Raw genomic sequence first — 57,671 nt, forward strand, 5'->3', positions numbered from 1 at the left:
CGTCGGATTTTCAACCTGACCTCGCAACTGGTGGGCTCGCCGCGACATCTATCGCAGCACGTCGGCGGTTTCGTCATCTCCGAACAGGCCCTGCACGAACTGGTGCCGGTCGAGAACGCGGCGATGGACGATCGCACGATCATCCAGTGGGACAAGGACGATCTCGAGGAACTGGGCCTGCTCAAGGTCGATTGCCTCGCGCTGGGCATGCTCACGGCGGTGAGCAAGTGTTTCGCGCTGCTGCGGCAGCATCGCGGCATCGACATGAATCTCGCGCAGGTGCCGCCCGAGGACGGGGAAACCTTCGCGATGATCCAGCGCGCCGGCACTGTCGGCGTATTCCAGATCGAATCGCGCGCACAGATGGCGATGCTGCCGCGGCTCAAACCGGCGTGTTTCTACGATCTGGTCATCGAAGTCGCGATCGTGCGGCCCGGGCCGATCCAGGGCGGCATGGTGCATCCCTACCTGCGGCGGCGACAGGGAAAAGAAGCCGTGGACTATCCCTCGGAAGCCTTGCGCGGCGTGCTCCAGCGCACGCTGGGTGTGCCGCTGTTCCAGGAGCAGGTCATGCAGATCGCGATGGTCGCCGGCGGCTACACTGCAGGCGAAGCCGACGGCCTGCGCAAATCGATGGCGGCGTGGAAACGGCACGGCGGCCTGGAGCATCACCGCGAACGCCTGCAGGCGGGCATGAGCGCGCGCGGGTATACGCCGGAGTTCATCGAGCGCATCTTCGAACAGATCAAGGGTTTCGGCAGTTACGGTTTTCCGGAATCGCATGCGGCGAGTTTCGCGCTGATCACCTATGTCAGTTGCTGGCTCAAATGCCACGAGCCGGCGGCGTTCATCTGCGCGTTGCTCAATTCCCTGCCGATGGGCTTTTATTCGGTCGACGATCTCGTGCAGGACGTGCGCCGGCATCCGGACCGCACCAAGGTCGTCGAGGTGCGGCCGGTCGATGCGCGTTACAGCGACTGGGATTCGACGCTGGAAGCCTGGCCCGGCGACACCGGACGGCAACCGGCGATCCGCCTGGGCCTGCGCACGATCGGCGGCTTCCGTGCCGATACCGCGCAACGCCTGATGGCCGCGCGACAGGTGCGTGCCTGGGACGATGTCGAGGATCTGTGCGAGCGCGCGCAGGTCGATGCGGCGCATCGCTCCCTGCTCGCCGACGCCGGCGCGCTCAAGGGCCTGGCTGGGCACCGTCATCGGGCGCGCTGGGCGATCGAGGGCGTCGAAAAACAATTGCCGCTGTTCGCGGGACTGGCAATACGCGACGAGGCCGTGAGCCTGACCGTGCCGACCATCGCCGAGGACATGCTCGCCGATTACCGCACGACCGGACTGACCCTGGGCGCGCATCCGCTGTCGCTGTTGCGCAAACAGCTGGCGGCACGACGCTGCCGGCGCATGCGCGAGTACACGCAACTGCCGCACGGCAGCCCGGTGCGCGTCGCCGGCCTGGTGACGATGCGCCAGCGCCCGCAGACGGCGAGCGGCGTCACCTTCGTCACGCTGCAGGACGAGGACGGCATGGTCAATGTCGTGGTCTGGCAGCAGGTCGCGGAGGATTTCCGGCGCGTGCTGCTGGAGTCGCAATTGCTGATGGTGGAAGGCCGCGTCGAGTGCGCCGACGGCGTGCGCCATCTCATCGCAGCGAAGATGGAGAACTACAGCGCGATGCTGGGCGCATTGACGGTGGACAGTCGCAACTTCCGCTGATCGCCGCCCCAAAAAGAAAGCTCCCGTTTCCGGGAGCTTTCGGGTGACAGCAGACGCGGATCAGAACCGGTAGTTGAAGCCGATGCGGAACACGTCCAGATCGAGACCGGCCGAGTGGTGGAACACATTGCTCGGGAACGGGGTGGCGATCGCGTTCAGGTTCGTGCTCGTGCCGGTGACCGTGCCGAAATCCGCACGCAGGTACTCGGCCTTGATCGACCACTGGTTCTTCAGGTCGTGCTCGTAGCCGAGGCCGTAGATGAAGGCGCCCTTGGTACGCGAACCCGAGAAGCTCTCGGTGGCGCTGGCGAAGGTGTCGGTGAAGGTGTCGCGCATTTCGATCTTGGTGCGCGCGTGACCGGCGGTGACGTAGAACAGCGACTGGTTGTGCGCATAGCCGAGGCGGAAACGGGCCGACATCAGGCGGCTGATCTCGGTGGTCTCGTTGACCGTGTACGCGGTCGGCGCGCAGCACGGATACGTGCCGGTGGCCGAGCGGGAATCGTCGCCGTTGAGCGAATTCACGTCGATCTCGAAGCCGAACACCATCGCGCCGTTCTGATGGTTATAGCCACCGGCCACGCCAAACGTGATGCCGTTGGGGTCGACGCTGCCGACGCTGGATGCCGCGATCGCGGGCGTGCTCGAGGCGGAGAAATAGCCGGTGGCGGAATAATCCGGCGAGACGATGCGGTCGGACGAACCGCGCGCATGGCCCAGATTGCCGCCGACGTAGAACCCGGACCAGTCTGTCGCCTGCGCGAAGGCGGCGCCGGACGCCACGGCGTAAAGCGCGATGGCCAGTGTGATCTGCCTGACATTCATTCCCGTTCTCTCCCTGAATTATTTATGGATGGCATGGCGCGAAGCGCGATGCCTGTCACGACTAGCGGGAAAAGAGCGGGAATGCGGACAGCGCACCCTCACGCCGGCCCTCCCCCGCAAGCGGGGGAGGGAGTCAACTGTTGCGGCGAGAGTTGAACATGCGCCCTTCTCCCCACCGGGGAGAAGGTGCCCGCAGGGCGGATGAGGGCCGCTTCTAAGACTTACGCAAACGGATCGCGCAGGATCATCGTCGACTCGCGGCCCGGGCCGGTCGACACGATCGCCAGCGGGCAGCCGACCAGTTCCTCGAGCGCGCGCAGGTAGGCACGTGCGGCCGGCGGCAGTTTTTCCCACTCGGTGATACCCGCGGTGGATTCGTTCCAGCCCGGGAATTCGAGATAGACCGGCTCGCACTCGTTCCAGCCGGCGGCGTCGAGCGGCGCGTATTCGGTGCGCTTGCCGCGGTACTGATACGCGATGCACAACTTCAGCGACGGCATGCCGTCGAGAATGTCGAGTTTGGTGATGCACAGGCCGCTGATGCCGTTGATCGCGACGGCGCGTTTGAGCGCGACGATGTCGATCCAGCCGCAGCGACGCGGACGGCCGGTGGTCGCGCCGAACTCGGCGCCCTTCTGGCGGATCATCTCGCCGGTTTCGTCGGTGAGTTCGGTCGGGAACGGGCCGCCGCCGACGCGCGTCGCGTAGGCCTTGGCGATGCCGAGCACGTAGTCGATCGAATCTGCGCCGACGCCGGTGCCGGCGAGCGCGCCGCCGACCGTGGTGTTGGACGAGGTCACGTACGGATAGGTGCCGTGGTCGATGTCGAGCAGCGAACCCTGGGCGCCTTCGAACAGCACGCGCTTGCCCTGCTTGCGCAAGTCATGAAGGATGCCGGCGACGTCGGACACCATCGGCTTGACGTAGGCGCCGAATTCCAGTGCTTCGTCGAGCGTCTTCTGGAAGTCGATCGCTTCCACGCCCAGATATTTGGTCAAGACGAAGTTGTGGTAATCGAGCACCGTGCGCAGTTTTTCCGCGAGCTCGACCGGGTACTGCAGGTCGGCGACGCGCACGCCGCGACGCGCGACCTTGTCCTCGTACGCCGGACCGATGCCGCGGCCTGTGGTGCCGATGGCCTGGCCGCCGGCGGCTTTCTCGCGGGCCTGATCGAGGGCGATGTGGTACGGCATGATCAGCGGTGTCGCCGGGCTGATCTTCAGGCGCGAACGCACGTCGACGCCGGTGGCCTCGAGTTCGCCAATTTCCTTCTTCAGCGCGGCCGGGCTGAGCACGACGCCGTTGCCGATCAGGCACAACGCGTCTTCGCGCAGGATGCCGGACGGAATCAGGTGCAGGACGGTCTTCTTGCCGTTGATGACCAGGGTATGGCCGGCGTTGTGGCCGCCCTGGAAACGCACGACCGCGCCGATTTCCTCGGTGAGCAGGTCGACGATCTTGCCCTTGCCCTCATCGCCCCACTGCGCGCCCAACACTACGACTGACTGACCCATGGCTGACACTCCACAAAGCAAAAGAAATCGTTGGGGCGACGACGGCGCGACGGCACGGAAATTCCGGACCGCAGACGCAGAAAAAGCCGGAGGTCGCCCCGGCTTTGGGAAATTATACGCGCCCTTGAGGGGGCCTGTGGCGGGTCCGGGGGCCGGGGTCGCTCAGCCGCCCCGGACCAGGTAGAGGGCGACCAGGCCCACCACGACCATGCCCCCGCCGATGCCGCGCAGGCGGGCGGCGGGCTGGGCGGACAGCTCGGCGATCGCCCGTTTCCAGGCCTCGGGGGCCACGAACAGCAGCAGGCCCTCGATCAGCAGTACCAGGCACAGGGCGGCAAGCAGGTCCGCCGACACCGCTTATTTCCCGTCGTTGCGGAAATAGCGCAGGAACTCCGAGTCGGGGTCGAGCACCATCGTCGTCTTGCCGTCGGCCAGCGAATTCCGGTAGGCCTCGAGACTGCGATAGAACGCATAGAACTCGGCGTCCTGACCGTAGGCCGCGGCACCGAGCTCGGCGGCACGGGCATCGCCCTCACCACGCAGGATCTGCGCTTCGCGCTCGGCGTCCGCCAGGATGACCTGGCTGGCGCGATCGGCTTCGGCGCTGATCGCTTCGCCGCCCTGCTTGCCTTCGGCACGCAGCTGGTTGGCGACGCGCGTGCGTTCGGCGCGCATGCGGTTGAACACCGACTTCAGGATCTCGCTGTCCTGCGGCAGGTTGATGCGCTTGATGCGCACGTCGATGACCTCGACGCCCAGCGTGGCCGCGGCCACGTTGATGTTCGCCAGCAGGCGATGGGTCAGGTCCGAGCGGCTGCTGGACACGACTTCCTGCAAGGCGAGCTGGTTGATCTCGTTGTTGAGCGCGTTCTTGACGATCGGCGCCAGACGGTCCTTCGCCGCCTTCTCGTCGCCGCCGCTGGCGGCGCGATAGAACGTGGTGACGTTCTTGATGCGCCACTTCACGAAGAAGTCGACTTCGACGTCCTTCTTCTCGCGGGTCAGGTAGCGTTCCGGCGCGTCATCGAGCGTAAGGATGCGGCGATCGAACTTGCGCACTTCCTCGACCATCGGCCATTTGAAATGCAGGCCCGGCTTGAGATCGCTGCGCACGACCTTGCCCAGGTTGAGCACGAGCGCGGTCTGGCTTTCGTTGACGATGAACACCGAGCTCATCGCCAGGATCAGCGCGATCAGACCGAGAATCAGATACGTGGTGAGATTGCGCATGTCAGCGGACTCCCTCGCGGCCGGCCGGGCGCGCGGGGCGCAGGCTGGCGGCGTCATTGCTGTCGGCCGGATCGGGGGTCGCTTTCACGCCCGGGAGTTGGGTCACCGGCGGCATCGGCGCCGTGCCATTCGCGCCGTTGAGCGGCAGGTACAGGATGTTGTTGTCGCGGCCGGCCAGCACCTTGGGATTGTTGGCGAGCACCGCCTGCATGGTTTCCAGGTACAGGCGCTTGCGCGTGACTTCCGGCGCCTTGCGGTATTCGTCGGCGAGCAGGCGGAAGCGCTTGGTGTCGCCCTCGGCCTTGGCGATGATCGCAGCCCGGTAGCCTTCGGACTCGGCCTTGATGCGCGCGGCGGCGCCGCGCGCTTCCGGCACGATGCGGCTGGCGTAGGCCTTGGCTTCGCTCTCGATGCGGTTCTTGTCTTCGCGCGCGCTGATCGCGTCGTCGAAGACCTGCTGAACTTCTTCCGGCGGACGCGCACCCTTCATGTTGAACTGGGTGACGACCAGGCCGGTGCTGTACATGTCGAGCGCGGCCTGCAGATGGCTCGCGGCGACCTTGTTCATCGGGCCGCGTTCGAACAGCACCGCGTCCATGGTGTTGTTGCCGACGACTTCGCGCACGGCGCTCTCGGCGGCATTGCGCAGCGTGTCCAGTCCCTGCGGTACGCCGTTGGCGACCGCGTCGTCGCGGAAACCGTACAGGGCCAGGCGCGGATTGCCGATGCGGTACTGCACGTTGAACTTGATGTTGACGATGTTCTCGTCCTTGGTCAGCACGCGCACTTCGTCCTCGAGCGTCTCGACCTTGGTCGCGTCGACGATCGTCGCGGTCTCGATCGGCCAGGGCCATTTGAAGTTCGCGCCGGGCGTCATGATGCGATTGAACGCACCGAAACGCAGGACGACGCCGCGCTGGCGTTCGTCGATGAGCTTGAAGCTGTTGAAGACCAGGAACAGCAGGATCAGGGGCAGGATCCAGGTCAGCGGGTTGGCGCCGCCGCTGCCGCCACCGCCGAACGCATCGCGCAGACGCTGCAGAAAGCCGTCGAGCGCATTACCCGAGCCCTTGCCGCGCCACGGGTCTTGATTGCCCTTACCGGGCTGATTCCAGGCCATGCTTGCTCCATCGCGAGGCGCTCAGCGCCGTCGCATCAGTCGTTGTCAGGATTGTAGGTAGGGGCGGCGGGGGTCACAAGCAAGGGGGCGAGCACATGTCCGCCCGCTTCCGAGGCCAGGCGCTCGGCCGTGGCCAGGGGCAGATCGATGCTCAGACGCCAGCCCAGCTCGTCGACGGACTCGCCGCGGACGGCATCGAGCGCATGCAGGCGCGAACGCAATCGGCCCTGGTCCGGCGCCAGGTGCAGTTCGGCGATCAGACGCCGGTCGGCAAAGCGCAGGGTCAACGCCGCCTTGAGCAGATCGAAACCCGCGCCGGTTTTCGCCGACAGCCACAGGCGCTCGCGGCCGCTGATGGTCGGATCGTGGCGCGGGGCGACGTCCTCGAGACGGTCGATCTTGTTGTAGACCAGGATCTGCGGAATGTCGCCGGCACCGATTTCCTCGAGCACCGCGTCGACCTGGCCGATGCGTTCTTCGCGGGCTTCGTCGGCGGCGTCGACGATATGCAGCAGCAGATCGGCCTCGCGCGCTTCGGCCAGCGTCGAGCGGAAGGCGGCGACGAGCTCGTGCGGCAGGTCGCGCACGAAGCCGACGGTATCGGATAGCACGAGCGAGCTGCCCTGCCCGTCCATGCGGCGCACGGTCGGATCGAGCGTGGCGAACAGTTTGTCGGCGGCGTACACCTCCGACCCGGTCAGCGCATTGAACAGCGTCGACTTGCCGGCATTGGTGTAGCCGACCAGGGCGACGCGTGGAATGGCATTGCGGATGCGCGCGCGGCGCATCTGCACGCGCTGAACCTCGACTTTGTCGAGCCGCGCTTCGAGTTGATCGCGACGCTTCTGCAACAGCCGCCGATCGGTTTCCAGATGCGTTTCACCCGGACCACGCAGGCCGATGGAACCGCCGCGCTGGCTGTCCAGACGCGCCGCCGAACCCTGGATCAGGCGCGCGGACAAATGCTTGAGCTGCGCGAGTTCGACCTGCAGCTTGCCTTCATGCGAGACGGCACGCTGCGCGAAGATGTCGAGGATCAGGCCGGTGCGATCGACCACGCGCCGATTGAGCGCCTTGGACAGATTGCGTTCCTGGCTTGGGCTCAGCGCATGGTTGAACAGGACGACATCGGCGTCGGTCGCCTCGCAGGCGGCGAGGATTTCCTCCACCTTGCCGCTGCCGACATAGGTCGACGGACTCGGACGCTCGATGCGCGCCGCGATGGTCGCGACCACGACGGCGCCGGCCGAGCGGGCCAGTTCGGAAAACTCCTCGATCAGCCCGGGGTCCTGCGGGCCCAGCGGATAGGGCTGGACCAGCAACGCTTTCTCACCCGGACGGGTGCGGTCGGTAGCGGTCAACGACTACTCGTCGCTCTCGTCGCTGGACTCGTCGTCGCCACCGGCCGACTGCACCGTGCCGCCACCCGGACCCACGCGCACATTGCGCGCCGGCACCACGGTGGAGATCGCGTGCTTGTAGACCATCTGGCTGACGGTGTTGCGCAGCAGGACGACGAACTGGTCGAAGCTTTCGATCGTGCCTTGCAGCTTGATGCCGTTGACCAGATAGATGGCGACCGGCACGCGCTCGCGGCGCAGGGCGTTCAGGAAGGGATCTTGCAGGGATTGACCTTTGGACATGAGGACTCCTTTTTCTTTTTATGGCGCACCAGACGGTGCGATGCGCGGCCAATGGGTCCAGGCCGCTAAAACTGCCCTCTCACTTTACATGCCCGGACGGTCACGGGCGAGTGACGAATTGCACTAGCGCGGCATCGAGTTCGTGCCGCTGTGTCTGCGGGTCCAGCCAGCGGGCGTCGTGTTCGGAACGCAGCCAGGTCAGCTGGCGCTTGGCCAGTTGCCGGGTCGCGGCGATGCCTTGCGCCCGGAACGTCGCGGCATCGGTGTCGCCGTCCAGATGGACCCAGGCCTGCCGGTAGCCGACCGCCCGGATCGCGGGCAGATCGGTGTGCAGGCGTGGATCCCGCCGCAGCGCCCGGACCTCGTCGAGAAAGCCGTCTGCCAACATCGCGTCGAAGCGCCGCTCGATGCGTTCGTGCAGCAGGCGGCGATCGGTCGGCGCCAGCACCAGACGCAGCACGCGGAACTCGAATGCGCGTCGTTGCGTCGCCTGCTGCCAGGCGCTGATCGGCCGGCCGCTGACGCGGAAGACCTCGAGCGCGCGGGTGATGCGCTGCGGATCGCTGGCGTGGATGCGCGCGGCGGCAACCGGATCGACGGCGGCCAGTTCGGCATGCAGGGCGTCCCAGCCGCGCGACTGCGCCTCGGCAGCGAGCGTGGCGCGGATCGCCGGATCGGCTTCGGGCATGTCCGAGAGGCCGTCGAGCAAGGCGCGGAAATACAGACCGGTGCCGCCGACCAGCAAGGGCACCCGGCCCTGTCCAGCCAATGTCCGCATGACCGGCAAGGCCTCGGCGGCGAAATCGGCGGCGCTGTAACTGTCGTGCGGATCGCGGACGTCGATCAGGTGATGGCGGACGCGCGCCTGTTCGGCGCGCGTGGGCTTCGCCGCGCCGATATCCAGGCCGCGATATACGAGCGCCGAATCGACGCTGATGACCTCGGTGCCCAGACGCTCGGCCCAGTCGAGGGCGAGCGCCGTCTTGCCCGATGCGGTGGGGCCCATCAGCGCGATCGCCAGCGGGCGGGAATCGTGCATGGTTCAGCGGCCGGGACGCAGCTCGTCCTGGACCACGTCGAAGATCGCCTGTGCCTGCGGCGACGGCGGCTTGTCGAGCAGGCTGGTCACCAGGATCGCCAGGCTCGCAAGCACGAAGCCCGGCACCATTTCATACAGGCCGGTATCGAGCTGCTTCCAGACGATGACGGTGACGGCGCCGACCACGATGCCGGCCAGGGCGCCGTTGCGCGTGGTGCGTTTCCACATCAGCGAGAACAGCACCACCGGACCGAAGGCCGCGCCGAAACCGGCCCAGGCATAGCTGACCAGGCCGAGCACGCGGCTGTCGGGATCGGAGGCCATCCAGATCGCGAGCACCGAAATGAGCAGCACCGCCAGACGCCCCACCCACACCAGCTCGGTCTGGCCGGCATTGCGGCGCAGGAAGCCCTTGTAGAAATCCTCGGTCAGCGCGCTCGAGCACACCAGCAACTGGCAGCTGAGCGTGCTCATGATCGCGGCGAGAATCGCCGAGAGCAGGATGCCGGCGATCCACGGGTTGAACAGCAAGGTCGCCAGCGCGATGAACACGCGCTCGGGATTGCCGGCCATCATCGCTTTCTGTTCGGGATGCCCGGAGAAATACGCGATGCCGAAGAAACCCACCGCCATCGCACCGACCAGGCACAGCACCATCCAGGTCATGCCGATGCGACGCGCCGCGGTGATCGTCTGGTGCGTTTCCGCCGCCATGAAGCGCGCAAGGATATGTGGCTGTCCGAAATAGCCCAAACCCCAGGCCATCGCCGAGACCACGGCCAGCCAGCCGCCCGCACCGACCCACTGCAGATGTTTGGGATCGGCTTTCTCGATCAGCACCAGGCTCGGATCGAAACCGCCGCTGACATTGATCACCACGATCGGCGTGAGCACGAGCGCGAAAATCATCAGCGTCGCCTGCACGGTGTCGGTCCAGCTGACCGCGAGAAAGCCGCCGACCAGGGTGTACAGGATCGTCGCCGCCGCGCCCCACCACAGCGCCTGCGCGTAGGGCACGTCGAACACGCTTTCGAACAGGCGCGCGCCGGCGACGATGCCCGAGGCGCAATACACGGCGAAGAACACCAGGATCACCAGCGCCGAGATCACCCGCAGCACCTTGCTGCGGTCTTCGAAGCGGTGCGTGAAATAGTCCGGCAAGGTCAGCGCGTTGTTGCTGCGTTCGGTGTACAGGCGCAGCGGCGCGGCGACGTATTTCCAGTTGCACCAGGCGCCGATGATCAGACCGATCGCGATCCACGATTCCGACAGGCCGGTCGCGTACAAGGCGCCCGGCAAGCCCAGCAGCAACCAGCCGCTCATGTCCGAGGCGCCGGCCGACATCGCGGTGACGAAACTGCCCAGCGATCGCCCGCCGAGAATGTAGTCGTCGAAACTGCGCGTGCTGTACCAGGCCGCAAAACCGATACCGACCATGCCGAGGATGTAGATCGCGAACGTGATGTGCAGCGGGGACAGATGGCTCATGGGATCGCATGCCGAAGTCGGGACCGGGCGAGCTTAACCCGTCGCGCTGTTGTCGGCACCGCCAGCAGGGGTATCCTGCGGCCATGACCCGATCCAAGGCGCTCGCGTTCCTGCTGGTATTCCTGGTGCCGCTGCAGATGCCGCTGGCGGCATGGCTCGCGGCGCGCACGGGCTGGACGAATGCGCTGGCCTGGTATCCCTTGTTTTTCCTGTTCGTGATGCTCCCGCTGGTCGACGTGCTGCTGGGCCACGATCCGGTCAACGTCGCGACCGAGGACGAAGCGCGCGTCGCCCGCCAGCGCTGGTTCCGGGCGCTCACCCTGTTCGCGGTGCCGGTACAACTGGCCTTGCTGGCCTGGTCGGGTCATTGGTTCGCGCACACGCCGCTCAATGCGCTCGGCATCGCCGGCTGGCTGCTGTCGCAGGGCGTGGTCGGCGGCATCCTGGCGATCAACACCGCGCACGAACTGATCCACAAGGACGCGCGCAGCGAACAATGGGCCGGCGGCATCCTGCTGGCGAGCGTCGGCTACCAGGGGTTCAAGATCGAACATCTGCGCGGCCATCACGTGCATGTATCGACACCCGAGGACGCGTCGAGTGCGCGCCTGGGTCAGTCGCTATGGCATTTCCTGCCGCGCGCGCTGTGGCGCAACACCCGCAACGCCTGGACCTTGGAGGCGCAGCGTCTGCGCAAGCTCGGCCGGTCGCCGATGTCCTGGCGCAATGAACTGATCGTCTGGACTGGCCTGTGGCTGGTCTTCGCCCTCGCCTTCGCACTGGCGCTTGGCGGCAAAGGGCTCGCATTTTTCCTGCTGCAGGGCCTGTTCGCCGCCGGCTCGCTGGAAATCATCAACTACATCGAGCACTACGGACTGGAACGGCGACGGCTGGAAGACGGGCGCTACGAACGCACGACGCATCTGCATTCGTGGAATTCGGATTTCGCGCTGTCCAATCTCATGCTGTTCCAACTGCAGCGGCACTCGGACCACCATGCGTTTCCGAAACGGCGCTACGCGATCCTGCGCCACCATGCCGATTCGCCGCAGCTGCCGGCCGGCTATTCGGCGATGTTCGTGCTTGCCCTGTGTCCGCCGCTCTGGCACCGGATCATCGATCCGCGCGTGGCCGCTTTCCGTCGCGCCGCCACCGCCTAGCCATTCGACGCGAGACGCTCAGTCCTCGTCGGGCCAACGGATCGCAGGTTTGCCGGTGGCGGTTTTCGCCGGCGTGATCGCCGCGACGGCTTGCCAGACCTTGAGCGCATCGGCCGTTGCCGCGACATCGTGCACGCGGAGGATCTTCGCGCCGTTCTGCGCGGCGATCAGCGCGGCGGCCACCGAGCCGTGAATCCGATCGGCCGGCGCCTCGCGACCGGTCAACTCGCCGATGCTGCGCTTGCGCGAGAGGCCGGCGAGCACGGGCACACCCAGTTCGACGAAACGCGCGAGCTGGGCGAGCAATTGCAGGTTGTGCTTGAGATTCTTGCCGAAGCCGAAGCCCGGATCGATCAGCAGGTTCTTCTTCGCGATGCCGGCCATCTCGCAGGCGAATAGCCGCTGGGTCAGGAAGCCGTGCACGTCGGCCACCACGTCGTCGTACTGCGGAGCGGCCTGCATGCTGCGCGGTTCGCCCTGCATGTGCATCAGGCAGACCGGGACGCCCAGCTCGGCGATCGCCTCCAGCGCACCGTCGCGACGCAGCGCGTAGACGTCGTTGACCAGACCCGCCCCCGCCGCCACCGCTGCACGCATGACTTCGGGCTTGGAGGTGTCAACGGAAATCGGCAGCGCGGTTTTTTTCGCGAGCTGCTCGATGACCGGAATCACCCGTCGCAGCTCTTCGTCCCAGGGCACGGCGTCCGCGCCCGGCCGCGTAGATTCCCCGCCGATGTCCAGGATGTCCGCCCCTTCGTCCGCCAACCGCAACGCGTGCGCGACGGCTGCCTCGACGGAGTCGAACGCGCCGCCGTCGGAGAACGAATCGGGCGTGACATTGACGATACCCATGAGGCGGGGTCGATCGAGGAGCAGTTTGCGTCCGGCGCAGTCGAGCGAAGGAGTCGTGTCGAACATGTCAGGCCTTGGGTCGGGAGAGTCCATGCAACAACGAACCGACGCCGGCACCGATGCCAACGCCAAGCGCGAGATTGTCGAATGCTATACCGAGCGCGACGCCGACACCCATCGCCAACGCGAGCCAGGGACGATTGTCCTTGCAGAGGTTCTTGAACACGGTCTCTCTCCTCAGATGCCGCGCGGTGTGGCGGCCACATGAAAAAGGACGGCCGAAGCCGTCCTTTGTGACCTTGCCATCGAGAGAACCCGGCATCAGACCTGCGGCGCGGGACCCCCGAGGGTGCCGGCGGCCGGGCCGATATCGTCCTTGGACGTGCGGCCGGCCTTGACCCAGTCGGCCGGCGGACCCGGACGACGGCCTTCCATGATCGCGTCGATCTGCGTGGCATCGATGGTTTCGTAGGTCAGCAGGGCCTCGGCCATGATGTGCAGCTTGTCCAGGTTGTCGCGCAGGATTTCCGTCGTGCGGCGATACGCGCGATCGAGGATGCCGCGCACGACTTCGTCGATCTTGCGCGCGGTGTCGTCGGACACGCTCTTGCTCTGCGAGACCGAACGACCGAGGAAGACTTCCTCTTCTTCCTCACCGTAAGAGATCGGGCCCATTTCGTCCGACAGTCCCCACTTGGTGACCATGTTGCGCGCCATCTTGGTCGCGCGCTCGATGTCGTTGGACGCGCCGGTGGTGACCTTGTCGGCGCCGAAGATCAGTTCCTCGGCCACGCGACCACCGTAGAGCGAGCACAGCCGGCTCTCGATGTTTTCCTTGTTGTAGCTGTAGCGGTCGCCCTCGGGCAGATACATCGTCACGCCCAGCGCGCGGCCACGCGGAATGATCGTGACCTTGTAGACCGGATCGTGGTCGGGAACGATGCGGCCGACGATCGCATGGCCGGCCTCGTGATAGGCGGTGTTGCGCTTCTCGTCTTCGCTCATCGCCATCGAACGGCGTTCGGCGCCCATCATGATCTTGTCGCGCGCCTTGTCGAAATGCTCCATGCGCACGTCCTTGGCGTTCTCGCGCGCAGCGAACAGCGCCGCCTCGTTGACGAGATTGGCCAGGTCCGCACCGCTGAAGCCCGGCGTGCCGCGCGCGATCGTCATCGGCTCGACGTCTTTCTCCAGCGGCACCTTGCGCATGTGCACGCGCAGGATCTGCTCGCGGCCCTTCACGTCCGGCAGGTTGACCACGACCTGGCGGTCGAAGCGACCCGGGCGCAGCAAGGCCGGATCGAGCACGTCGGGACGATTGGTCGCGGCGATCACGATGACGCCTTCGCCGCCTTCGAAACCGTCCATCTCGACCAACAGCTGGTTCAGCGTCTGCTCGCGCTCGTCGTGACCACCGCCCAGACCGGCACCGCGATGACGACCGACCGCATCGATTTCATCGATGAAGATGATGCAGGGCGCGTGCTTCTTGGCCGTGTCGAACATGTCGCGCACGCGGCTGGCGCCGACACCGACGAACATCTCGACGAAATCGGAACCGGAAATGGAGAAGAACGGCACCTTGGCTTCGCCGGCGATCGCGCGCGCGAGCAGGGTCTTGCCGGTGCCGGGCGAGCCGACCATGAGCACCCCGCGCGGAATGCGGCCGCCGAGTTTCTGGAACTTGCCCGGATCGCGCAGGAATTCGACCAGTTCGCCGACTTCTTCTTTCGCCTCGTCGCAACCGGCGACATCGGCGAACGTGACCTTGACCTCGTTCTCGCCCTGCATCTTCGCGCGCGACTTGCCGAAGGTCATCGCACCGCGGCTGCCGCCCTGCTGCATCTGGCGGTACATGAAGAAGATGAAGCCGCCCAGCAGCAGGTAAGGCAGCAGACCGAACAGGATCTGCATGAAGGACGGGCCGGTCGCCGGCTTGTCCTGGATGATTTCCACCTTGTGGTGGACGAGCACATTGACCAGATCGCGATCGTACGGACCGAAGGCCACACCCTTGCTGCCGTCGGTGCGCTCGAACTTGAGCGCGGTCACGCTGCCGACGCTGCCTTCGGTGAATTCGACCTTCTTGATTCGGTCGGCGTCGATTTCGCCCAGGAACGTCGAATACGTCGTCTCCTGCGTGGGCGCAGAGAACTCGGGCGAGAACGCCTGATACGCGGTCATCAGGACCAGCAGCGCGACCAGCGTCACCAGCAAATTCTTCACCAAGTCGTTCATTGCCTTCCTTTTTCCTCAGCGCTTGCCAGTAGCCAACGCATAAACTTCGTTCGAGCGGCGACGCGAGGCCGCCGGCTTGCGGATGACCAACTTGGTGTAGCGGCGTCTCAGATCGAGCACATAGGCGTCGAAACCCTCGCCCTGGAACAGCTTGATCAGGAAGTTGCCGCCCGCCTTGAGGTGGGCATCGGCGAAATCGCGGGCCAGTTCGGACAGGTACATCGCCCGGGCCTGATCCACGGTATCCACCCCGGTCATATTGGGGGCCATGTCGGAAAGGACAAGGTCGACCGGCGCGCCTTGCAGCAGGGCCTCCAGCCTCGACAGTGCCTCTGCCTCTCTGAAATCGCCGTGAATGAAATCGACGCCCGCGATCGGCGGCATGTCGAGGATATCCATGGCCAGAACGCGGCCGCGATCGCCCAGGTCGCGGCGCACGACCTGCGACCAGCCACCGGGAGCGGCGCCCAGATCGACCACGGTCATGCCCGGCTTGAGCAACCGATCGCGCTCGATGAGCTCCTCGAGCTTGTAAGCCGCCCGCGAGCGCATGCCTTCGACCTGTGCCTTCTTCACGAAGGGGTCGGCGAAGTGCTCCTTGAGCCAGCGTTGGCTGCTCTTGCTGCGGGTGGCCATGGACGGATCGGGATCGGCGGATCGGGTGGTCATGATACCCTTTCGGCCCATCGATTCCCGGTCCAAACGTCATGTCCACCGCTCTTTCCAATGCCCAGAAACGCTACCTGCGCGGTCTCGCGCATGACCTCAAGCCGGTCATCCTGGTGGGCGCGAAGGGCGTGACGCCCGGCCTGATCGCCGAACTGGACCTGGCGCTGGAGCAGCACGAGCTGATCAAGGCCAAGGTCGCCGCCGAGGATCGCGAGACCCGCGACACCTGGATCGCCGAGCTCACCGAGCAGTCCGGCGCCGCGCTGGTCAACCGCATCGGCCACACCGCCGTGCTGTACCGCCGCAGCAAGGACAAGCCGCAGGTCATCCTTCCCAAGGGCTGAGCGGCATGCAGCTGACCCTGGAAAACCCCGATTTCCGCTATTTCCTGCGCGGCGTCGACGCCACGGGTGTCCTGGTCAACGACCGCCGCCTGGACCGCAGCTTCATCCTGGCGCCCAACGCCCTGATCGAGGACTGGCGACCGCGCGCGGTCGCCGACCTGCAGCCCGAGGACCTGGCGCCCCTGCTGGCGCTGAACCCGACCGTCGTCCTGCTGGGCAGCGGTGCGACCCTCGTATTCCCCAGCCCCGCCGTGCTCGCCGCCTGTCTCACGCAGGGCATCGGCATCGAGGTCATGGACAACGCCGCCGCCGCGCGCACCTTCAACGTGCTCGCCACCGAAGCGCGGCGCGTGGTCGCGGGTTTCCTGCTCTGACGTAACCTGTGGGAGCGCATCACAGCATTTCGTCCCGGCAACGCGCACCTATGTCGCGGATGGCTACCATGCACAGTCCCGCCGGAGCCTGACATGCCGCTGATCGCCATCGCCCATCACACCCCTGCCGACGAGCCGCTCGCGCTGGCGCCCGGCCGACTCATCGACGGCGACCCGCGTCAGGCACTCGCGAACCTGTATTCGGACGACAGCGGCCAGTTTCATTGCGGCGTCTGGCAGGCCGAGCCGGGCAGCTGGCGCGTGCGCTACAGCGAGCACGAGTTCTGCCACATCCTGGAAGGCAGGATCCGCATCATCGAAGACGGCGGCGAAGAGCGCCTCGTTGGCGCCAACGACAGCTTCGTCGTGCCGGCGGGGTTTTCCGGGGTCTGGCAGGTGCTGGAGAAGGCGCGAAAGATCTACGTGATCTTCGAGCGCCCTTCCGCGACGCAAGACTCCGTCGCATCCGCGCCGCCCGCCTGAGGCCCCGGTCTTGATCGAATTCCAGCAAGTCCACAAACGCTATCGTGTCGGACCCAATGAGGTCCCGGCCCTGCATCCGCTCGATCTGCGCATCGAGACCGGCGAAGTGTTCGGCATCATCGGCCACTCCGGCGCCGGCAAGTCGACGCTGCTGCGCCTGATCAATCTGCTCGAGCGCCCGAGCGGCGGTCGCGTGCTCATCGATGGCGAAGATGTCACCGCGCTCGACGACGAGCGCCTGCGCGCACTGCGTCGTCAAATCGGCATGATCTTCCAGCATTTCAATCTGCTGTCTTCGCGCACCGTCGCGGGCAACATCGCTTTTCCGCTCGAACTGGCCGGCACGCCGCGCGCCACCATCGCCGCGCGCGTCGCCGAACTCATCGAGCGCGTCGGCCTGGGCGACCAGGCGAACAAGTATCCGGCGCAATTGTCCGGGGGGCAGAAACAGCGCGTCGGTGTCGCCCGGGCGCTCGCCAGCGGTCCCAAGGTGCTGCTCTGCGACGAAGCCACGAGCGCGCTCGATCCGGAAACCACGCGCTCGGTGCTCGATCTGATCGCCGGCATCAATCGCGATCTCGGCCTGAGCATCGTGCTGATCACGCACGAAATGGACGTAATCCGCCGCATCTGCGACCGCGTCGCCGTGCTAGACGCCGGCCATCTGGTTGAAAGCGGCACCGTCGCCGACGTCTTCCTGCATCCGCAGCATCCGACGACGCGACGTTTCGTGTTCGAGGCCGAACATGTCGACGAAACCGAACAAAGCCACGATTTCGCCAGCGCACCCGGCCGCATCCTGCGCCTGACGTTTCGCGGCAATGCCACGTTTGCGCCGCTGCTGGGCCGCATCGCGCGCGAGACCGGCGTCGACTACAGCATCCTGTCCGGCCGCATCGACCGCATCAAGGACGTGCCCTACGGCCAGCTCACGCTTGCCCTCGTCGACGGCGACCTGGACGCGGCGCGTGCGCGCCTGCTCGCCGCCGGCGTCGATGTCGAGGAGTTGCGCTGATGCTCGCGTCCTGGTTCCCGAATGTCGACTGGGCCGAAATCGGCCAGGGCCTGCTCGACACGCTGACGATGCTGGGCGGCTCGCTGGTGCTGACGGCGCTGCTTGGTCTGCCGCTGGGCGTGCTGCTGTTCCTGACCAGCAAACGCCAGGCGCTCGAACAGCGTGGCTTCCATCTCGTACTGTCCTTGCTGGTGAACGTGCTGCGCTCGGTGCCCTTCATCATCCTCATGATCCTGCTCATCCCGCTGACGAAAGCGATCATGGGTACCTCGCTCGGCGTGGCCGGCGCGATCGTGCCCCTGGTCATCGGCACGGCGCCGTTCTACGCCCGCCTGGTCGAGACCGCCCTGCGCGAGATCGACCGCGGCATCATCGAGGCCAGCCAGGCCATGGGCGCGACGACCGGCCAGATCGTTAGCAAGGTGCTGCTGCCTGAGGCACTGCCTGGCCTCGTGGCCGGCCTGACCGTGACCGCGATCGCCCTGGTCTCGTACACCGCGATGGGCGGCACGATCGGTTCCGGCGGTCTCGGCGATCTGGCCTATCGTTACGGCTACCAGCGGAACCAGAATGACGTCACCTTCGTGACCGTGGTGCTGCTGCTCGTGCTCGTGCAGGTCCTGCAACTCGTCGGCGACCGCCTGGTCGTCGCCTTCAGCCGTCGCTGACCCCTCTACCGCCGTCTTCCGGAGCTCCCGATGAAATCCCCGTTTGCCTTCGCCGCCCTCGCCCTGTCCCTGCTGCTCGCCGCGTGCTCGGGCAAGGGCGATGCCGGGCCGCAGGCGCAGCGCCTGAGCGTGGCCGCGACCGCCGTGCCGCATGCCGAGATCCTCAAGTTCGTGCAGCCGATGCTGGCCAAACAGGGCGTCACCCTCGAAATCCGCGTGTTCAACGACTACATCCAGCCCAACGAGCAGGTCGCGCAGAAGCAGATCGACGTCAATTATTTCCAGACCGCGCCCTACTTGGGCGCGTTCAATCGCGACCACAAGACCGACCTCATCGAGGTCATTGGCGTGCACATCGAGCCGTTCGGCGGCTATTCGCAGCGTTTCAAGTCGCTGACCGATCTGCCGGTCGGTGCCGACGTGGTGATCCCCAGCGATCCGAGCAACAACAGCCGGGCCCTGATCCTGCTGCACAAGGCCGGCCTGATCACCCTGCGCGATCCGACCGACGCGCTGGCCACGCTCAAGGACATCACCGCCAATCCCAAGCAGCTGAAATTCCGCGAGCTGGAGGCGGCGATGCTGCCGCGCGTGCTCGACCAGGTCGACCTGGCGCTGATCAACACCAATTACGCGCTCGACGCGGGCCTGGATCCGACCCGGGACGCGCTGGTGATCGAGGACAGCAAGTCGCCGTACGTGAATTTCCTGGTCGCCCGCCCCGACAACAAGGACGATCCGCGCGTGCGCAAGCTCGCCTCCGCACTGACCAGCCCGGAGGTGCGCGAATTCATCCGCAGCAAGTACAAGGGTGCGGTGCTGCCGGCCTTCTGATCGGGCTTGCCGGCCCGGTCAATTCGCCCCGACCGGGCCCAGTCGGCTAAACTCCCGCTGTTTGCCCACGCTGGAGCCCCGCATGACCGACACGTCCATGAAGTACCGCCGCGTCCTGCTCAAGCTCTCCGGCGAGGCCCTGATGGGCAATGAGGACTACGGCATCGACCCGATCGTGATCAAGGCCCTGGCCGCCGAGATCATCGAGGTACAGAAGGCGGGCGTGCAGATCGGTCTGGTCATCGGCGGCGGCAACATCTTCCGCGGCGCCGGCCTGGCCGAAAGCGGCATGGACCGGGTCACCGGCGACCACATGGGCATGCTCGCGACCGTGATCAACGCCCTGGCCATGGCCGACGCGCTGGAAAAACTCGGCGCGTTCTCGCGCGTGATGAGCGCGATCAAGATCAACGAGGTCTGCGAGGACTACATCCGCCGCCGCGCCGTGCGCCATCTCGAGAAGGGCCGCATCGCGATCTTCGCCGCCGGCACCGGCAACCCGTTCTTCACCACCGACTCCGCCGCCGCGCTGCGCGCGACCGAAATCGGCGCCGAGTTGCTGCTCAAGGCGACCAAGGTCGACGGCATCTACGATTCGGACCCGAAGAAGAATCCGGGCGCCAAGCGCTACGAACAGCTCAGTTACGACGACGTGATCGCGCGCAACCTGCAGGTCATGGACACCGCCGCGTTCGCGCTGTGCCGCGACAACTCCATCCCGCTGCGCATCTACGACATGATGCAGCCCGGCGCCCTGATGCGGATCCTGCGCGGCGAGCCGCTGGGCACCCTGGTACACGCCAAGGCCTGATCCGAGCGTCGTCGCCCCCTATAATCCCTGCCATTCCAGACATTCCGCGGAGCCCGCGATGATCAACGACATCAAGAAAGACGCCACCATCCGCATGACCAAGAGCGTCGACGCGCTCAAGCACGAGCTGTCGCTGCTGCGTACCGGTCGTGCCAGCACGGCGATCGTCGACCACATCCGGGTCAACTACTACGGTTCCGACATGCCGCTGTCGCAGGTCGCCACGGTCGCAGTCACCGACGCGCGCACGCTGACGATCACGCCCTGGGAAAAGCCCATGGTCGCGGCCGTCGAGAAAGCCATCATGGCCTCGAACCTGGGCCTGACGCCGAATACCGCCGGCCAGGTCATCCGCATCAACCTGCCGCCGCTCACCGAAGAGCGCCGCAAGGAACTGACCAAGCACGTGCACCACGAAGGCGAAAACGCCAAGGTCGCGATCCGCAACGTGCGCCGCGATGCGATCCAGCACGTCAAGGAACTGCTCAAGGACAAGAAGACGACCGAGGACGAGACTCATCGCGCCGAGGACGAAATCCAGAAGCTCACCGACAAGTTCGTCAAGGATGTCGACGACACGGTGCGCGCCAAGGAGCAGGAACTGCTGGCGGTCTGAGGCGTCCGCCGCATGAATTCCCTTCCTTCCCGAAAGCCGCGCCACCTGGCCATCATCATGGACGGCAACGGGCGCTGGGCCGAACGCCGCAACCGTCCGCGCACCCTGGGCCATCGGGCCGGCGTGCGCGCGGTGCAGGTGTGCCTGGAGTTCTGCCTGAGCGAAGGCATCGAGGCGCTGACCTTGTTCGCGTTCTCGAGCGAGAACTGGAAACGCCCCGCCGAGGAAGTCGGCGCGCTGATGAAACTGTTCCTGCGCATGCTCGACCACGAAGTCGAGGAATTGCATCGCCGCGGCGCGCGCATCGTCTTCATCGGCGACCGCCGCGGCTTCGCGCCGATGATCCAGGAAAAGATGGCGCTGACCGAAGCACTGACCGCCGGCAACCGCGCGATCACGCTCAATATCGCCGCCGGCTACGGCGGCCGCTGGGACATCGCGCAGGCCGCACGCCGGCTCGCGGCCGAAGTCGCCGCCGGCACGCTGCTGCCCGAGCAGATCGACGAATCGCTGGTCGCCGCGCGCCTGTCGCTGGCCGACCAGCCCGAACCGGATCTGTTCATCCGCACCGGCGGTGATCTGCGCATTTCCAATTTCCTGCTGTGGCAACTGGCTTACACCGAGCTGTGGTTCACCGAAACCCTGTGGCCCGACCTCGATGTGACCACGCTGCGCCAGGCCGTCGATGATTTCTGCAACCGCGAGCGCCGTTTCGGCCTGACCAGCGCGCAGGTCCGCCCCGGAGACGCTGCATGAGCCGACGTACACGCATCCTCGCCGCCGTCGTGATGGCCCCCGTGGCCATCTGCGGTGTGCTCTTCCTGCCCACGCCCTGGCTCGCGCTGGCGATCGCCAGCCTGATGATGATCGGCCTGTGGGAATGGACCCTGCTCGCCGGCCTGACCGATCGCCTCGCGCGCATGGGCTACCTCGCCGCGAACGCCCTGCTCATGGCCGCCCTGATCTGGGGCTCGGGCCGCGGCCTGTTCACGCTCAAACTCGCCAGCGTGTTCGGCGCCGCCTGGTGGCTGCTCGTGCTGGCCTGGCTCGCGCGATTCGATTTCGCCGCCGCCGACAATGCCGGCAACCGCGCGCTGAAACTGCTCGCTGGCAGCCTGTGCATGATTCCGGCCTGGGCCGCGCTGTCCTGGCTGCATGCTTCCGCGCAGGGACCGGGCTGGGCGCTGTTCGCGATCGCGATCGCCTGGGCGGCCGACACCGGCGCGTATTTCGCCGGCGTGCGCTTCGGCAAGCGCAAGCTGGCGCCGCGCATCAGCCCCGGAAAGAGCTGGGAAGGCGTGGTCGGCGGATTCCTCACCGCGATCGCGCTGGCCGTCGCCGTGACCCCGGCGTTCGGGCTGCCGTGGTCGAAACTGCCCGCGATGCTGCTGCTGACCCTCGTCACCACGATTTTCTCGGTCGTCGGCGACCTGTTCGAAAGCCTGCTCAAGCGCCATGCCGGCGCCAAGGATTCGAGCGACCTCATTCCGGGCCACGGCGGCCTGCTCGATCGCGTCGACAGCCTGCTCGCCGTCCTGCCCGTGTTCGTGGTGGGCAAGGTATGGCTGGGACTTTGACCGCCCACCGACGCCGGATCGCGCTGCTCGGGGCCACGGGATCGATCGGCAGCTCGGCGCTGGACGTGATCGCGCGGCATCCGGACCGTTTCGAACTCGCCGCGCTGTCCGCGCATTCGCGCGTCGACGACCTGGTGGCGCTGTGCGAACGCTTCCGTCCTGCCGTGGCGGTGATTGCCAATGAGGCCGGCCATGCCGCCCTGCGCGACGGTCTCGCCGCGCGCGGCCTGGCGACCGAAGCACGCGCCGGCGAGGCGGCCCTCGACGCGATCGCCGCCGATCCCGACAGCGATACCGTCATCGCCGCGATCGTCGGTGCCGCCGGCGTGTCCTCGACCCTGGCTGCCGCGCGCGCGGGCAAGCGCCTGTTGCTGGCCAACAAGGAATCGGTGGTGCTCGCGGGCAGTGTGCTCATGCGCACCGCCGCAGCGCACGGCGCCTGTATCCTGCCGATCGACAGCGAACACAACGCGATTTTCCAGTGCCTGCCCGCCGATGGCGGCCGCGGCGGCGTGCGTCGTCTGCTGTTGACTGCGTCGGGTGGCCCGTTCCGCGGACGCTCCCGCGAGTCCCTGCGTCTCATCACGCCCGACGAAGCCTGCGCGCATCCGAACTGGGTCATGGGCCGCAAGATTTCGGTCGATTCGGCGACGCTGATGAACAAGGGCCTGGAAGTCATCGAGGCGCATCATCTGTTCGGCCTGCCGCCAGAGCGCATCGAGGTCGTGGTGCATCCGCAAAGCGTCATCCATTCCCTGGTCGACTATGTCGATGGCTCGGTGCTCGCGCAGTTGGGCAATCCCGATATGCGCACCGCCCTGGCCTACGGCCTGGCTTGGCCCGAGCGCATCGATTCGGGCGTGGCAGCGCTCGATTTGGCCGCGCTGGCGCGTTTCGATTTTTCCGCGCCCGATCCCGATGCCTTTCCCTGCCTCGGTCTGGCCTATGCCGCCCTGCGGGAAGGCGGAACCGCGCCAGCGATCCTCAATGCCGCCAACGAAGTCGCGGTTGCCGCTTTCCTCGCCGGTCGCCTGCCCTTCCTCGGCATCTCGGCGCTCATCGAAGCGACTCTCGCGACCGTGGCGGCGGAACCTGCGGACGATCTGGCTGTCCTACTCGCCACAGACGGCGAAGCACGCCGCAAGGCCGGGGAATTGTTGAGCAGGATGGCTACCGCATGACCGCGTTCCTCAGCGCGCTGTTCTGGTTCGTGGTGACGCTTGGCGTCCTCGTGACCTTCCATGAATTCGGCCATTTCTGGGTCGCGCGCCGCTGCGGCGTCAAGGTCGTGCGCTTCTCGGTCGGCTTCGGTCGCGCCCTGTGGTCGCGCAAGGCCAAGGACGGCACGGAATACCAGCTCGCGATGCTGCCGCTGGGCGGCTACGTAAAAATGCTCGACGAGCGCGAGGACGAGGTCGCGCCGGCCGACCGGGATGCCGCGTTCAACCGCCAGCACGTGCTCAAACGCATCGCGATCGTTTTGGCCGGCCCGATGGCCAATCTGATCCTGTGCGTGGCCCTGCTCTGGAGCGCCTACCTGATCGGCGTGCCCGAACTCGCCCCCGTGGTCGGCCAGACCCGGGGCATCGCCGCCGATTCGGGCCTGCGCGAGGGTGACCGCATCCTTCGCGTCGGCGACCAGGCGACGGGCAGCTGGGACGAGGTGATCACGCCCTTGTTCCTTGCGGCCGTCGACCGCCGGGCCCTGCCGCTGGAAGTCCGGGATGCCTCAGGTGTCGTGCACCAGCGCCGCCTCGCCCTGGACCGCCTGCCCGCCGATTTCGACCAGGCACGCCTGCTCGAGGTCATGGGCCTGATCCCCTCGGCCGCCCAGGACGGGCCGACCGTCGGCCTGGTACTGGACGGCAGCGCCGCGCGCGGCGTGCTCCTGCCCGGCGACGTGATCCTGAGCCTCAACGACCAGCCCATCGCCCGTTTCAGCGCGATCAAGCCCCTGATGCAGAAGTTTTCTGCGCAAGGCCAGCCGGTCCGGGTGGTCTACCGGCGCGGCGAGGCCGTCGCCCAGGCGACGATCAGCCCGAAACTGAGCGAAATCGAAGGCAAGTCGGTATGGTTGCTGGGTATCGGCCCGGTAACCCACGTCCAGGTGACGCGCTATGCCCTGCTCCCGGCCCTCCAGGCCGCGCTGCAGATGACCGGCATCAAGACGCGGGAAACGCTGGGCGTGCTGGCCCGACTGGTCAGCGGCAAGGCCTCGCCCAAGAACCTCTCCGGCGCCATCGGAATCGCCCAGGCGGCCAAGGCCGAGGCCAGCGGCGGGGCCGGAAGGCTGCTTTTGTTCATGGCCAGCCTGTCGCTGATGCTGTGCATTCTCAACCTGCTGCCCATCCCGGTCTTGGATGGGGGGCACCTGCTGTATTACCTTATCGAACTTGTTTCGGGTCGCCCGGTCAGTGAAAGCGTCATGGTTGCAGGTCAGTACGCCGGTCTGGCGGTATTGGCCGGATTGATCATCCTGGCCAACTTCAACGATCTGCTCCGGTCTTTCTAAAACCCTTCTCGGCGCCCTTGCGCCACCAATCTGGATTGATGATGACGCGCCCCACCGCACGCCGCCGCCTCTTGAGCCTCGCCCTCGCCGTTGCCCTGTCGGGTCCGGTCGCCGCACAGAATTTCGAGGCCTTCACGGTTTCGGACATCCGCGTCGACGGCCTGCAGCGCATCTCCGCCGGCACCGTCTTCACCTACCTGCCGGTGGAAAAAGGCGATGTCGTCGACCGCAACCGCTCCACCGAAGCGATTCGCGCGCTGTTCCGCACCGGCTTCTTCAGCGACGTCAAACTCGAGCGCCAGGGCGAAATCCTTGTCGTCACGGTTGTCGAGCGTCCCGCGATCAACACCATCAAGCTCGAGGGCAACAAGGAACTGAAGACCGACGAGGTGCTCAAGGGCCTCAAGGGCATCGGCCTGAGCGAAGGCGAAACCTACAACCCGCTCAACCTCGACCGCGTCACCCAGGAACTGACCCGCCAGTACAACAACCGCGGCAAGTACAGCGTCACGATCGAGCCCGTGGTCACCCAGCTCGACCGCAACCGCGTCGACCTGCTGATCCGCATCGTCGAAGGCAAGCCGGCCAAGATCCGCGACATCAACATCGTCGGCAACAACCTGTATCCGGACTCCGAGATCCAGGACGGTTGGGAATCGAGCACCAGCAACTGGCTGTCGTGGTATCGCAAGAACGACCAGTACTCGCGCGAGAAGCTGTCGGGCGACCTGGAAAAACTGTCCGACTTCTACCTCAATCGCGGCTTCGTCGACTTCAATGTCGAATCGACCCAGATCGCGATCAGTCCGACCAAAGAGGACATGTACATCACCGCCAACGTCAGCGAAGGCGAGAAGTACAAGATTTCCGAGGTCAAGGTGTCCGGCGACACGATCATTCCGGTCGAGCGCGTCGAACAGCTCGTGGTGGTCAAGCCGGGTCAGTTCTTCTCGCGCGCCCTGCTCGAGCTCACGACCGACTCCATCTCCACGATGCTGTCCAACATCGGCTACGCGTTTGCCGAAGTGAACCCGGTGCCGGAAATCAATCGCGAAGATCACACCGTCGCGCTGAATTTCGTGGTCAACCCCGGTCCGCGCGTGCAGGTCCGCCGCGTAATCTTCAAGGGCAACGTGTCCACGGCCGACGAAGTGCTGCGTCGCGAAATGCGCCAGTTCGAGAACACCTGGTACTCGCAGGCCGCGCTCGACCGCTCGAAGATCCGCCTGCAGCGTCTGGGCTTCTTCGAGACGGTGGAAGTGGAAACCCCGCAGGTCGCCGGCAAGAAAGACCAGGTCGACGTCGTCATCACGGTCAAGGAGCGCAACGCCGGCACCTTCGTGTTCGGCATCGGCTACTCGCAGCTGGGCGGCATCATCACCAGCGTGCAGCTGCAGCAGAACAATTTCCTCGGCACCGGCAACCGCTTCGGCATCGGCCTGTCCAAGAACGACTACTCGACCAGCCTCAACTTCTCCTACGTCGATCCGTACTTCACCGACGACGGCGTCAGCGTGGGCTACAACGTCAGCTACAGCGACTACGACCAGTCGACGACCTCGACCGCGCGCTACTCGGCCGGCAACGCCGCCGGCGAAGCCACGTTCGGCATCCCGCTGTCGGAAAACACCTCGGTCAGCTTCTCGCTGGGCATCTATCGCAACAAGATCACCACGACCGACAACGTCACGCCGCGGCAGATCACCGACTACCTGATCGAGACCCTCGGCGACCGTCAGCGTTACCCCGATTCGACCATCGTCTATGACGATGACGCGAACCCGGTGACGCCCGATGTCACCCTGGTCATCCCGGGCCCGAACCGCCAGTGGGTGGTCAATGCCTGGACGCTGAAGGCCGGCTGGGCGCTCGATACGCGCAACAGCTACATCTTCCCGAGCCGCGGCACGCTGCATCGCCTGAGCGGTGAAATCGCCCTGCCCGGCAGCGACCTGACCTACTACAGCATCAACTACTCGTTCGAGAACTATCGTCCGCTGGGTCGCTACCTGATCCTCAAGACCGGTCTGGAACTGGGCTATGGCGACAGCTACGGCGACACCGGCAATGCCGGCCTGCCGTTCTTCAAGAACTACTACGCCGGCGGCCCCGGCTCGGTGCGCGGTTTCGTGGCCAATACGCTCGGCCCGCTGGATACGACCTCGTACTACTACCGCGAACCGCAGCCGCTGGGCGGTCCGATCAAGACGATCGGCACGTTCGAGTTCTACTTCCCGCGCCTGCTCGACAGTCCGTCGGCGCGTCTGTCGACCTTCGTCGACTACGGCAACGTGTTCGACAACAACGATCGCTTCTCGCTGAGCAAGTTCCGCGTGACCGCGGGCGTTGCACTGCAGTGGCAGTCGCCGATGGGCCCGATCACGATCAGCTACGCGATGCCGATCCGCAAGGAAGACGGCGACCAGATCGAACGACTGCAGTTCACCTTCGGCCAGCAGTACTAAGCGCACGAACGCGGGAGAGGTCATGATCCATCGCCTCTCGCAGATCGCCGAGCGCTACTCGCTGGAGTTCAGGGGCGACGGCGATGCCGCCATTGGCGGCGTCGCCACCCTGGAAAACGCGCAGGCCGGCCAGCTGGCCTTCCTCGCCAATCCCCTCTACCGGCAACAGCTCGCCGCGACCGCGGCGGGCGCGGTCGTGCTGCGCGCGGCCGATGCCGAGCACTGCCCGGTGCCCTGCCTGATCGCCAAGGATCCCTACGTGGCGTTCGCCAAGATCGCCGCCCTGTTCGAACCCGAACCGGTACGCACGGCCGGCATCCATGCCTCGGCAGTGATCGCGGCGGACGCCGTTGTCGCCGACAGCGCCAGCATCGGCGCGTTCGTCAGCATCGGCGCGCGTTCGCGCATCGACGCCGGCGCGATCGTCGGCCCTGGTTGCGTGGTTGGCGATGACTGCGTGGTCGGCGCCGGCAGCGAACTCGTGGCGCGCGTCACCCTGGTCACGCGCGTGCGCCTGGGCCAGCGCGTGCGTGTGCATCCGGGCGCGGTGCTCGGCGCGGACGGCTTCGGACTGGCGATGGATGCCGGCCACTGGATCAAGGTGCCGCAGTTAGGCGGCGTCGTGGTCGGCGACGACAGCGAGATCGGCGCCAATACCTGCATCGACCGCGGCGCCCTCGAAGACACCGTACTCGAGGAAGACGTGCGCCTCGACAACCAGATCCAGATCGGCCACAACGTGCGCGTCGGCGCCCATACCGCCATGGCCGGCTGCGTCGCCGTGGCCGGCTCGACGAAAATCGGCCGCTACTGCCTGATCGGCGGCGGCGCCGGCATCGTCGGCCACCTGAAGATCTGCGACAAGGTCCTGGTCACGGCGATGTCCCTGGTCACCCATTCGATTTCCGAGCCCGGCGAATATTCGTCCGGCACGCCGATCCAGCCCAGCCGCGACTGGCGCCGGAATGCGGCCCGCTTCAAGCATCTCGACGAGCTCGCGCGTAAAATCGGCCCCCACAAGACCGGTGCCCCGCTCCCGGCCAAGGAAGAAGAATGACTGCTGCCTCCGTCGCGTTGCCCGTGGATGTCACCCGCATCCAGGCCCTGCTGCCGCACCGCTATCCGTTCCTGCTGGTGGACCGCGTGGTCGAGCTCGAAGCGCACAAGCGCATCCGCGCGATCAAGAACGTGAGCGTCAACGAGCCGTTCTTCCAGGGCCATTTCCCCGGCCACCCGGTCATGCCAGGCGTGCTCGTCATCGAGGCGCTGGCGCAGGCCGGCGGCCTGTTGACGCAGTTGTCCCTCATCGCCGACGGCGCCACCGAGAAACAGGAAAAGCTGTTCTACCTGGTCAAGGTCGACAACGCGCGCTTCTCCAAGATGGTCGTGCCCGGCGACGTGCTCGAACTCGAGGTCTCGCTCAAGCGCGTGATCCGCAACATGGCCATGTACGACTGCGTCGCCAGCGTGGACGGCAAGGAAGTCGCGCGCGCCGACATCCTCTGCGCCGAAGGCAAGGCCTGAGCATGATCCACCCCAGCGCCAGCATCGACCCGAGCGCAAGCCTGGGCGCGAACGTCAGCGTCGGCGCCTTCACCGTCATCGGTGCCGATGTCGTGATCGGCGACGGCACCCGCATCGGCTCGCACTGCACGATCACCGGTCCCACGCGCATCGGTCGCGACAACGTAATCCATGCCCATGCCGCGCTCGGCGGCGATCCGCAGGACAAGAAATTCGCCGGCGAACGCACCGAACTGCTGATCGGCGATCGCAACACCATCTTCGAATTCACCACCTTCAGTCGCGGCACCGGCGACGGCGGCGGCATCACCCGCGTCGGCGACGACAACTGGATCATGGCCTACGTGCACATCGCGCACGATTGCCAGGTCGGCAACCACGTCATCCTCGCCAACAACGCCACGCTCGCCGGCCATGCCGTCGTCGAAGACTGGGTGATCCTCGGCGGGTTCGTCGGTATCCACCAGTTCTGCAAGATCGGCGCGCATGCCTTCGTCGGCATGGGCAGCCTGATCAATGCCGACGTGCCGCCGTTCGTGCTGGTCGCCGACAAATACGCCGAGCCGCGCGGCATCAATGCCGAAGGCCTCAAGCGCCGCGGTTTCGATGCCGAGCGCATCGCCTCGATCAAGCGCGCGTATCGCACCTTCTTCATGTCCGGCAAGCCGATGGCCGAAGCCAAGGCCGAGCTCGCCGAAAGCGCACAAGGTTCCGAAGACGTGCGCCGCATGCTCGAGTTCATCGAAGCCAGCCAGCGCGGCGTGTTGCGCTGATCCGATGCGCATCGCCCTGGTTGCCGGCGAAGCCTCGGGCGACTTGCTCGGCGCCGGGCTGATCGAAGAACTGCGACGCCGTCATCCGCAAGCGCAATTCGCTGGCATCGGCGGACCGAAGATGCGCGCCGCCGGCATGGACTGCTGGTACGACTGCAGCGAACTCGCGGTCATGGGCCTGGCCGAAGTCCTCAAGCACCTGCCGCGTCTGCTGCGCCTGCGCGGCAAGCTGCGCGAACGCCTGCTGGAATGGCAGCCGGACGTGTTCATCGGCATCGACGCGCCCGACTTCAACCTGGGCCTGGAAAAACGCCTCAAGCAGGCCGGCATCCGGACCGTGCACTACGTCAGTCCCTCGGTCTGGGCCTGGCGCGAAGGACGCGCGCGCAAGATCGGACTCAGCGCCGATCGCGTGCTGTGTCTGTTCCCGATGGAACCGCCGATCTACGCACGACACGGCGTCGATGCGCGGTTTGTCGGACATCCGCTCGCCGACACGTTCGAGCTGTTGCCAGACCGTCAGGCCGCGCGAGCGACGCTGGCCCTGGAAAACGACGACCGCCCCACGCTCGCCCTGCTGCCCGGATCGCGTCTCGGCGAAATCCGGCGCCTGCTGCCCGATTTTCTCGGTGCGGCCACGATCCTCGCGCAAACCCTGCCCGAGCTGCGCGTGCTCATTCCCGCTGCGAATGCCGATTGCCGCCGCGCGATCGAACAACTGCTTGACGCACCGGAGCGTCCGGCCGGTCTGCCGGTCGCGCACATCCGCGTGCTCGACGGCCAGGCGCACGAGGCGATGGTCGCCAGCGATGCCGTGCTGCTCGCCTCTGGCACCGCCGCGCTCGAGGCGTTGCTCGCCAAGCGGCCGATGGTCGTGGGCTACCGCATCTCCACGCTGACCTATCGCATCGTCATGGGCCTGGGCCTGATGCGCGTGGACCGCTACAGCCTGCCCAATGTGCTCGCCAACGAACCGATCGTGCCCGAACTCATGCAGCACGATTGCACGCCGGAAAAACTTGCCGGCGCCTTGCGTCCGTGGTTCGAAGACGCCGAGGCGGTGTCCGGTCTGCAATCGCGCTATCTCGCCATCCACGAACGCCTGCGCCAGGGCGCCAGCGCGCGCGCGGCGGAAGCGGTGCTGGAACTCGCGACCTCGCCGCGTTGAACGCACTCGCGCGCATCGCCGGCGTCGACGAAGCCGGACGCGGGCCGCTGGCCGGTCCCGTGGTGGTGGCCGCGGTCATTCTCGATCCGCAGCGGCCGATTGCGGGCCTCAACGATTCCAAGAAACTCAGCGAACGCCGGCGCGAAGACCTGTCGCCGCTGATCCTGCGCGATGCGCTTGCCTGGCACATCGAATTCGTCGGCCCGGATGAGATCGACCAGCTCAACATCTTCCATGCAACGATGGCCGGCATGCGCCGCGCCGTGTGCGCGCTGCCGATCGCCGCGACCCATGCACTTGTGGACGGCAACAAGATTCCGCCCGGACTGCCCTGCCCGGCCGAGGCCCTGGTCAAAGGCGACGCCCGCGAACCGGCGATCATGGCCGCGTCGATCCTCGCCAAAGTCGCGCGCGACCGCTACATGCTGCAGCTGCATTCGCGTTTTCCGGGCTACGGTTTCGACCAGCACAAGGGCTATCCGACGCCCGTGCACCTGGCCGCGCTGCAACGTCTGGGACCGTGCGCCGAACATCGCCGAAGTTTCGCGCCGGTGCGGCAGGCGAGCTTTCCGGACCTCGGCTGAGCCGCGCGCGGGCATTCTGAATCGCATGACCTCCGGCCCGTGCACGCGCCGGCCGATCGGAGTAATTTTGTTGCTGCACCCTGCGACGGGCGCGGTTGCGGACGGCCACACGCCGACCAGCCGACGCAGCCCCCTCTGACGGCCGGCAGCGAGGCTGCCATGCGCCATCCTGCCCCCACTCCCGCGAAATCCGCGCTTCCCTTGCCGCCCGCGCGCCACGCCCATCGGCGCCATCAGGCGGGTTCCCTGCACTTGTCAGCCGAGGCCATGGATCGCTTCAACGACCTGCTGCACGACCTGCATCCGGACGCACCGCATGTCGATGCGGACGCCATCGCCAGCGTTGCCCGCTGGCTGCAGGCGCAGCCTGCCGACGAACGCGATGCCTTGCTCGACGCCCGCCTGGACCGGCTCGCCGAGATCCGCGCGATGCGCCACGATCCCGACTGGTCGATCGAACCAGCGCAGGCACAACGCATCGACCGGCTGCTGGCCTACGTCGCCCAGGCCGACGATCTGATTCCGGATGCGACGCCGGTGCTCGGACGTCTCGATGATGCGCTGCTGGTCGAGCTGGTGTGGCCCACACTCGCCGACGAACTCGACGACTACCACGACTTCTGCGTCTACCGCGACGACGCCGAGGCAAAACCGCGCCGCCGGCCCACGCAGCAGACCTGGTTGAACGCACGCCGCGAAGAAGGCGCGCTCTGGGAACAACTGCATCGCGTGCACGAACGCGCGTACGTCGACTACGGCGCGCCGGAATCGGGCCTGCACGTGCGTTGAGATCGTCGCGAAGATCGCGATACGCGAACGCCGTCGCGCGCAGGACAACGGAGGCGGATACGGGCCTCCGTTGCGCCGCGGACGGCTGAAAACACATGACTTCCAGCAGGGTTTCGCCCTGCGCGCGCGGCTGCGCTAGTCCGAAGGTCATGGCGACCAAAGGCCCGCGCAAGAAAACCTGCAACCTTTCACACTTCGCCGGCATCGATATCAATGCAAGGCCAACAAGGGCCACGACGAGGCAACCATGAACACTTCCGCGCGTTTCCAAGCCAACCATTCCGAACCGTTCCCGTTGCGCCTGCCGGCACCGCATGCGCAGCCGCGTCGGAACAGCATCGCCGGCGTCGCGATCAACGACGACGCGATCGGCGACTTCAACGTCGAACTGCGCGCCTTGTCCGCGCAGGCGCCGATGGTCGACGCCGACCAGGTCGTCAGCCTGATCCGCTGGTTGCAGACGCTGCCGACGGAAACCGCCGTCGCCACGATCAACCTGCGCATGGCACGCGTGGAATCGCTGCGCCGCATGCTGCACGACCCGAACTGGGAAGTGTCGACCGAGTTCGCCGCGCGCATCCGCCAGCTGCTCGGCTACATCAATCGCTTCGACGATCTGATCCCGGACGAGTTGCCGCTGATCGGCCATCTCGACGACGCCTTGCTGGTCGAACTGACCTGGATCGAATTCGCCGGTGAAGTGCAGGACTACCGCGACTTCTGCCGCTTCCGCAGCGAAAACCACATCCGCGGCGATGCCGGCGAACAGCGCGCGGCGTGGGAAAGCGATTGCCTGGCACAGGCCAACGACCTGCTGCTGCGCCAGGAGATCCGTGTGCGCGGTTACGCCCGTCCGGCGGCCATGCAGCGGGTGTTCCGCGTCTGCTAAGCGGAGGCGGCGGAAGGGCCGCTGCCGAGGATTTTCGCAACGATCGTCTGGACTCCGGGGCGGACAGGATTCAGGGCCTGTCCGCCCCGGCGTTTTTGAGCGGGACGCTGGCGCAAACCGGGCTGTCAAGCCTTGTTGCCACCCACCCCCGGGCCTAAGCTGGGCACCTGCTTCCCGGCACTCCGCATGGCCCCCACGTTCGTCCATCTGCACCTGCACAGCGAGTATTCGCTGACCGACTCGACGCTCCGCATTCCGGAGCTGGTCAAGCGCTGTGCCGAGCTGGGCCTGCCGGCCGTGGCAATCACCGACACGAGCAACCTGTTCGGCTTGGTGAAGTTCTTCAAGGCCGCCGAGAGCGGCGGACTCAAGCCGATCGCCGGCAGCGACGTCTGGATTGCCGAGGACGGCCAGCCGCCTGCGCGCCTGACCCTGCTGTGCCAGGACCAGGCGGGTTACCTGAGCCTGTCGCGCCTGATCTCCAGCGCCTACCTGGAAGGACACCGCGGCGATTTCGTCGCGATCGCCCACGACTGGCTGCTGCGCGAACAGGCCGGACTCATCGTCATCGCCGGCCGCGACAGTCCGGTCGGGCAACTGCTCGCCGCCGGACGCCGGGAGCCAGCGCGCGACTTGCTGCGCGAATGGCAAGGCGTCTTTGCCGATCGCGTGTATCTCGAACTCACGCGCACCGGCCGCGACGGCGAAGAAGCCTTCAATGCCGCAGCGCTGTCCCTGGCGACCGAGCTGGATCTTCCGGTCATCGCTTCCAACGACGTGCGCTTCCTCGAGCGCGAAGATTTCGAAGCGCACGAGGCGCGCGTGTGCATCGCCAGCGGGCGAGTGCTCGACGATCCCAAACGCCCACGCGACTACACGGCCGAGCAATACCTCAAATCGCCGGAGGAAATGGCCGAGCTGTTCGCCGACCTGCCCGAGGCGCTCGAGAACACCGTCGAGCTCGCCAAGCGCTGTAATCTCGAACTCGCGCTCGGCACGTATTACCTGCCCGATTTTCCGGTGCCGGGCGGATTCACGCTTGAGACCTGGATTCGCGACGAATCGGTGCGCGGCCTCGCCCATCGCCTGGAAAAGCATCCGATGGCCGACGGTTTCGAGCGCCGCGACTACGACGCGCGCCTGGACACCGAACTCGAAGTCATCAACAAGATGGGCTTCCCGGGCTACTTCCTGATCGTTGCCGACTTCATCAACTGGGGCAAACGCAACGACATCCCGGTCGGTCCGGGACGCGGTTCCGGTGCCGGCTCGCTGGTCGCGTGGGCGCTGGGCATCACCGATCTCGACCCGATGCGCTACGACCTGCTATTCGAGCGCTTCCTCAATCCCGAACGCGTGTCGATGCCCGACTTCGACATCGACTTCTGCATGGACCGGCGCGACGAGGTCATCGACTACGTCGCGCGCAAGTACGGCCGCGACAAGGTCAGCCAGATCATCACCTACGGCACGATGGCCGCGAAGGCCGCCGTGCGCGACTGCGGCCGCGTGCTCGGCTATCCCTACGGCTTCGTCGACAGCGTCGCCAAACTCATCCCGATGACCCTGGGCGTGAGCCTGGACGACGCGATGGGCGAGTCGGACGCGGCGAAGAAGGACAGCAATCTTTCCTCGGGCGAACTGATCGCGCGCTACAACAGCGAAGACGACGTCCGCGACCTCATCGATCTCGCGCGCAAGCTCGAGGACCTCACGCGCAATGCCGGCAAGCATGCCGGCGGCGTGGTCATCGCGCCGCGACCATTGACCGAATTCTCGCCGCTGTTCGCCGAACACGTCGGCAAGGGCGAAACCGCGAAATCGGTGGTCACGCAGTTCGACAAGGACGACGTCGAGGCGATCGGCCTGGTGAAGTTCGACTTCCTCGGCCTGCGCACGCTGACGATCATCGACTGGGCGGTGAAGGCAATCAATCTGCGCCGCCAGGTCGCGAACGAAGACGCGCTCGACATCCTGGCGCTGCCGCTCGACGATCCGAAGACCTACGCCCTGCTCTCGCGCGGCGACACCACGGCGGTGTTCCAGTTCGAATCGCGCGGCATGAAGGATTACATCCGCAAGCTGCAGCCACAGGTGTTCGAAGACCTGATCGCGCTCGCCGCGCTGTTCCGTCCCGGCCCGCTCGGCGCCGGCATGGTCGACGACTTCATCAACCGCCGTCACGGCCGCGCCGAGGTCAGTTACCCGCATTCGACACTGGAAGCGATCCTCAAGCCCACCTACGGCGTCATCGTCTACCAGGAACAGGTGATGCAGATCGCCCAGGTCCTGGCCGGCTATTCGCTCGGCGGCGCCGACCTGCTGCGCCGTGCGATGGGCAAGAAAAAGCCCGAGGAGATGGCCAAGGAGCGCGTCAAGTTCGAGGCTGGCGCCGAAGCCAATGGCATCAATGCGAAGGTCGCCTCGTCGATCTTCGACTTGATGGAAAAATTCGCCGACTACGGCTTCAACAAATCGCACTCGGCCGCGTATGCCCTCGTCGCCTATCAGACCGCGTGGCTGAAGGCGCACTACCCGGCCGAGTTCATGGCCGCGACCCTGTCCTCGGACATGGACAACACCGACAAGGTGGTGAACTTCCTCGAGGATGCCCGCGCGATCGGATTGAAAGTACTGCCGCCCGACGTCAACTCCTCCGAGTTCATGTTCAAGGCGCTGGACGCGAAAACCATCCGCTACGGCCTGGGCGCGGTCAAAGGCGTCGGCCGCGGCGCCTGCGAGGCGATCGCCGAGTCGCGCCTGCGCGAAGGAAATTATCGCGACCTGCTCGATTTCTGCCGACGCGTCGACAGCAGCAAGCTCAACCGCCGCGTGCTCGAAGCCCTCGTGCAAGCCGGCGCGCTCGACAGCCTGGGCGCGAATCGTCCGTCGCTGATGCTGCAGCTGCCCGAAGTCATCAAGGCGACCGAGCAGCTCGCGCGCGAACGCGAGGCCGGCCAGGTGTCGCTGTTCGGCGGCGGCAGCGAGGTGCCGGAAATCCATCTCGACTTGCCGACCGCCGCAGATTGGCCGCTCGAACAAAAGCTCATCGGCGAACGCGAAACGCTCGGCCATTTCCTCAGCGGACATCCGCTCGATCCGTGGAAGGACGAACTCACCGCGCTGGTCGGCTACACGCTGGGCGACGTCGACAAGCTGTGGGCCGACAAGAAAGACCGGCGCGGCGAAGCGCAGGTCGTGCTCGCCGGCTTGGTCACGCAGGTGCGCCGGCGCGGCGACAGTCAGGCCTTCGTGCAGATCGAGGACACGCGCGGGCGTCTGGAATGCGCGTTCTTCAGCGACAGCTTCGCCGAGTACGCCTCGCTGCTGTCGCGTGATCGCATCATCATCATCGAGGGTGGCCTGCGCGAGGACAGTTTCAACGGCGGGTTTTCCCTGCGTGCGCGCCAGTGCTGGGACTTCCGCACGTTATGCGCGCAACAGGGCCGGCGTCTGTCGCTGACTGTGGACCTGCGCAAGGTGGGCGCCTGGGAAAAACTCCAGCAGACCCTGCTGCCGTACCGTCCCGGCGGCACGCCGCTGCGCCTGGACCTGCTGACGCCGGCCTCGCGCGGCACGGTCGATCTCAACGGCCCCAATTCGGTCCGGACGGACGCCGAGCTCATCAACGCCCTGCGCGCGCTGCCGGGCATCAGCGCCGTCAGCCTGGCCCTGCACCGGCCCTGGGCAGGCGCGGAGCGCTGATCCCGCCCTCCCGGCCGGCCTGCTAGTATTCCCTCTCTGCTTTCCAGCCAAAATCCGCATGAATCCGAACTATCTCGACTTCGAACAGCCCATCGCCGACCTGGAAGCCAAGATCCAGGAACTGCGGCATGCCAGCACCGGCCCCGCGGTCAATATCGATGCCGAAGTCGGCGGTCTGCAGGACAAGTTGCGCACGCGCACCGCCGAGATCTTCAAGGCGCTCACGCCCTGGCAGATCTCGCAGCTCGCGCGCCATCCGCAGCGGCCTTACACGCTCGACTACATCGGCCTGATCTGCGACGAATTCCACGAACTCGCCGGTGACCGCGCCTTCGCCGACGACGCCGCCATCGTCGGCGGCCTGGGCCGCATCGACGGCCGCGCCGTGGTGATCATCGGCCACGAAAAAGGCCGCGACACCAAGAGCAAGGTCCGGCGCAATTTCGGCATGCCGCGCCCCGAGGGTTATCGCAAGGCCCTGCGCCTGATGAAACTCGCCGAACGCTTCAACCTGCCGCTGATCACGCTTATCGACACCGCCGGCGCCTGGCCGGGTATCAATGCCGAAGAACGCGGGCAGTCGGAAGCGATCGCACGCAATCTGCTGGAGATGGCCGAGCTCAAGATTCCCGTGATCTGCACCGTCATCGGCGAAGGCGGCTCCGGCGGCGCGCTCGCGATCGGCGTCGGCGACCGCACGCTGATGCTCGAATACAGCACGTACTCGGTGATCACCCCCGAAGGCTGCGCCTCGATCCTGTGGAAAACCGCCGACCGCGCGAAAGACGCCGCGGAAGCCCTCGGCCTGACAGCAACGCGCCTGATCGAACACGGCCTGATCGACCGCATCGTTCCCGAACCGCTCGGCGGCGCGCACCGCGACCCGGTCGCGATGGCCGCCACGCTCAAGCGCACCCTGCTTGAAGAACTCGACGCGCTCGAAAAATTCGATCTGCCCACCCTGTTGCAGAACCGCTACCTGCGTCTGCGCAGCTACGGGGCGTACGAAGCGGCGTGAATTGTCGGACATGCCGGTGATCGATGGACTCTGACTCGCAGCTTGCGGGAATCGATCTGAGTCCTTTCGACGGGCAAGATCGTGTGCTTGTTGGATTCAGCGGCGGCATGGATTCGACCGCCCTGCTGCATCTCCTCGCACACTCGCGCGAAAACCTGCGGCCCGTACGCGCGATCCACGTCAATCACGGCCTGCATGCCGACGCCGATCGGTGGACGCGGCATTGCCAGGACGTGTGCGCGGCATTGGGTGTCGAACTCATCGTCGCGAATGTCAGCGTGTCGCGCGACGGTGCCTTCGGTCTCGAAGCCGCGGCACGCGAGGCGCGTTACGCGGCGTTCGCCGAGCATCTGCATCCCGGCGAAACACTCGCCCTCGCGCACCATCGCGACGATCAGGCCGAGACGGTCTTGTTGCGCCTGCTGCGCGCGTCCGGCAGCGACGGTTTGTCGGCGATGCAGGTCACGCGGCCGTTTGCCGGCGGCCTGCTGTGGCGGCCCTTGCTCGCGGTGCCGCGTGCGGATCTGCTGGCCTATGCGCGCACGCACGGACTGGCGTGGATCGAGGATCCCTCGAACGACGATCACGCACTGGACCGCAATTTCCTGCGGCAGTCCGTGCTGCCGCTGATCGCGCAACGCTGGCCGCAAGCGGCCGCGTCGCTGTCGCGCAGTGCGGCCCTGCTCGCCGAAGACGCGGGCCTGCTGCGCGCGGAAGCGGAAAAATACCTTGCCCAGGCGCAGGGCGTGGATCCCGCAACCTTGTCGACCGGGACGCTGAAGGGACTGAGCGCGCCCTGGCGTGCGCGCGTCCTGCGCGCCTGGCTCGATGCGCTCGGATTGCCGCCTTTGCCTGGACCGGCGTTCGCGATCATTGATACCCAGTTGCTCGGCGCCCGCCCCGATGCGGAACCGGTCTATCGCTGGGCCGGCCAGGTGCTGCGTCGGTGGCGCGGTCTGCTGCATGTCGAAACGGCGCGTCCGGTACTGCCGCCGGACTGGCAGACCGAGTGGGATGGCATGGAGCCGCTGCGGCTGCCGACCGGCGACACGGTGAGTTTGGTAAGAGCGGGCCTTGTGGGAGCGGGTCTGACCGCGATGCGCGTCGCGGCGCGCCAAGGCGGCGAACGCATCACCCTGCCCGGTCGCCAGCATTCGCATGCGCTCAAGCAGGCATTCCAGGATTTCGGCATTCCGCCCTGGGAACGCGAGCGCCTGCCGCTGCTGTTCGCAGCCGACGGCGAATTGCTGGCGGCCGGCGATGGCGTGATTTCCGCGCGCCTGGCCGCGAGCGAGGTCCGGCTGGTGTGGGATCGGATGCATTGACCCGTGCGCGCCCGCGCGGTCACACTTGCGCCATGGCCGCCAAGACCCCCGCAACGCCGCCGTCCCCCGTCGCCGCTTTCGAACGCTCGCTCGATGAGCTCGAACAGCTGGTGCAAAAGATGGAAAAAGGCGAACAAAGCCTCGACGACTCGCTGATCGCGTACGAGCGCGGCGTCGCCCTGTATCGCCAGTGCCAGACCGCGCTCGAGCAGGCCGAATTGCGCGTGCGCTTGCTGACCGATCCGACCCGTCCGGAATCGGCGGAAGATTTCTCCGGCGATGTCGGCTGACCTGCAGGCCGCGCGCTGGGCCGAACGCGTCGAATCCGCTCTCGAACGCAGCCTCCCGGCCGCATCGCAGATCCCCCGCCGTCTGCACGAAGCCATGCGCCACGCCGCGCTCGGCGGCGGCAAGCGCATCCGGCCGCGTCTGGTCTACGCCACCGGTCATCTGCTGCAGGCCGACGAGGCCGCCTTGGACTGCGCGGCGGTGGCGATCGAACTGATCCACGCGTTCTCGCTCGTGCACGACGACCTGCCGGCGATGGACGACGACGACCTGCGTCGCGGTCGCCCGACCGTGCACGTAGCCTTCGACGAAGCGACCGCGATCCTGGTCGGCGACGCCCTGCAGGCCCTGGCCTTCGGCGAGCTCACGCGCGCGCCCTTGCCTGCCGAGACCCGGATCGCCCTGGTGGCATGCCTAGCCGACGCCTCCGGCTCCCTGGGCATGTGCGGCGGCCAGCAGCTGGACATGGACGCGACCGGGCAAACCCTTGCCCTGCCGGCCCTGGCGCGCCTGCACGCGATGAAGACCGGCGCCCTGATCCGCGCGGGTGTGCGCATGGGCGCGCTCGTCGGAGGCGCCGACGACGCCCTGCTGGCGCGCCTGGACAGCTTCGCAGCCGATCTGGGCCTGGCCTTCCAGATTCGCGACGACATCCTCGATGTCGAGGCCGATGCCGCCCAGCTGGGCAAGACTGCCGGCAAGGACGCGGCGCAGGACAAATCGACCTATCCGTCCCTGGTCGGGCTGGACGGATCGAAGGCGCTGCTGCGCGAACTCGCGGACAAAATGAAAGCGGCCCTGGGGCCGCTTGGAGACCGCGCCGACGCCTTGCGCGTCGTAGCGGAATTCGCGATCGCGCGGGCCAGTTGACCCGCGCGATCCGAACGAATTACTTGATCAGGCGCAGCGCGAACGGATAGCGGTAATCGACGCCTTCGTTGGCCTTCATGCCGGCCATGATGCACAGGATCAGGTTGGCCAACAGGATCACCGGAATCAGCAACATGCCGATCAGCACGAAGGTGAGCACGCCGGCGACCATGTAGGCAATGAAGATGGTGATCTGGAAGTTCAACGACTCGACCGCCTGACCATTGAGCCAAGCCTTGTCGGCCTTGTCCTTGTTGATCAGCCAGATGACCAGCGGGCCGATGAAACCGGCAACGATGCCGGAGAGATGGCCGATCATCGCCATGGTCTTGTCGTCTTGAGACACGTCACTCATTGCCTTTCCCCTCGTAAATGGATGGACCGTGCACCCTCCGTGCACTGGGCGTGAATTTCCGCCCCGGCGGGCGTCATGTCAACCCACGGACTTTCAGCGGGAACCGGCCACGGTCATTCGTCCCAGCAAAAGCGAGCCCATGGCCACGTGCGAGCGCCGGTCCACGTCGGCGCCGATGGCCTCGATCGAGCGGAACATCTCGCGCAGGTTGCCGGCGATGGTGAGCTCGTCGACGGGGTGCGCGATCTCGCCCTTTTCGACCCAGAAGCCCGCCGCGCCGCGGGAATAGTCGCCGGTCATGGCATTCACGCCCTGGCCCATGAGCTCGGTGACCAGCAGCCCGCTGCCCATGCGTCCAAGCAGTTCTTCCTGCCCGGCGGCATTGGCCGTGACGCTGAGATTGTGGATGCCGCCGGCATTGCCCGTGGTCGCCAGACCCAGCTTGCGCGCGGAATAGGTGCCGAGCACATACCGGCTGAGCACGCCGTCGCGGACCAGATCCTGCTGGCGCGTGCCGACGCCGTCGGCATCGAACCAGGCCGAGCGCAGGCCGCGACGCAACTGCGGCGTCTCCACCATCGACAGCCAGTCCGGGAACAGGGGCGTGCCGACCGCATCGAGCAGAAAGCTGGCGCGCCGATACAGCGCACCACCGGACACCGCACCCAGCAGGTGTCCGACCAGGCTGCGGGCCATTTCCGCGGAAAAAAGCACCGGATAGTCGCCCGTCGCGATCGAGCGCGGTGCCAGGCGCGCGACGGTGCGCAGCGCCGCGCGGCGACCGACGGCAGCCGGCGATTCGAGCTCAGCGGCATCGAGCGCGGTCGAATACCAGTAGTCGCGCTGCATCGCATCATCCTTGCCGGCGATCAGCGAGCAGCTGAGCGAGTGATGCGTGCTGCGCTCGCGACCGACGAAGCCGTGGCTGTTCGCGTAGACGGCGATGCTCTGCCCCGAGCTCAGCGATGCGCCGTCGGAATTGCTGATGCGCGCGTCCGCCTCGCGTCCTGCGGCTTCGGCCTGCAGGGCCTGTTCGATGGCGTGGTCGGCATCGATGTCCCAGGGATGCCACAGATCGAGATCCACGGCCTGCCTGGCCATGAGCTCGGCCTCGGCAAGGCCCGAGGCGCTGTCCTCTTCGGTGAAACGCGCGATCGCACAGGCCTGGTCGACGGTCGCCTCCAGGCTGCTCGCCTGCAGGTCGGCGGTGCTCGCCGTGCCCTTGCGCTGACCGAAATACACGGTCAGCGCGATGCCGCGATCGCGATTGCGCTCGACCGTTTCCACCTCGCCCAGGCGCACGTTCACCGACAGGCCCTGGTCCTCGCTGAGCGAGACTTCGGCCTGGCTCGCGCCGCGGGCCCGGCAGCGGGCGATGACCTGTTCGGCGAGCTCGGCGAGGTGGTCGGTGTACTGCGCCGGATCGGCGGATTTGGTGATGTCGGTCGTCATGCCCATACTATGCGCCAACCCGAAGATTTGATGAATGCCATGCGCGGTATCGAAGAGGAAAGCGGCGAGTTTCTCGGCCCCAGTCGCGGCGAATTGCGTCGCGAGGCATTGGCCGTGCTCGAGCTCGCCGAGCGCCTGGTGAAACTGCCGCATGCGCGCCTGCTGCAATTGCCGCTGAGCGAAGACCTGGTCGGCCACGTCATGGACGCGCAACGCATCACCGCGCAGATCGCGCACAAGCGGCAGGTCGGCTTTCTGGCCAAGAAACTGCGCCGAGAAGACGACGAACTGCTCACGTCGCTGCGCACTGCACTCGATCACGACAAGAGCGAGTCGCGACGCGAGAACGCCGCCCTGCACCGCATCGAAGCCCTGCGCGATCGTCTGATCGAAGAAGGCGATTCGGCGCTGTCGGAAATCGTCGCCGAACACCCGCATGCCGACCGCCAGCATCTGCGCCAGCTCGCCCGCAATGCCAAGGAAGAGAAATTGCGCAACAAGCCGCCGCATGCGTATCGCGAATTGTTCCGCGAGCTGCGCGAGCTCATGAACGCCGACGCCGAAGACCCCTCGGATCCGTGACAGTAGGAGCCAGCTTGCTGGCGACCCGCTAAGCCTGCGTCCCACCCACCGTCATCGCATCGATCTTCAGCGACGGCTGACCGACGCCGACCGGCACACTCTGACCGTCCTTACCGCAGACGCCGACGCCGGCATCGAGCTCGAGGTTGTTGCCGACCATGCTCACGCGCGTCATGACTTCCGGACCGTTGCCGATCAGCGTCGCGCCCTTGACCGGCCGCGTGATCTTGCCGTCCTCGATCAGATAGGCCTCGCTGGCCGAAAACACGAACTTGCCGCTGGTGATGTCGACCTGGCCGCCACCGAAGTTCGGCGCGTAGAGACCTTTCTTCACCGACGCGACGAGTTCGGCGGGATCGTAGTTGCCGGCGAGCATGTAGGTATTGGTCATGCGCGGCATCGGCAGGTGCGCGAAACTCTCGCGCCGGCCGTTGCCGGTCGGCGTCATGCCCATCAGGCGCGCGTTCAAGGTGTCCTGCAGGTAGCCGCGCAGGATGCCGTCCTCGATCAGTGTCGTGCACTGCGTCAGCGTGCCTTCGTCGTCGATGTTCAGCGAGCCGCGACGCCCCATCAGCGTGCCGTCGTCGACGATGGTCACGCCCGGCGCGGCCACACGCTCGCCGATGCGTCCGGAGTACACCGAGGTGCCCTTGCGATTGAAATCGCCTTCCAGGCCGTGTCCGACGGCCTCGTGCAGCAGCACGCCCGGCCAGCCCGGCCCGAGCACGACCGGCATCGTGCCGGCCGGCGCTTCGCCGGCCTCGAGGTTGACCAGCGCCTGACGCAGGGCCTCGCGCGCGATGGCTTCGGGCCGGCCGCCGGAAAACAGTTCTTCGTAAGAGAAACGACCGCCGCCGCCGGAATAGCCGGCCTCGCGCTTGCCGCCGTCCTCGACGATGACCTGCACGTTGAAGCGCACCAGCGGCCGCACGTCGGCAGCGATCACGCCGTCGCTGCGCGCGACCAGCACGGTGTCGACACCGCCGGTCAGACTGACGATGACCTGGGTCGCGCGCGGATCGATGTCGCGCACGAAGCGGTCGATCTCGCGCAACTTCGCGACCTTGGTTTCGGCGTCGAGCCCGTCGATCGGATCGAGCGCCGAATACAGCTCGCGCCCCGGCACCACGATGCGCTGCGACGTCTGCGCGCTGTTGCCGTCGCGACTGATCGCGCGCGCCGCGGCGGCGGATTCGAGCAGGGCTTCGGCGCGGATGTCGTCGGAATAGGCGAAGCCAGTTTTCTCGCCGCTGATCGCGCGCACGCCGACGCCCTGTTCGATCGAATGCGCACCGTCCTTGACGATGCCGTCCTCGACCGTCCAGCTCTCGCGCCGGCTGTGCTGGAAATACAGATCGCCGAAATCCACGCCGGGTCCCATGAGCCGGGAAAAACTGCGGTCGAGTTCGGACAGGCCCAACCCGGCGGGCTGCAGCAGACGCGACTGGGCGAGTTCGAGCATCTGGCTCATCGGAATTCCATGGAAGGCATCACGCCACTAGCCTGACAGATGCGGCCGGAACGCGACAGGCTCAAGGCCCGCTGGGCGAACCGCGATCGCCGACGATGCTGCCCGCGCGCGGGGGGCCGCGTTCGGTGACCACGACCTTGGGCTCTTTCCACGAGCCGGTGATGTGATACACGACGCGCGTGGTCTGCTTGAGTGGTTTCTGCAACACCGCCTGTGCCATCGCACCGACCGCTGCACCGGCCGGTCCACCGGCCAGCATGCCGATCGCCGGCAGTACGCCGCCGGCCTTGGGCAGCACTTCCACACGCTGGTCGTAGGTCTGGTCGCGCAGGCCGGTGGTGCCGCTGACGCGGATTTCCGCCGCGGGGCCGTCGATGCGCAGATTATCCGTGCGCGCCTTGCCTTCGTTGAAGACGAAATCGCCCTTGGCTTCGTTGAAACTGAACCCCTTGGAGAAGAAGTCGCTGAAATCCAGACTCAGACGACGCGGAATCTCCGCAAGACTGAGCAGGCCGAGGATGCGGCCGGACCCGCCCGGCTCGACATCGAGCAGGCGGCCCTCGCCGACGTCGGCCTTCAGACTGCCGCTCAACGTCGCCAGACTGAAAGCACCGGGCGAACCGGGCCAACTGCCGGTCAGCGTGGCGCGCGTCTTGCCGCCGCTGACCATGCCGGCGAAGCCCAGTGCATCGAGCATCTGGCCCAGGCTGTTGGCGGTGAATTCGAGACGGAAATTCGAGCGCGTACCACGCTCGGCGCGCACCCATTCGCCCGCCGCGCTGAGGTTGAGCGTGCGCGCGCGGGTCTGGAACTTGTCCACGCGCAAGCCGTTGGGCAGCGGCGTCGTCTGCAATTCGGCCTGGCCCAGTTGCGCGTCGCCCATGCGCAGATCGGCGACGGAGAAACGCAGCGGCGGCAGTTTCGCCGGATCGTCGACTTCGATGGTCGCCGGCAGTGCGCCGGGCGTCGTCGTCGACGCGGCCGCCAGATGCAGCAGCGCGAAACGGCCTTGCACGCCGCGCGCGGCATCGTCGGAAATATCGATCGTGCCGTCGATGCCGGTGCCCTTGAGGCGGATCTGCGTGTTCGCCGCGCCGTGATCGAGCTGCAGATGCGTATCGGCGAACGCGCGGTCGATCAGATTGAGCTGCTTGGCCTGGATGTCGATGTCGTGCAGGACCGCGCCGCCCTCGCCCTTCGAGGAAAACGCGATCCAGCCGGTGGCGTCGAGCAAGGGCACGTCGCCGCGCACCGACAGACCGGCGACACGCGGCGGCGCCGCCGCACCGCCACCGAACTGCAGGCTGCCCAGCATCGGCGCATCCTTGCGCAGCACGCCGCGATAACGCAGCAGCTCGCCCAGACGCAGCGTGACTTCGCCCTGTTCAACCGGCAATGGCGTCTGCAGCTCCAGCGGCAGCGCGACGTCGGCGGCCTTGTTCAACGGGGCCGGCAGACTGAGTGCGCTGCCGACGAGATCGGTCGCCAGGTGCAGCTGCGCCGGCGGCGCGGTCTTGCCTTTTTCCCCGGCGGGAATGTCGACGCGCGCCTTCCAGGTGCTCTGCCCGCTGATCCAGGGTTTGAGCCAGGCCAGATTGTCGGTGCGATCAATCAGGGTCGGCGCGGTGAACCGGCCGTCGAGCGTGGCCTGCGCGGCCAGCCGGGGATCGTCGACGAAGGCGCCCACCTTGAGATTGAACACACCGGGCTGGTCGTCCAGATGGACCTTCAGCTCGTCGGCGGAAAAGCCGTGATCGGAAAAACGCGTGCGCCCACTGACGCGGCTGAAGCGAAGGTTCCAGCGCGAATCGGCCAGGCGCGCATCGCTCAGATCGACCGTGCCTTCGATGCGCTTGCCGCTGTGATCATGGCCCAGCGGCAAATCCATACGCAGCGCGACCTCGGCGCGACCGGCGATCGTCGCGGCCTTGAGGTGCTCACCGTAGGTGTCGTTGATCGGACTGGCGATCATCAGCTCGCGCAATTTTTCGCCGCTGCCGGTCGCGGCGATGTCGAGCGTGAGCAGGCTGTCGTGAAAACTCGCAATGCCGCCGCTGACATGGCTCACGTGATTGCCCTGGATGTCGCCGGTGCCCTCGAGGGTGAAACCGGGACCGTCGAAGGCCAGGTCCAGATTCATGTTCTGCGCGGCCGGCCATTGCTCGTTGAACTTGACCGTCGCGTTGCGGATCGTAGCGCGGGCATCGAAGGTGCCGGCATGATTGGCGAACGGCCAGTCGTCGAGATCGCCGCCGATCGCGATGCGGCCATTGACGACCTCGCCTTGGACGAGTGCCTGATCGAGCCACTTCACCGTGGTCGCCGGCATCTTGTGCATGATCCAGAACTTCTTCGCGGTCGCGAAACTCGACGGCGCCAGCGCTGCGGAGAGATCGAGCGTCGGCAGACTGCCATCGCCCTGGAAGCCGACCTGCACGCGCGTGTCGAAGGCGAAATCGCCGCCATCGATATGCAGTTGTTCGCTACCCAGGGTCCAGCCCGGACCGTTGCGCCACAGCGCCAAGGTTCCCGCGAGTTTGAGATCGAGCGTCTGGCGCAGTCCCGCCGGCCACTCGAACTTCACGGGCGTCGAATCCAGGCGCAACACGCCGCCGCGCTCGTCGAACTCCACGCGCCCCGCCAATCCCGACACGCCCGGTTTGGTGCCGTGAGGCTTGAGCGTGAGTCCGTCGATGCGCAGGCTACCGTGCCATTGACCGTTGCGCCGGCCCTGCACCGACACCTCGTGCAATACCGCCTGCGGCTGCGACTGCGCGAGGAAGGTGCGCAGGGAACGCGGCAGGCGGTCGCTCAGCGACAGCAGCGCGGACAAGGGCGACAGATCCAGTTCCTTGGCCTGCACGACGAAGCGTTCGCCGACCTGCGCCTGCAAGCCGCCCAGATGCGCGGTGTTCTTGCCCTGGGTGACATCGAGTTCGGGAATCTGCAATCGCCACGCGCCGCCGATCAAGGACCAGCGCGCCATCGTCTGCAGCCGGTCGAAACTCGCCGTGGCCGGCAGCAGGCGACCGTCCGAGGTCGGCAAGGGGTCCATCGATTCCAGCGACAGGTGCTGCAGGTCCGCCGCCAGCGTGACTTCGTCGATGCGCTGGTCGTGCAGCTTCGCCCACAGATTGGCCTGGGCCTGACCATCGCGCGGAACCAGGCCGACCTGCGCGAGCAGCGGCGCCCAGTGCGTGAGCACGAGATCGTCGCCGCCGGCCCAGAGTACGCCATCGAACCGCTTGCGCTGCATGTCCAGCACCACCGACATCGGCGCGCTCAGCGTATTCGACCAGACCGAGGCGCCGGCGCGCAGGCGTTTGTCGTCCACGCGCAGGCGCAGATCCACGCGCGGCAAGGCCATGTCGAGTTTGAGTTGCGGCGAGCGCACGGACAGCCGCGCTTTTTCGATCTGCAATTCGCCGAAGCCCTGCAGACGATCGAGCGGATCGCCCTGCGTCTGGTCCTGCGCAGGCAGGCCGAGCACGTGCCAGCGGCGATCGGCGTCCTGCACCAGGGTCAGCGACAATTCGCGGACCTTGAGTTCGGTCAGCGGATGATCGGGCAACAGGCCCGAATAGATCGCAACGAGCAATTCCGCGCGCCCGATGTTGAGCGTTTTCGCGCCATCGCCCACGCGCAGATCGTCGAGGATGAAACGCGGACCGCGCCGCGTCCATTCGGCGTGCGCATGACTGAAGCGCACCGGTTCGCCGACGCGCTCGCTGAGCCAGGCGGCGATCTTCTCGGGATTGCGCTCGACCAGCGGCAGCATCTGGTTGGCGACGCCGACCAGCAAGGCGACCAGGATCAGCAACACCAGCACGCCATAACCCAGCCAGCGGCGGGTGTGACGGATCCGGCGGCGCAGCGTCGTGGTCATCGGTTTACAGCAGCACCACGTCGAACTGTTCCTGCGCGTACTGCTCGTCCATCTGGAAGCGGATGCCCTTGCCGAGGAATTCCTCGAGCTCGGCAACCGCGGCCGATTCCTCGTCGGTGATCTTGGTCACCACTTTGGGCGAGGCGATCACCAGCAATTGCGAGGCCTCGAACTGGCGCACGGCCCGGGTGATCTCGCGGAAGATTTCGTAGATCACGGTTTCGGCGGTCTTGAGGCTACCGCGGCCGCTGCACTCGTGGCAGGGCTCGCACAGCTGGCGCTCCAGGCTTTCGGTGGTGCGCTTGCGCGTCATCTCGACCAGGCCCAGCGGCGAGAAATCGTAGACCGTGGTCTTGGCGTGATCGCGCGCGAGTCCTTTTTCGAGCGTGCGCAACACCTGGCGCTTGTGCTCGTCGTCGGTCATGTCGATGAAGTCGATGATGATGATGCCGCCGAGGTTGCGCAGGCGCAGTTGCCGCGCGACCGACTGCGCCGCTTCCAGATTGGTGCGGTACACGGTCTCCTCGAGATTGCGCTGGCCCAGGAACGAGCCGGTGTTCACATCCACGGTGGTCATCGCCTCGGTTTGGTCCACGATCAGGTAGCCGCCCGATTTCAGGGGGACTTCCTTCTGCATCGCGCGCTGGATCTCGTCCTCGACGCCGTACAGGTCGAACACGGGTCGTTCGCCGACGTAATGTTCCACGCGTTCGGCCAAATCAGGCATGAACTGCCTTGCAAAGGCCATCAGACGGTCGAAGGTCTCGCGCGAATCCACGCGCACCTTGTCGACGTCCTTGCGCATGAGATCGCGCACCGCGCGCAGCGGCAGCGACAGGTCGTCGTAGATGCGCTCGCCGACTTTCGTGGTGCCGCTGGCATCGCGGATGATCTGCCAGGCGCGGCGCAGGTAGTCGACGTCCTCGGACAGGGCTTCGGCCGACTGGCCTTCGGCATTGGTGCGCACGATGTAGCCGACACCGGACCCGTCGACAAGTTCGGCCATGATGGTTTTCAGGCGCGCGCGTTCGGTTTCGTCCTCGATGCGCGCCGACACGCCGATCACGCGCGAATACGGCAGCAGCACGAGATAACGCGAGGGAATGGAAATCTGCGTGGTCAGACGCGCGCCCTTGCCGCCGATCGGGTCCTTGACCACCTGCACGACGATTTCCTGGCCTTCATGCACCAGAGAGGTGATCGGCGGCGGCGCCGGCGGGGCCGGCTCTTCGCTCTCGCCCGGCTGCACCTGCGGCACGCGCATGATGTCGGACGCGTGCAGGAACGCGGCGCGGTCCAGGCCGATTTCCACGAAGGCCGCCTGCATGCCCGGCATCACGCGCTGGACACGCCCCTTGTACAGATTGCCGACCACGCCGCGCCGCGACGCGCGCTCGATGTGCAGTTCCTGCAGCATGCCGTTTTCCACCAGCGCGACCCGGGTTTCGCGCGGCGTGACGTTGATCAGGATTTCTTCGGACAAGGCGATCTCGCTTACGAAAGTGCTTAGGGGAGCAACTGGAATTTGCGCAGCAAGACGGCGGTTTCGTGCAGCGGCAGGCCCATCACGCTCGAATGGCTGCCGGAAAGATGGGCGATGAACGCCGCGGCGCGCCCCTGGATGCCGTAGGCACCCGCCTTGCCGAAGGCTTCGCCGGAGGCGACGTAGGCCTCGATCTGCGGCCCGGTGAGTTCGGCGAAACGCACGTCGGAAATGCTGGTCGCATGTTCCTCGCGACCGGCGCTGACCAGCCACACGCAGGTGATCACGCGATGCGTGCGACCCGACAACTCGGCGAGCATGCGCGCGGCATCGGCGGCGTCGGTCGGCTTGCCGTACACCGTATCGCCGAGCACGACTTCGGTGTCGGCGCCGAGCACGACGGCCTGCGGCGACGACATCACCTTGAGCAGGCCGGCACCAGCCTTCTCGCGGGCGACGCGGCTGACATAGTCCTCGGGCGGTTCACCGGGCTGACGCTGCTCGGGTACGTCCAGGTCCAGCAGACCGGGATCGAGGCCGAGCTGCCGGAGCAGTTCGAGACGTCGGGGAGATTTCGAGGCGAGATGGAGCATCGCCCAAGGATAGCTGCTGAGCCCCGCCACCGCAGCCTGTCATGGAACTGCCATCGGATCGGCCATACTGGCCCGATTCAGACCTTGTCCTTGCCCATGCGATCCAACTTCCGAATTGCCCTCCTGGCCGTGTTGGGACTCGCAGGTTGCGCCGCAACCCCCGTTTCCCGATCCCCTGCCCCTGCCGTCGCGACAACGACGGCGCCGATCACCGTGCCTGCCATCGCCCGACCCCAGGGCGAGTCGCCGGCCTGGTGGTTCCGCGCCGGGGCGGCGAGCGCGCAGTCGCGCGGCGCCGGACAGGCCCGAGCGAAAAACGTGATCCTGTTCATCGGCGACGGCATGAGCCTGCCCACGGTCGCCGCTGCGCGCATTTTCGAAGGCCAGTCGCGGCAGCAGCCGGGCGAAGAGAACCAGCTCAGCTTCGAGCGTTTCCCTTACACCGCGCTCAGCCGAACTTACAACACCGACAGCCAAACGCCCGACTCCGCCGGCACGATGACGGCGATGATCACCGGCGCGAAAACGCGCATCGGCATGCTCAGCGTCGGCCAGGAAGCACGTCGTGGCGACTGCGCCGCCGGAAAGAAGACGCCGCTCGCGACCGCCGTGGAAATCGCCGAGGCGGCCGGCCTGTCCACCGGCGTGGTGACGACGACGCGCCTGACCCATGCCACGCCTGGCGCGACGTATGGCCATGTCTCCGAACGCAACTGGGAGAACGATGTCGAGATGCCCGCCGACGCCAAAGCCGCCGGCTGCCTCGACCTGGCCCGGCAACTGGTGGGCTTCGACATCGGCAACGGCATCGAGGTCGCGATGGGCGGCGGTCGCAGCCAGTTTCTGCCCGCAGAAACGGAAGACCCCGAACGCGCCCGCGACAACGGGGTGCGCCTGGACGGCCGCAACCTGATCGAGGAATGGCAGCAGCGCCATCCGGACGGCCGCTATGTGTGGAACGGCAAGCAGCTGGCCGCGCTGGACCTCGCGCACACCGCGCACCTGCTCGGACTGTTCGAGCCCGACCACATGAACTACGAGCACGATCGCCGCAAGGATGCCGCCGGCGAACCCAGCCTCACCGAGATGACGCGCGCGGCGATCACGGTGCTCCAGCAGAATCCAAAGGGTTTTTTCCTGGTGGTGGAAAGCGGACGTATCGACCACGCCCATCACGCCAGCAATGCCTATCGCGCCCTGACCGAAACCATTTCGCTGTCGGACGCGGTGCGCGCCGCCACCGAGATGACCGACGAGGCCGACACCTTGATCCTCGTCACCGCCGACCACTCGCATACGATGAGCTTCGTCGGCTACCCGCAGCGCGGCAATCCGATTCTGGGCAAGGTCACCGGTGGCGCAAGCGAAGACGATGCCGCGGGCCTGGCGCGCGACAAACTCGGCCTGCCCTTCACCACGCTCAACTACACCAATGGCCCGGGCTATGCCGGCGCCAGCAGCCAGCAGCCCGCCGGACCGAAACATGCACCGCACACGCTGTCGATGGTCGAACCGGCGATCGGTCGCCCCGACCTGACGAATGTCGACACCCAGGATCCGGACTACCTGCAGGAATCGATGTGGCCGCTGTCGAGCGAGACGCATGGCGGCGACGATGTCGGCGTCTGGGCGCGCGGCCCGGGCTCGGCTGCGGTGCGCGGCTCGATCGAACAGAACACGATCTTCCACCTGCTCGTGCAATCGCAGCCGACGATGGTGAAACTGCTGTGCGACCTGGGCGATTGCGAGAACGGCGTGCCGGTGAAATTGCCGGCGCTCGGGTCGCTGCGCCCCAAAAAATAGTTCCGCTGCTGCTGCATCCCGTCGAACGGCGAGCGCGCCGGACAAGGAGACGCGTTTGTCATTTTCGGACACCTACTACGGCCAGGGCCCGGTTTCGACCCTGAGAAAGGTCGTCGTCAACGGCTTGATGGTGTGCATGGCGTTGATCGTGTACGAGCTTCTGTTCGCGAACTTCGTGCCATCCGAAGACTGGTATCGGATCGGCAATGGCCTGGCGATCGCTGCGGCCGTGGGCGCTGCCGCCGCGATGTATTGGGGCTATGCGACCGGGCGCATGCGCACGCAGGAAGGTGCATCGCTGTTCAACAAGGTCCTGATGTACACGCTGCTGCCCTTCATGCTCTACGCCATGTTCTGGATGATCATCGTCCACGCCCTGCCCGACCTAGTGACCCTGGCCGTCGGCGACCCGCACGAGGAACCGGCATCGTTGATCCGCGACGAATACCACGGCCGGCGCGGCTGCAGGTACCGCGTCGAGGGCGAGGCATTGCGGCGCAAGTTTCTCAGCCACGTCTGCATCGGCGAAATGTTTTTCGCCGAACTTCCCGATCGTCCCGTTGCGCTCGTGCTGAAGGGCAAAGCAACGTGGTTCGGATTCCACGTCTCGCACGTGGCGCGCGACACGACCTCTCCCTGATCTGATCGCCAGCGCGCGGGCTCCTACGCTCGATGGTAGGGATGGTTCGCGAGCAGGCTGCAGGCGCGATAGAGCTGTTCGGCGAGCACCAGCCGGACGAGCATGTGCGGCAAGGTCAGCGGGCCGAGCGACCAGCTTTCGTTCGCCGCGGCGATCACTTCCGGCGGATGTCCTTCCGGACCACCGATGAGAAACGCCAGATCGCGTCCCTGCTGGCGCCAGGCTTCGAGCCGTTGCGCCAGCTGTTCCGAAGAATACGGTTTGCCACGGCCGTCGAGCGTGACCACATGCGCCTGTTTGGGCAGGGCCGCGAGAACGCGCGTGCCTTCGTCGCTCATCGCGCGCGCCGCGTCACGGCCCTTGCCGCGCAAGCCCGGCGCGACCTCCGCCAGCTCCAGCGGGAGCCAGTGCGACAGTCGTTTCTGATATTCCGAAAAACCGCTGGCGACCCAGTCCGGCGCACGCTCGCCGACGGCGATGAGCCGGGCTTTCATGGTTTCGCGGAAATTATTCGGCTTCGGGCGGCTGGTCGCCGACCGTCCACAGACGTTCGAGCGCGTAGAACTCGCGAATGCGCGGCAGCATCACGTGCACGATCACGTCGCCCAGGTCCACGAGCACCCATTCCGCTTCGCGCTCGCCTTCCACGCCCAGCGGCATCACGCCGCATTTCTTCGCGAACTGCACCACTTCATCGGCGACGGATTTCACGTGACGCGTGGAGGTGCCCGAGACCACGACGAGATAGTCGGCGATGCTCGTCTTGCCACGAACGTCGATCTCGACCGCATCCTTGGCTTTCATTTCTTCCAGCGCTGCGTGCACCTGCTTGAGCAACGCTTCCGGCGACGGCGCCGGGTCCGGCATTTTGGTCTTGATGACGTGGGCTTGGGTGGTCAACGCGCTGTCTCGTGATGGGGGAATGGGTCCGGCAGCCGCGGTTCGCCGCGCCAGACCGGGGGCGATTATACCCCTGCCGATCACCGGCCCCCGTCAACGGTTCTGGTAGAGGCCGAGCTTGTGGATGTAAAGGGCGACGGCCGGCGCCAGCCAGCCCCGGTCGCCTCGGCCGCCCGCCAGCGAGCGCCGGATACCACTGGCAGACGCCGGATGCGGCGGCATCGCCAGGCGGAACAGGCGGCCGCCAGGCTGCCCGGACAGGGCCGAGGGATCGCTCTCCCAGCGCCCGTCGCAGGCCTGCGCGAGATTCTCCGGCAGGTTGTCGAGCGCGTAGCCCGGCCGTACGGCGACGACGAAATGCGCCAGATCGAACAGCGACCGCCAGTCGTGCCAGCTCGACAGCCCGCTGAAGGCGTCATCGCCGACCAGCCACGCGAGCGGCTCGTCCGGCCCCAGCTGCGCCCGCAGTTCGCGCAGGGTATCGACGGTGTAGGACGGACCGCTGCGTTCGAGTTCGCGGCGATCGAGCAGGAAGCCGGGTTGCTCGGCGATCGCGAGCGCAATCATGCGCACGCGTTGCTCGGCGCTCGCGCCGGTCGGCGGACGGTGCGGCGGATCGCCGGCCGGCAGGAAATACACCTTCGCGTCGAGCGCATCGCGCGCGGCCGCAGCTACGGCCAGATGACCCAGATGGATCGGATCGAAGGTCCCGCCATAGAGGATGCGCAGGCTCACGAGGCCAGCAGACGACGTGCCTTGGGCTCGGCCATCGTCACCAGCAACCGCTCCAGCGCGAGCCAGGCGTCGCCCGATTCGCGGCCCTTGGCGATGCGGTCGATGCGACCGGCCTCGCCGACGAACACTTCCCATCGCGCCGCCGGATGCCGGTCGATCGCGCGCCGGTACAGCGCCTGCTTGCTTTCCCAGATGCGCGCATCGCGCATCGCGTTCATCACATTGCCGCCGTCGGCCTGCACGCGCGCGAGCTGGCCCAGGCGCAGTACTTCCATCGCCAGCATCGGCAAGAGACCCGGCACCTGCTCGCCTTCGGCCTTGAGCGCACGCAACATGCGCGAGGCCCGCGAGGCATCGCCGGCAAGCGCGGCTTCGACCAGTTTGAAGACGTCGAAACGCGCGGAGTCGGCGACGAAACGATCCATCGCATCCTCGTCGAGCTGTGCGCCGGGCGAGAGCAAGGCGAGCTTGTCGATTTCCTGCGCGGCCGCGAGCAGATTGCCTTCGACGCGCTCGGCGAGCATCGCCACCGCGGCCGGCGTCGCGACCAGGCCGCGCTGACGCAGGCGCTTGCCGAGCCATTCGAGCAATTCATGCGGCTTGACCGGCCACACCGGCAATACATGCCCGGCGCGTGCGATCGCTTCGCTCCATTTGCCCGCGTGCGATTTGCTCCAGTCCTGTGCGGTGATCAGCAGCACGGTGTCGGGCGGCGGATTGTTGCAATAGGCCTGGATCGCTTCGCTGCCGTCCTTGCCCGGTTTGCCGGTCGGCAAGCGCAGATCGAACAGCCGGCGCGTCGCGAACAAACTCAGCGAGGCCACGCCCATGGTCAGCGCGTTCCAGTCGAAGCTGCCTTCGGCGTCGAGCACTTCGCGTTCGCCGTAGCCTTCCTCGCGCGCGCGGGCGCGGATCGCATCGGCGCATTCCTGCACGATCAGCGGTTCGCCGCCGGCGACCAGATACACCGGTCGCAAGGGTTCGCCGGCCAGCTGGCGTTCCAGGCGGTCGGGGCGGAGTTCCATCAGTCCGGCGTGTTTCGCAGCACGATGTCGATGCGGCGCAGGATCGCGGCTTGCATGTCGCGGCGCAGCTCGCGCTGGATCAGTTCCTGCTCGGCCGGGCTACCGGCGGACGCGTTCGCGTCGTAGGTGTATTCACGCGAGAGTTCGATGCTCTGCGCCTCGACCAGCGGCTTGCCGTCGGCCGACTGCAGCACGAAATCGACGCGATAGCGCGTGAGGTATTCACGCACCTGCGCGAACTGATCGAGCGACAGCGGAATCGTCGACCAGTTTTCGCCAGTGATCTTCAGCGACGCCGAGGGCACGCCGTCGACCGGCGCGGTGGCGCCCGCACGGCTGAGCGAGCTCGCCAGTTCCACGCCCAGCTGGCTGTAGGGATCGGCGGTCTCGACCTTCATCGGGCCCACGGCTTCGGACAACCGGATCTGCTGGCGCGGATGGAATCCGCAGCCGGCGAGGAGCAGCAATGCCACGATCACGAGCAGTCTCACGATTTCACTCCGGTGGTCCGGCAATCCGGACCGGTTGAGCCGGCCTCGCCGTCACCGACGAGGCCCGCAGCAAACAAAGGCAACTCAGGCCGCCACGATATTCACGATCTTGCCCGGCACGACGATGATCTTCTTCACCGCCAGACCTTCGAGGAATTTCACGACGTTCGCTTCCGCCTGGGCCAGGGCTTCGATCTCATCCCGGGCCGCGTTCGCCGCGACCTCGATGGTACCGCGAAGCTTGCCGTTGACCTGCACGGCCAGGGTCACGCTGTCGCGCACCAGGGCCGCAGGGTCCGCCTTCGGGAAAGCAATGTCTTCGAGCGTCGCCTCGGCATGGCCCAGCGACTGCCACAGCGCATGCGCGGTGTGCGGCGTGATCGGATTGAGCAGCAAGGTCACGGCTTCGAAAGCTTCCTGACGCAGGGCACGCGCGCTGTCGCCGGTTTCGTCGAACTTCGCGAGGGCATTCAGCAGTTCCATCACGGCTGCGATCGCCGTGTTGAAGGTGTAGCGGCGACCGTAGTCGTCGCCGACCTTCTGGATGGTTTCGTGCAGCTGGCGGCGCAGGGTTTTCGCCGCAGGCGACAGCGCGGCGAGATCGAGCGTCGGTGCCGGACCGTCCGCGACATGCTTGTGCGCCTGCGACCACAGCCGGCGCAGGAAACGCGACATGCCTTCGACGCCGGATTCGTTCCAGTCCAGAGACTGCTCCGGCGGCGCGGCGAACATCGAGAACAGGCGCACGGTGTCGGCACCGTAGCGATCGACCATGAGCTGCGGATCGACGCCGTTGTTCTTGGACTTGGCCATCTTCTCGGTGCCGCCGACGTGCACGGGCAGGCCATCCGACTTCAACGTCGCACCGGTGACGCGGCCGCGCTCATCCAACGTGACATCGACGTCAGCCGGATTGAACCATTCGTTCGGCGCGCCGGGCACTTCGCGATAGAACGTGTCGGCGATGACCATGCCCTGGCACAGCAGATTCGTCGCCGGCTCGTCGCTCTTGACCATGCCCGCGTCGCGCATGAGCTTGTGATAGAAGCGGAAATACATCAGATGCATGATCGCGTGTTCGATGCCGCCGATGTACTGGTCGACCGGCAGCCAGTGGTTCGCGCGCTCATCGACCAGATCGTTGGCACCCGGCGAGGTGTAGCGCGCGTAGTACCAGCTCGACTCCATGAAGGTATCGAACGTGTCGGTCTCGCGCTCGGCCGGGCCGCCGCAATTCGGACAGGTGGTCTTGCGCCACTCGGGATCGGCCTTGATCGGCGACTTCATGCCCGTAAACGCGACGTCCTCGGGCAATACCACCGGCAGCTGGTCTTCCGGCACCGGCACCGCGTCGCATTGGGCGCAGTAGATGATCGGAATCGGGCAGCCCCAGTAACGCTGGCGACTCACGCCCCAGTCGCGCAGACGGAAATTCACCCGGCGCGCGCCCAGCGACTCGCGCTCGAACTTCGCGACCAGATGCTCGAAGGCCTGCTTGTAGCCCATGCCGTCGAGTTCGCCGGAGTTGATGACGATGAGATCGTCGCGGGTCTTGTCGCCGTACCACTCTTTCCATTCGTTGACGTCGTACGCGAACTCCGGTGCCAGGTGCGGCGGAAGCGGCGAGCGGATCGCGATGACCTGCTGGATCGGCAACGCGTATTTGTGTGCGAATTCGAAATCGCGCTGATCGTGACCGGGCACGGCCATGACCGCGCCGGTGCCATACCCCATGAGCACGAAGTTGGCGACCCAGACTGGCACTTTCTCGCCGCTGACCGGATGCACGGCGTACACGCCGGTAGCGACGCCCTTCTTTTCCTGCGTTTCCAGCTCGGCCTCGGACACGCCGCCGTGCTTGCATTCTTCGATGAAGGCCGCGAGCTGCGGATTGTTCGCGGCGGCCTTCACGGCGAGCGGATGCTCGGCGGCAACCGCGACATAGGTCACGCCCATCAGCGTATCGGGACGCGTGGTGAACACGGTCAGCGGCTCGGCTTCTCCGTCCACGGCGAAGTTGATCTCGAGACCTTCACTGCGACCGATCCAGTTGCGCTGCATCGTCTTGACCGCATCGGGCCAGCCCGACAGCGTGTCCAGACCGTCGAGCAATTCCT

Annotated in this window: 55 protein-coding genes (2 of these 55 cut by a window edge); 30 read left to right on the top strand and 25 right to left on the bottom strand. The window is 66.4% G+C overall.

Annotated elements, in window-relative coordinates:
- A protein-coding gene (locus G467_RS0101975) for an error-prone DNA polymerase (protein WP_022968050.1) crosses the window boundary here: on the top strand, positions 1–1,728 show its 3' portion. 1,368 nt of this gene lie to the left of the window's left edge; only the last 1,728 of its 3,096 coding nucleotides appear in the window; the start codon falls outside the window, past its left edge; the stop codon is at positions 1,726–1,728.
- 60 nt (positions 1,729–1,788) lie between these two features.
- On the opposite strand, the gene G467_RS0101980 is transcribed toward G467_RS0101975, so the two are convergent.
- The 9 genes from G467_RS0101980 to putP all read right to left on the bottom strand — a co-directional run bounded on the left by G467_RS0101980 (position 1,789) and on the right by putP (position 10,587).
- A complete protein-coding gene (locus G467_RS0101980; protein WP_022968051.1) occupies positions 1,789–2,553 on the bottom strand; it encodes an outer membrane protein in 765 nt (254 codons plus the stop codon).
- 221 nt (positions 2,554–2,774) lie between these two features.
- On the bottom strand, positions 2,775–4,067 hold the full coding sequence (locus G467_RS0101985) for an adenylosuccinate synthase (protein ID WP_022968052.1): 1,293 nt from the start codon (positions 4,065–4,067) through the stop codon (positions 2,775–2,777).
- Positions 4,068–4,229: 162 nt separating this feature from the next.
- Positions 4,230–4,421, bottom strand: a complete 192-nt coding sequence (locus tag G467_RS0101990) for a DUF2065 family protein (RefSeq protein WP_022968053.1) — start codon at positions 4,419–4,421, stop codon at positions 4,230–4,232.
- 3 nt (positions 4,422–4,424) lie between these two features.
- Positions 4,425–5,297: a protease modulator HflC gene (gene hflC / locus G467_RS0101995; RefSeq protein WP_022968054.1), complete on the bottom strand. Its 873-nt coding sequence runs from the start codon at positions 5,295–5,297 to the stop codon at positions 4,425–4,427.
- Position 5,298: 1 nt separating this feature from the next.
- On the bottom strand, positions 5,299–6,417 hold the full coding sequence (hflK, locus tag G467_RS0102000) for an FtsH protease activity modulator HflK (protein ID WP_022968055.1): 1,119 nt from the start codon (positions 6,415–6,417) through the stop codon (positions 5,299–5,301).
- 35 nt (positions 6,418–6,452) lie between these two features.
- The gene (gene hflX / locus G467_RS0102005; RefSeq protein ID WP_022968056.1) at positions 6,453–7,778 is read right to left on the bottom strand and encodes a ribosome rescue GTPase HflX; all 1,326 of its coding nucleotides are present in this window, start codon (positions 7,776–7,778) and stop codon (positions 6,453–6,455) included.
- A 3-nt stretch (positions 7,779–7,781) separates the two neighbouring features.
- Complete coding sequence (gene hfq, locus G467_RS0102010; RefSeq protein ID WP_022968057.1) at positions 7,782–8,060, bottom strand: RNA chaperone Hfq; 279 nt, start codon at positions 8,058–8,060, stop codon at positions 7,782–7,784.
- A 100-nt stretch (positions 8,061–8,160) separates the two neighbouring features.
- Entirely contained in the window at positions 8,161–9,099 is a 939-nt protein-coding gene (gene miaA, locus G467_RS0102015) for a tRNA (adenosine(37)-N6)-dimethylallyltransferase MiaA (protein ID WP_022968058.1), read from the bottom strand.
- Positions 9,100–9,102: 3 nt separating this feature from the next.
- Positions 9,103–10,587, bottom strand: coding sequence for a sodium/proline symporter PutP (gene putP, locus G467_RS0102020; protein ID WP_022968059.1), 1,485 nt, complete (start codon positions 10,585–10,587; stop codon positions 9,103–9,105).
- Positions 10,588–10,670: 83 nt separating this feature from the next.
- Between putP and G467_RS0102025 the strand changes: the two genes are divergently transcribed.
- Complete coding sequence (locus tag G467_RS0102025) at positions 10,671–11,747, top strand: alkane 1-monooxygenase (protein WP_022968060.1); 1,077 nt, start codon at positions 10,671–10,673, stop codon at positions 11,745–11,747.
- An 18-nt stretch (positions 11,748–11,765) separates the two neighbouring features.
- Here the strand turns inward: G467_RS0102025 and folP are convergent, their stop codons facing one another.
- The 4 genes from folP to rlmE all read right to left on the bottom strand — a co-directional run bounded on the left by folP (position 11,766) and on the right by rlmE (position 15,473).
- Positions 11,766–12,665 (bottom strand): dihydropteroate synthase, encoded by a 900-nt coding sequence (folP, locus tag G467_RS0102030; protein ID WP_022968061.1) that lies wholly within the window; start codon positions 12,663–12,665, stop codon positions 11,766–11,768.
- A 1-nt stretch (position 12,666) separates the two neighbouring features.
- Positions 12,667–12,825, bottom strand: a complete 159-nt coding sequence (locus tag G467_RS18140; RefSeq protein WP_022968062.1) for a hypothetical protein — start codon at positions 12,823–12,825, stop codon at positions 12,667–12,669.
- Positions 12,826–12,920: 95 nt separating this feature from the next.
- Entirely contained in the window at positions 12,921–14,837 is a 1,917-nt protein-coding gene (ftsH, locus tag G467_RS0102040) for an ATP-dependent zinc metalloprotease FtsH (protein ID WP_022968063.1), read from the bottom strand.
- A gap of 15 nt (positions 14,838–14,852) precedes the next feature.
- Complete coding sequence (rlmE, locus tag G467_RS0102045) at positions 14,853–15,473, bottom strand: 23S rRNA (uridine(2552)-2'-O)-methyltransferase RlmE (RefSeq protein ID WP_026802277.1); 621 nt, start codon at positions 15,471–15,473, stop codon at positions 14,853–14,855.
- A 71-nt stretch (positions 15,474–15,544) separates the two neighbouring features.
- On the opposite strand from rlmE, the gene yhbY reads away from it, so the two are divergent.
- From yhbY to G467_RS0102170, 25 genes are all read left to right on the top strand, one after another.
- Positions 15,545–15,850: a ribosome assembly RNA-binding protein YhbY gene (gene yhbY, locus G467_RS0102050; RefSeq protein WP_022968065.1), complete on the top strand. Its 306-nt coding sequence runs from the start codon at positions 15,545–15,547 to the stop codon at positions 15,848–15,850.
- A gap of 5 nt (positions 15,851–15,855) precedes the next feature.
- On the top strand, positions 15,856–16,224 hold the full coding sequence (locus tag G467_RS0102055; RefSeq protein ID WP_022968066.1) for an Mth938-like domain-containing protein: 369 nt from the start codon (positions 15,856–15,858) through the stop codon (positions 16,222–16,224).
- 93 nt (positions 16,225–16,317) lie between these two features.
- The gene (locus G467_RS15035; RefSeq protein WP_022968067.1) at positions 16,318–16,707 is read left to right on the top strand and encodes a cupin domain-containing protein; all 390 of its coding nucleotides are present in this window, start codon (positions 16,318–16,320) and stop codon (positions 16,705–16,707) included.
- Between the two features lie 10 nt (positions 16,708–16,717).
- A complete protein-coding gene (locus G467_RS0102065; protein WP_022968068.1) occupies positions 16,718–17,722 on the top strand; it encodes a methionine ABC transporter ATP-binding protein in 1,005 nt (334 codons plus the stop codon).
- Positions 17,722–18,390 (top strand): methionine ABC transporter permease, encoded by a 669-nt coding sequence (locus G467_RS0102070; protein ID WP_022968069.1) that lies wholly within the window; start codon positions 17,722–17,724, stop codon positions 18,388–18,390. Before G467_RS0102065 ends, G467_RS0102070 begins: the two co-directional genes overlap by 1 nt.
- 30 nt (positions 18,391–18,420) lie before the next feature.
- Positions 18,421–19,224, top strand: a complete 804-nt coding sequence (locus G467_RS0102075) for a MetQ/NlpA family ABC transporter substrate-binding protein (RefSeq protein ID WP_022968070.1) — start codon at positions 18,421–18,423, stop codon at positions 19,222–19,224.
- An 82-nt stretch (positions 19,225–19,306) separates the two neighbouring features.
- A complete protein-coding gene (gene pyrH, locus G467_RS0102080) occupies positions 19,307–20,035 on the top strand; it encodes a UMP kinase (RefSeq protein WP_022968071.1) in 729 nt (242 codons plus the stop codon).
- 58 nt (positions 20,036–20,093) lie between these two features.
- Positions 20,094–20,651 carry a ribosome recycling factor gene (gene frr, locus G467_RS0102085; protein ID WP_022968072.1) on the top strand — a complete coding sequence of 186 codons (558 nt, stop codon included), beginning with the start codon at positions 20,094–20,096 and terminating at the stop codon, positions 20,649–20,651.
- A 12-nt stretch (positions 20,652–20,663) separates the two neighbouring features.
- Positions 20,664–21,407 carry a polyprenyl diphosphate synthase gene (uppS, locus tag G467_RS0102090; RefSeq protein ID WP_022968073.1) on the top strand — a complete coding sequence of 248 codons (744 nt, stop codon included), beginning with the start codon at positions 20,664–20,666 and terminating at the stop codon, positions 21,405–21,407.
- Positions 21,404–22,228 carry a phosphatidate cytidylyltransferase gene (locus G467_RS0102095; RefSeq protein ID WP_022968074.1) on the top strand — a complete coding sequence of 275 codons (825 nt, stop codon included), beginning with the start codon at positions 21,404–21,406 and terminating at the stop codon, positions 22,226–22,228. Before uppS ends, G467_RS0102095 begins: the two co-directional genes overlap by 4 nt.
- Positions 22,225–23,409 carry a 1-deoxy-D-xylulose-5-phosphate reductoisomerase gene (locus G467_RS15040; protein ID WP_022968075.1) on the top strand — a complete coding sequence of 395 codons (1,185 nt, stop codon included), beginning with the start codon at positions 22,225–22,227 and terminating at the stop codon, positions 23,407–23,409. The genes G467_RS0102095 and G467_RS15040 overlap by 4 nt, the downstream gene beginning before the upstream one ends.
- Positions 23,406–24,740 (top strand): RIP metalloprotease RseP, encoded by a 1,335-nt coding sequence (rseP, locus tag G467_RS0102105; protein ID WP_022968076.1) that lies wholly within the window; start codon positions 23,406–23,408, stop codon positions 24,738–24,740. The genes G467_RS15040 and rseP overlap by 4 nt, the downstream gene beginning before the upstream one ends.
- A gap of 41 nt (positions 24,741–24,781) precedes the next feature.
- Positions 24,782–27,205 carry an outer membrane protein assembly factor BamA gene (bamA, locus tag G467_RS0102110; RefSeq protein ID WP_026802280.1) on the top strand — a complete coding sequence of 808 codons (2,424 nt, stop codon included), beginning with the start codon at positions 24,782–24,784 and terminating at the stop codon, positions 27,203–27,205.
- A 22-nt stretch (positions 27,206–27,227) separates the two neighbouring features.
- Complete coding sequence (gene lpxD, locus G467_RS15045; RefSeq protein ID WP_022968078.1) at positions 27,228–28,262, top strand: UDP-3-O-(3-hydroxymyristoyl)glucosamine N-acyltransferase; 1,035 nt, start codon at positions 27,228–27,230, stop codon at positions 28,260–28,262.
- Positions 28,259–28,729: a 3-hydroxyacyl-ACP dehydratase FabZ gene (gene fabZ / locus G467_RS0102120; protein WP_022968079.1), complete on the top strand. Its 471-nt coding sequence runs from the start codon at positions 28,259–28,261 to the stop codon at positions 28,727–28,729. The genes lpxD and fabZ overlap by 4 nt, the downstream gene beginning before the upstream one ends.
- Positions 28,730–28,731: 2 nt before the next feature.
- Positions 28,732–29,502 carry an acyl-ACP--UDP-N-acetylglucosamine O-acyltransferase gene (lpxA, locus tag G467_RS18230; protein ID WP_022968080.1) on the top strand — a complete coding sequence of 257 codons (771 nt, stop codon included), beginning with the start codon at positions 28,732–28,734 and terminating at the stop codon, positions 29,500–29,502.
- 4 nt (positions 29,503–29,506) lie between these two features.
- Positions 29,507–30,670: a lipid-A-disaccharide synthase gene (gene lpxB / locus G467_RS15050; RefSeq protein WP_022968081.1), complete on the top strand. Its 1,164-nt coding sequence runs from the start codon at positions 29,507–29,509 to the stop codon at positions 30,668–30,670.
- Positions 30,667–31,254, top strand: a complete 588-nt coding sequence (gene rnhB / locus G467_RS0102135) for a ribonuclease HII (RefSeq protein ID WP_022968082.1) — start codon at positions 30,667–30,669, stop codon at positions 31,252–31,254. The genes lpxB and rnhB overlap by 4 nt, the downstream gene beginning before the upstream one ends.
- A 267-nt stretch (positions 31,255–31,521) precedes the next feature.
- A complete protein-coding gene (locus G467_RS0102140; protein ID WP_022968083.1) occupies positions 31,522–32,043 on the top strand; it encodes a DUF1232 domain-containing protein in 522 nt (173 codons plus the stop codon).
- Positions 32,044–32,290: 247 nt separating this feature from the next.
- Positions 32,291–32,932: a YkvA family protein gene (locus G467_RS0102145; RefSeq protein WP_022968084.1), complete on the top strand. Its 642-nt coding sequence runs from the start codon at positions 32,291–32,293 to the stop codon at positions 32,930–32,932.
- A 186-nt stretch (positions 32,933–33,118) separates the two neighbouring features.
- Positions 33,119–36,637 (top strand): DNA polymerase III subunit alpha, encoded by a 3,519-nt coding sequence (gene dnaE, locus G467_RS0102150; protein WP_022968085.1) that lies wholly within the window; start codon positions 33,119–33,121, stop codon positions 36,635–36,637.
- 58 nt (positions 36,638–36,695) lie between these two features.
- Positions 36,696–37,655, top strand: coding sequence for an acetyl-CoA carboxylase carboxyltransferase subunit alpha (locus G467_RS0102155; protein WP_022968086.1), 960 nt, complete (start codon positions 36,696–36,698; stop codon positions 37,653–37,655).
- A 23-nt stretch (positions 37,656–37,678) separates the two neighbouring features.
- On the top strand, positions 37,679–38,980 hold the full coding sequence (gene tilS, locus G467_RS0102160) for a tRNA lysidine(34) synthetase TilS (protein ID WP_051130364.1): 1,302 nt from the start codon (positions 37,679–37,681) through the stop codon (positions 38,978–38,980).
- 32 nt (positions 38,981–39,012) lie between these two features.
- Positions 39,013–39,270 (top strand): exodeoxyribonuclease VII small subunit, encoded by a 258-nt coding sequence (locus tag G467_RS0102165; RefSeq protein ID WP_022968088.1) that lies wholly within the window; start codon positions 39,013–39,015, stop codon positions 39,268–39,270.
- Positions 39,260–40,138: a polyprenyl synthetase family protein gene (locus G467_RS0102170; RefSeq protein WP_022968089.1), complete on the top strand. Its 879-nt coding sequence runs from the start codon at positions 39,260–39,262 to the stop codon at positions 40,136–40,138. Before G467_RS0102165 ends, G467_RS0102170 begins: the two co-directional genes overlap by 11 nt.
- Positions 40,139–40,157: 19 nt before the next feature.
- On the opposite strand, the gene G467_RS0102175 is transcribed toward G467_RS0102170, so the two are convergent.
- On the bottom strand, positions 40,158–40,493 hold the full coding sequence (locus tag G467_RS0102175) for a DUF4870 domain-containing protein (RefSeq protein WP_051130365.1): 336 nt from the start codon (positions 40,491–40,493) through the stop codon (positions 40,158–40,160).
- 93 nt (positions 40,494–40,586) lie between these two features.
- On the bottom strand, positions 40,587–41,945 hold the full coding sequence (gene pmbA / locus G467_RS0102180; RefSeq protein ID WP_245559023.1) for a metalloprotease PmbA: 1,359 nt from the start codon (positions 41,943–41,945) through the stop codon (positions 40,587–40,589).
- Positions 41,946–41,984: 39 nt separating this feature from the next.
- On the opposite strand from pmbA, the gene yjgA reads away from it, so the two are divergent.
- A complete protein-coding gene (gene yjgA, locus G467_RS15055; protein WP_081644566.1) occupies positions 41,985–42,527 on the top strand; it encodes a ribosome biogenesis factor YjgA in 543 nt (180 codons plus the stop codon).
- A 28-nt stretch (positions 42,528–42,555) separates the two neighbouring features.
- Here the strand turns inward: yjgA and tldD are convergent, their stop codons facing one another.
- The 4 genes from tldD to G467_RS0102205 form a co-directional block, all read right to left on the bottom strand.
- Positions 42,556–43,998: a metalloprotease TldD gene (gene tldD, locus G467_RS0102190; RefSeq protein WP_022968093.1), complete on the bottom strand. Its 1,443-nt coding sequence runs from the start codon at positions 43,996–43,998 to the stop codon at positions 42,556–42,558.
- Positions 43,999–44,059: 61 nt separating this feature from the next.
- The gene (locus G467_RS15060) at positions 44,060–47,884 is read right to left on the bottom strand and encodes a YhdP family protein (protein WP_022968094.1); all 3,825 of its coding nucleotides are present in this window, start codon (positions 47,882–47,884) and stop codon (positions 44,060–44,062) included.
- A 4-nt stretch (positions 47,885–47,888) separates the two neighbouring features.
- Positions 47,889–49,367, bottom strand: a complete 1,479-nt coding sequence (gene rng, locus G467_RS0102200) for a ribonuclease G (RefSeq protein WP_022968095.1) — start codon at positions 49,365–49,367, stop codon at positions 47,889–47,891.
- Between the two features lie 23 nt (positions 49,368–49,390).
- Positions 49,391–49,960 (bottom strand): Maf family protein, encoded by a 570-nt coding sequence (locus G467_RS0102205; RefSeq protein WP_022968096.1) that lies wholly within the window; start codon positions 49,958–49,960, stop codon positions 49,391–49,393.
- Positions 49,961–50,056: 96 nt separating this feature from the next.
- Between G467_RS0102205 and G467_RS0102210 the strand changes: the two genes are divergently transcribed.
- A complete protein-coding gene (locus G467_RS0102210) occupies positions 50,057–51,763 on the top strand; it encodes an alkaline phosphatase family protein (RefSeq protein WP_022968097.1) in 1,707 nt (568 codons plus the stop codon).
- A 55-nt stretch (positions 51,764–51,818) separates the two neighbouring features.
- Positions 51,819–52,403, top strand: a complete 585-nt coding sequence (locus G467_RS0102215) for a hypothetical protein (RefSeq protein WP_026802284.1) — start codon at positions 51,819–51,821, stop codon at positions 52,401–52,403.
- A 23-nt stretch (positions 52,404–52,426) separates the two neighbouring features.
- Here the strand turns inward: G467_RS0102215 and rlmH are convergent, their stop codons facing one another.
- The 6 genes from rlmH to leuS form a co-directional block, all read right to left on the bottom strand.
- Positions 52,427–52,897: a 23S rRNA (pseudouridine(1915)-N(3))-methyltransferase RlmH gene (rlmH, locus tag G467_RS0102220; RefSeq protein WP_022968099.1), complete on the bottom strand. Its 471-nt coding sequence runs from the start codon at positions 52,895–52,897 to the stop codon at positions 52,427–52,429.
- 13 nt (positions 52,898–52,910) lie between these two features.
- Positions 52,911–53,303, bottom strand: a complete 393-nt coding sequence (gene rsfS, locus G467_RS0102225; protein WP_022968100.1) for a ribosome silencing factor — start codon at positions 53,301–53,303, stop codon at positions 52,911–52,913.
- Positions 53,304–53,396: 93 nt separating this feature from the next.
- Entirely contained in the window at positions 53,397–54,038 is a 642-nt protein-coding gene (gene nadD, locus G467_RS0102230; RefSeq protein ID WP_022968101.1) for a nicotinate-nucleotide adenylyltransferase, read from the bottom strand.
- Positions 54,035–55,063, bottom strand: coding sequence for a DNA polymerase III subunit delta (gene holA / locus G467_RS18270; RefSeq protein ID WP_022968102.1), 1,029 nt, complete (start codon positions 55,061–55,063; stop codon positions 54,035–54,037). The genes nadD and holA overlap by 4 nt, the downstream gene beginning before the upstream one ends.
- Positions 55,063–55,554 (bottom strand): LPS-assembly lipoprotein LptE, encoded by a 492-nt coding sequence (locus tag G467_RS15065; protein WP_022968103.1) that lies wholly within the window; start codon positions 55,552–55,554, stop codon positions 55,063–55,065. The genes holA and G467_RS15065 overlap by 1 nt, the downstream gene beginning before the upstream one ends.
- Positions 55,555–55,638: 84 nt before the next feature.
- Positions 55,639–57,671: the 3' portion of a leucine--tRNA ligase gene (gene leuS, locus G467_RS0102245; RefSeq protein ID WP_022968104.1), read on the bottom strand. It continues 613 nt past the right edge of the window; only the last 2,033 of its 2,646 coding nucleotides appear in the window; its start codon lies beyond the right edge, outside the window; it ends in the stop codon at positions 55,639–55,641.

The sequence above is a fragment of the Arenimonas oryziterrae DSM 21050 = YC6267 genome (assembly GCF_000420545.1).
In the GTDB taxonomy this organism is placed as follows: domain Bacteria; phylum Pseudomonadota; class Gammaproteobacteria; order Xanthomonadales; family Xanthomonadaceae; genus Arenimonas; species Arenimonas oryziterrae.

Bases quoted from the DNA above. Each gene is read 5' to 3' on its own strand.
- G467_RS0101980 (WP_022968051.1), bottom strand. From the start codon at position 2,553: ATGAATGTCAGGCAGATCACACTGGCCATCGCGCTTTACGCCGTGGCG.
- G467_RS0101985 (WP_022968052.1), bottom strand. From the start codon at position 4,067: ATGGGTCAGTCAGTCGTAGTGTTGGGCGCGCAGTGGGGCGATGAGGGC.
- hflC (WP_022968054.1), bottom strand. From the start codon at position 5,297: ATGCGCAATCTCACCACGTATCTGATTCTCGGTCTGATCGCGCTGATC.
- hflK (WP_022968055.1), bottom strand. From the start codon at position 6,417: ATGGCCTGGAATCAGCCCGGTAAGGGCAATCAAGACCCGTGGCGCGGC.
- hfq (WP_022968057.1), bottom strand. From the start codon at position 8,060: ATGTCCAAAGGTCAATCCCTGCAAGATCCCTTCCTGAACGCCCTGCGC.
- miaA (WP_022968058.1), bottom strand. From the start codon at position 9,099: ATGCACGATTCCCGCCCGCTGGCGATCGCGCTGATGGGCCCCACCGCA.
- putP (WP_022968059.1), bottom strand. From the start codon at position 10,587: ATGAGCCATCTGTCCCCGCTGCACATCACGTTCGCGATCTACATCCTC.
- G467_RS0102025 (WP_022968060.1), top strand. From the start codon at position 10,671: ATGACCCGATCCAAGGCGCTCGCGTTCCTGCTGGTATTCCTGGTGCCG.
- folP (WP_022968061.1), bottom strand. From the start codon at position 12,665: ATGTTCGACACGACTCCTTCGCTCGACTGCGCCGGACGCAAACTGCTC.
- ftsH (WP_022968063.1), bottom strand. From the start codon at position 14,837: ATGAACGACTTGGTGAAGAATTTGCTGGTGACGCTGGTCGCGCTGCTG.
- rlmE (WP_026802277.1), bottom strand. From the start codon at position 15,473: ATGGCCACCCGCAGCAAGAGCAGCCAACGCTGGCTCAAGGAGCACTTC.
- yhbY (WP_022968065.1), top strand. From the start codon at position 15,545: ATGTCCACCGCTCTTTCCAATGCCCAGAAACGCTACCTGCGCGGTCTC.
- G467_RS0102055 (WP_022968066.1), top strand. From the start codon at position 15,856: ATGCAGCTGACCCTGGAAAACCCCGATTTCCGCTATTTCCTGCGCGGC.
- G467_RS15035 (WP_022968067.1), top strand. From the start codon at position 16,318: ATGCCGCTGATCGCCATCGCCCATCACACCCCTGCCGACGAGCCGCTC.
- G467_RS0102070 (WP_022968069.1), top strand. From the start codon at position 17,722: ATGCTCGCGTCCTGGTTCCCGAATGTCGACTGGGCCGAAATCGGCCAG.
- G467_RS0102075 (WP_022968070.1), top strand. From the start codon at position 18,421: ATGAAATCCCCGTTTGCCTTCGCCGCCCTCGCCCTGTCCCTGCTGCTC.
- pyrH (WP_022968071.1), top strand. From the start codon at position 19,307: ATGACCGACACGTCCATGAAGTACCGCCGCGTCCTGCTCAAGCTCTCC.
- frr (WP_022968072.1), top strand. From the start codon at position 20,094: ATGATCAACGACATCAAGAAAGACGCCACCATCCGCATGACCAAGAGC.
- uppS (WP_022968073.1), top strand. From the start codon at position 20,664: ATGAATTCCCTTCCTTCCCGAAAGCCGCGCCACCTGGCCATCATCATG.
- G467_RS0102095 (WP_022968074.1), top strand. From the start codon at position 21,404: ATGAGCCGACGTACACGCATCCTCGCCGCCGTCGTGATGGCCCCCGTG.
- rseP (WP_022968076.1), top strand. From the start codon at position 23,406: ATGACCGCGTTCCTCAGCGCGCTGTTCTGGTTCGTGGTGACGCTTGGC.
- bamA (WP_026802280.1), top strand. From the start codon at position 24,782: ATGACGCGCCCCACCGCACGCCGCCGCCTCTTGAGCCTCGCCCTCGCC.
- lpxD (WP_022968078.1), top strand. From the start codon at position 27,228: ATGATCCATCGCCTCTCGCAGATCGCCGAGCGCTACTCGCTGGAGTTC.
- fabZ (WP_022968079.1), top strand. From the start codon at position 28,259: ATGACTGCTGCCTCCGTCGCGTTGCCCGTGGATGTCACCCGCATCCAG.
- lpxA (WP_022968080.1), top strand. From the start codon at position 28,732: ATGATCCACCCCAGCGCCAGCATCGACCCGAGCGCAAGCCTGGGCGCG.
- lpxB (WP_022968081.1), top strand. From the start codon at position 29,507: ATGCGCATCGCCCTGGTTGCCGGCGAAGCCTCGGGCGACTTGCTCGGC.
- G467_RS0102140 (WP_022968083.1), top strand. From the start codon at position 31,522: ATGGATCGCTTCAACGACCTGCTGCACGACCTGCATCCGGACGCACCG.
- G467_RS0102145 (WP_022968084.1), top strand. From the start codon at position 32,291: ATGAACACTTCCGCGCGTTTCCAAGCCAACCATTCCGAACCGTTCCCG.
- dnaE (WP_022968085.1), top strand. From the start codon at position 33,119: ATGGCCCCCACGTTCGTCCATCTGCACCTGCACAGCGAGTATTCGCTG.
- G467_RS0102155 (WP_022968086.1), top strand. From the start codon at position 36,696: ATGAATCCGAACTATCTCGACTTCGAACAGCCCATCGCCGACCTGGAA.
- tilS (WP_051130364.1), top strand. From the start codon at position 37,679: ATGGACTCTGACTCGCAGCTTGCGGGAATCGATCTGAGTCCTTTCGAC.
- G467_RS0102165 (WP_022968088.1), top strand. From the start codon at position 39,013: ATGGCCGCCAAGACCCCCGCAACGCCGCCGTCCCCCGTCGCCGCTTTC.
- G467_RS0102170 (WP_022968089.1), top strand. From the start codon at position 39,260: ATGTCGGCTGACCTGCAGGCCGCGCGCTGGGCCGAACGCGTCGAATCC.
- G467_RS0102175 (WP_051130365.1), bottom strand. From the start codon at position 40,493: ATGAGTGACGTGTCTCAAGACGACAAGACCATGGCGATGATCGGCCAT.
- pmbA (WP_245559023.1), bottom strand. From the start codon at position 41,945: ATGACGACCGACATCACCAAATCCGCCGATCCGGCGCAGTACACCGAC.
- yjgA (WP_081644566.1), top strand. From the start codon at position 41,985: ATGCGCGGTATCGAAGAGGAAAGCGGCGAGTTTCTCGGCCCCAGTCGC.
- tldD (WP_022968093.1), bottom strand. From the start codon at position 43,998: ATGAGCCAGATGCTCGAACTCGCCCAGTCGCGTCTGCTGCAGCCCGCC.
- G467_RS15060 (WP_022968094.1), bottom strand. From the start codon at position 47,884: ATGACCACGACGCTGCGCCGCCGGATCCGTCACACCCGCCGCTGGCTG.
- G467_RS0102205 (WP_022968096.1), bottom strand. From the start codon at position 49,960: ATGCTCCATCTCGCCTCGAAATCTCCCCGACGTCTCGAACTGCTCCGG.
- G467_RS0102210 (WP_022968097.1), top strand. From the start codon at position 50,057: ATGCGATCCAACTTCCGAATTGCCCTCCTGGCCGTGTTGGGACTCGCA.
- rlmH (WP_022968099.1), bottom strand. From the start codon at position 52,897: ATGAAAGCCCGGCTCATCGCCGTCGGCGAGCGTGCGCCGGACTGGGTC.
- holA (WP_022968102.1), bottom strand. From the start codon at position 55,063: ATGGAACTCCGCCCCGACCGCCTGGAACGCCAGCTGGCCGGCGAACCC.